General features: G+C 45.2%; 43 protein-coding genes and 1 tRNA gene (2 of these 44 only partly in view). 23 read left to right on the forward strand and 21 right to left on the reverse strand.

All coding sequences use genetic code 11. From position 1 onward, the window contains the following. Together GSY63_RS15820 and GSY63_RS15825 are read right to left on the reverse strand one after the other, a co-directional pair. Nucleotides 1-128: the start of a hypothetical protein gene (locus GSY63_RS15820; RefSeq protein ID WP_166586773.1), read on the reverse strand. It extends 256 nt beyond the left edge of the window; only the first 128 of its 384 coding nucleotides appear in the window; it begins with the start codon at nt 126-128; its stop codon lies beyond the left edge, outside the window. 12 nt (nt 129-140) lie between these two features. Beyond that, complete coding sequence (locus GSY63_RS15825) at nt 141-629, reverse strand: ABC transporter ATPase (protein WP_166586774.1); 489 nt, start codon at nt 627-629, stop codon at nt 141-143. Nucleotides 630-675: 46 nt separating this feature from the next. Between GSY63_RS15825 and GSY63_RS15830 the strand changes: the two genes are divergently transcribed. From GSY63_RS15830 to GSY63_RS15845, 4 genes are all read left to right on the forward strand, one after another. Then, nucleotides 676-1,155 carry a hypothetical protein gene (locus GSY63_RS15830; RefSeq protein WP_166586775.1) on the forward strand — a complete coding sequence of 160 codons (480 nt, stop codon included), beginning with the start codon at nt 676-678 and terminating at the stop codon, nt 1,153-1,155. Nucleotides 1,156-1,298: 143 nt separating this feature from the next. Next, nucleotides 1,299-1,371, forward strand: a tRNA-Phe gene (locus tag GSY63_RS15835). Between the two features lie 122 nt (nt 1,372-1,493). Further along, entirely contained in the window at nt 1,494-2,366 is an 873-nt protein-coding gene (locus GSY63_RS15840) for an EamA family transporter (RefSeq protein ID WP_166586776.1), read from the forward strand. A gap of 122 nt (nt 2,367-2,488) precedes the next feature. Next, a complete protein-coding gene (locus GSY63_RS15845) occupies nt 2,489-2,719 on the forward strand; it encodes a hypothetical protein (RefSeq protein WP_166586777.1) in 231 nt (76 codons plus the stop codon). Nucleotides 2,720-2,796: 77 nt separating this feature from the next. On the opposite strand, the gene GSY63_RS15850 is transcribed toward GSY63_RS15845, so the two are convergent. Genes GSY63_RS15850 through GSY63_RS15860 form a run of 3 tightly spaced genes read right to left on the reverse strand, consistent with a single transcriptional unit; the run spans nt 2,797 to nt 4,850 of the window. Next, the gene (locus tag GSY63_RS15850; RefSeq protein ID WP_166586778.1) at nt 2,797-3,792 is read right to left on the reverse strand and encodes a hypothetical protein; all 996 of its coding nucleotides are present in this window, start codon (nt 3,790-3,792) and stop codon (nt 2,797-2,799) included. Between the two features lie 60 nt (nt 3,793-3,852). Beyond that, nucleotides 3,853-4,617 (reverse strand): hypothetical protein, encoded by a 765-nt coding sequence (locus GSY63_RS15855; RefSeq protein WP_166586779.1) that lies wholly within the window; start codon nt 4,615-4,617, stop codon nt 3,853-3,855. Between the two features lie 56 nt (nt 4,618-4,673). Continuing rightward, nucleotides 4,674-4,850, reverse strand: coding sequence for a hypothetical protein (locus tag GSY63_RS15860; protein ID WP_166586780.1), 177 nt, complete (start codon nt 4,848-4,850; stop codon nt 4,674-4,676). 341 nt (nt 4,851-5,191) lie between these two features. Between GSY63_RS15860 and GSY63_RS15865 the strand changes: the two genes are divergently transcribed. Together GSY63_RS15865 and GSY63_RS15870 are read left to right on the forward strand one after the other, a co-directional pair. After that, nucleotides 5,192-5,770: a Crp/Fnr family transcriptional regulator gene (locus tag GSY63_RS15865; RefSeq protein WP_166586781.1), complete on the forward strand. Its 579-nt coding sequence runs from the start codon at nt 5,192-5,194 to the stop codon at nt 5,768-5,770. A gap of 95 nt (nt 5,771-5,865) precedes the next feature. Next, the gene (locus GSY63_RS15870; RefSeq protein ID WP_166586782.1) at nt 5,866-6,762 is read left to right on the forward strand and encodes an SDR family oxidoreductase; all 897 of its coding nucleotides are present in this window, start codon (nt 5,866-5,868) and stop codon (nt 6,760-6,762) included. A 166-nt stretch (nt 6,763-6,928) separates the two neighbouring features. Here the strand turns inward: GSY63_RS15870 and GSY63_RS15875 are convergent, their stop codons facing one another. Beyond that, nucleotides 6,929-8,125, reverse strand: a complete 1,197-nt coding sequence (locus tag GSY63_RS15875) for a winged helix-turn-helix domain-containing protein (RefSeq protein WP_166586783.1) — start codon at nt 8,123-8,125, stop codon at nt 6,929-6,931. Nucleotides 8,126-8,209: 84 nt separating this feature from the next. On the opposite strand from GSY63_RS15875, the gene GSY63_RS15880 reads away from it, so the two are divergent. Further along, nucleotides 8,210-8,659, forward strand: coding sequence for a phosphatidylglycerophosphatase A family protein (locus GSY63_RS15880; protein ID WP_166586784.1), 450 nt, complete (start codon nt 8,210-8,212; stop codon nt 8,657-8,659). Between the two features lie 7 nt (nt 8,660-8,666). On the opposite strand, the gene GSY63_RS15885 is transcribed toward GSY63_RS15880, so the two are convergent. Beyond that, a complete protein-coding gene (locus GSY63_RS15885; protein WP_166586785.1) occupies nt 8,667-9,935 on the reverse strand; it encodes an OprO/OprP family phosphate-selective porin in 1,269 nt (422 codons plus the stop codon). A 99-nt stretch (nt 9,936-10,034) separates the two neighbouring features. Further along, complete coding sequence (locus GSY63_RS15890; RefSeq protein WP_166586786.1) at nt 10,035-11,180, reverse strand: sigma-54 interaction domain-containing protein; 1,146 nt, start codon at nt 11,178-11,180, stop codon at nt 10,035-10,037. Between the two features lie 415 nt (nt 11,181-11,595). Between GSY63_RS15890 and GSY63_RS15895 the strand changes: the two genes are divergently transcribed. The 4 genes from GSY63_RS15895 to GSY63_RS15910 all read left to right on the forward strand — a co-directional run bounded on the left by GSY63_RS15895 (nt 11,596) and on the right by GSY63_RS15910 (nt 31,902). Then, nucleotides 11,596-13,869, forward strand: a complete 2,274-nt coding sequence (locus GSY63_RS15895; protein ID WP_166586787.1) for a tetratricopeptide repeat-containing sensor histidine kinase — start codon at nt 11,596-11,598, stop codon at nt 13,867-13,869. Then, on the forward strand, nt 13,866-15,248 hold the full coding sequence (locus GSY63_RS15900) for a sigma-54-dependent transcriptional regulator (protein ID WP_166586788.1): 1,383 nt from the start codon (nt 13,866-13,868) through the stop codon (nt 15,246-15,248). Before GSY63_RS15895 ends, GSY63_RS15900 begins: the two co-directional genes overlap by 4 nt. 485 nt (nt 15,249-15,733) lie before the next feature. Beyond that, nucleotides 15,734-30,850 carry a PKD-like domain-containing protein gene (locus GSY63_RS15905; protein ID WP_166586789.1) on the forward strand — a complete coding sequence of 5,039 codons (15,117 nt, stop codon included), beginning with the start codon at nt 15,734-15,736 and terminating at the stop codon, nt 30,848-30,850. 8 nt (nt 30,851-30,858) lie between these two features. Then, entirely contained in the window at nt 30,859-31,902 is a 1,044-nt protein-coding gene (locus GSY63_RS15910; RefSeq protein WP_243749243.1) for a PorP/SprF family type IX secretion system membrane protein, read from the forward strand. Between the two features lie 196 nt (nt 31,903-32,098). Here GSY63_RS15910 and GSY63_RS15915 read toward each other — a convergent pair whose 3' ends face one another. The 3 genes from GSY63_RS15915 to GSY63_RS15925 form a co-directional block, all read right to left on the reverse strand. Continuing rightward, a complete protein-coding gene (locus GSY63_RS15915) occupies nt 32,099-33,643 on the reverse strand; it encodes a sensor histidine kinase (RefSeq protein WP_166586790.1) in 1,545 nt (514 codons plus the stop codon). Between the two features lie 169 nt (nt 33,644-33,812). Continuing rightward, nucleotides 33,813-34,631, reverse strand: a complete 819-nt coding sequence (locus tag GSY63_RS15920) for a universal stress protein (protein WP_166586791.1) — start codon at nt 34,629-34,631, stop codon at nt 33,813-33,815. A gap of 27 nt (nt 34,632-34,658) precedes the next feature. Then, nucleotides 34,659-36,071 (reverse strand): inorganic phosphate transporter, encoded by a 1,413-nt coding sequence (locus tag GSY63_RS15925; protein ID WP_166586792.1) that lies wholly within the window; start codon nt 36,069-36,071, stop codon nt 34,659-34,661. A gap of 238 nt (nt 36,072-36,309) precedes the next feature. Between GSY63_RS15925 and GSY63_RS15930 the strand changes: the two genes are divergently transcribed. The 3 genes from GSY63_RS15930 to GSY63_RS15940 all read left to right on the forward strand — a co-directional run bounded on the left by GSY63_RS15930 (nt 36,310) and on the right by GSY63_RS15940 (nt 39,124). Next, entirely contained in the window at nt 36,310-36,855 is a 546-nt protein-coding gene (locus GSY63_RS15930) for a hypothetical protein (RefSeq protein WP_166586793.1), read from the forward strand. Between the two features lie 126 nt (nt 36,856-36,981). Further along, nucleotides 36,982-37,785 carry a hypothetical protein gene (locus tag GSY63_RS15935; protein WP_166586794.1) on the forward strand — a complete coding sequence of 268 codons (804 nt, stop codon included), beginning with the start codon at nt 36,982-36,984 and terminating at the stop codon, nt 37,783-37,785. Nucleotides 37,786-37,807: 22 nt separating this feature from the next. Further along, nucleotides 37,808-39,124, forward strand: a complete 1,317-nt coding sequence (locus GSY63_RS15940; protein WP_166586795.1) for a vanadium-dependent haloperoxidase — start codon at nt 37,808-37,810, stop codon at nt 39,122-39,124. Between the two features lie 54 nt (nt 39,125-39,178). Here the strand turns inward: GSY63_RS15940 and GSY63_RS15945 are convergent, their stop codons facing one another. The 4 genes from GSY63_RS15945 to GSY63_RS15960 all read right to left on the reverse strand — a co-directional run bounded on the left by GSY63_RS15945 (nt 39,179) and on the right by GSY63_RS15960 (nt 42,376). After that, complete coding sequence (locus GSY63_RS15945) at nt 39,179-40,093, reverse strand: alpha/beta fold hydrolase (protein WP_166586796.1); 915 nt, start codon at nt 40,091-40,093, stop codon at nt 39,179-39,181. Nucleotides 40,094-40,169: 76 nt separating this feature from the next. Further along, the gene (locus GSY63_RS15950) at nt 40,170-40,754 is read right to left on the reverse strand and encodes a TetR/AcrR family transcriptional regulator (protein WP_166586797.1); all 585 of its coding nucleotides are present in this window, start codon (nt 40,752-40,754) and stop codon (nt 40,170-40,172) included. 97 nt (nt 40,755-40,851) lie between these two features. Next, complete coding sequence (locus GSY63_RS15955) at nt 40,852-41,298, reverse strand: GNAT family N-acetyltransferase (RefSeq protein ID WP_166586798.1); 447 nt, start codon at nt 41,296-41,298, stop codon at nt 40,852-40,854. Nucleotides 41,299-41,635: 337 nt separating this feature from the next. Then, nucleotides 41,636-42,376 carry an SDR family oxidoreductase gene (locus GSY63_RS15960; protein WP_166586799.1) on the reverse strand — a complete coding sequence of 247 codons (741 nt, stop codon included), beginning with the start codon at nt 42,374-42,376 and terminating at the stop codon, nt 41,636-41,638. Nucleotides 42,377-42,514: 138 nt separating this feature from the next. Between GSY63_RS15960 and GSY63_RS15965 the strand changes: the two genes are divergently transcribed. Next, complete coding sequence (locus GSY63_RS15965; RefSeq protein ID WP_166586800.1) at nt 42,515-42,892, forward strand: hypothetical protein; 378 nt, start codon at nt 42,515-42,517, stop codon at nt 42,890-42,892. Between the two features lie 99 nt (nt 42,893-42,991). Then, nucleotides 42,992-43,186 (forward strand): hypothetical protein, encoded by a 195-nt coding sequence (locus GSY63_RS15970; RefSeq protein ID WP_166586801.1) that lies wholly within the window; start codon nt 42,992-42,994, stop codon nt 43,184-43,186. On the opposite strand, the gene GSY63_RS15975 is transcribed toward GSY63_RS15970, so the two are convergent. Beyond that, complete coding sequence (locus GSY63_RS15975) at nt 43,187-44,098, reverse strand: pirin family protein (protein ID WP_166586802.1); 912 nt, start codon at nt 44,096-44,098, stop codon at nt 43,187-43,189. Between the two features lie 269 nt (nt 44,099-44,367). Here GSY63_RS15975 and GSY63_RS15980 point away from each other — a divergent pair, with 269 nt between their 5' ends. From GSY63_RS15980 to GSY63_RS15990, 3 genes are all read left to right on the forward strand, one after another. Further along, nucleotides 44,368-44,796 carry a secondary thiamine-phosphate synthase enzyme YjbQ gene (locus GSY63_RS15980; RefSeq protein ID WP_166586803.1) on the forward strand — a complete coding sequence of 143 codons (429 nt, stop codon included), beginning with the start codon at nt 44,368-44,370 and terminating at the stop codon, nt 44,794-44,796. 121 nt (nt 44,797-44,917) lie between these two features. After that, nucleotides 44,918-45,859 carry a sugar phosphate isomerase/epimerase gene (locus GSY63_RS15985; RefSeq protein WP_166586804.1) on the forward strand — a complete coding sequence of 314 codons (942 nt, stop codon included), beginning with the start codon at nt 44,918-44,920 and terminating at the stop codon, nt 45,857-45,859. A gap of 57 nt (nt 45,860-45,916) precedes the next feature. After that, nucleotides 45,917-46,933, forward strand: coding sequence for a sterol desaturase family protein (locus tag GSY63_RS15990; protein ID WP_166586805.1), 1,017 nt, complete (start codon nt 45,917-45,919; stop codon nt 46,931-46,933). Between the two features lie 106 nt (nt 46,934-47,039). Here the strand turns inward: GSY63_RS15990 and GSY63_RS15995 are convergent, their stop codons facing one another. Together GSY63_RS15995 and GSY63_RS16000 are read right to left on the reverse strand one after the other, a co-directional pair. Then, nucleotides 47,040-48,347, reverse strand: a complete 1,308-nt coding sequence (locus GSY63_RS15995; protein WP_166586806.1) for an ammonium transporter — start codon at nt 48,345-48,347, stop codon at nt 47,040-47,042. 231 nt (nt 48,348-48,578) lie between these two features. Beyond that, nucleotides 48,579-48,938 carry a hypothetical protein gene (locus GSY63_RS16000; protein ID WP_166586807.1) on the reverse strand — a complete coding sequence of 120 codons (360 nt, stop codon included), beginning with the start codon at nt 48,936-48,938 and terminating at the stop codon, nt 48,579-48,581. Between the two features lie 343 nt (nt 48,939-49,281). On the opposite strand from GSY63_RS16000, the gene GSY63_RS16005 reads away from it, so the two are divergent. After that, entirely contained in the window at nt 49,282-49,899 is a 618-nt protein-coding gene (locus GSY63_RS16005; protein WP_166586808.1) for a hypothetical protein, read from the forward strand. A gap of 329 nt (nt 49,900-50,228) precedes the next feature. After that, the gene (locus tag GSY63_RS16010; RefSeq protein ID WP_166586934.1) at nt 50,229-52,055 is read left to right on the forward strand and encodes a DNA polymerase III subunit gamma/tau; all 1,827 of its coding nucleotides are present in this window, start codon (nt 50,229-50,231) and stop codon (nt 52,053-52,055) included. A 71-nt stretch (nt 52,056-52,126) separates the two neighbouring features. Here the strand turns inward: GSY63_RS16010 and GSY63_RS16015 are convergent, their stop codons facing one another. From GSY63_RS16015 to GSY63_RS16025, 3 genes are all read right to left on the reverse strand, one after another. Beyond that, nucleotides 52,127-52,831, reverse strand: coding sequence for an SDR family NAD(P)-dependent oxidoreductase (locus tag GSY63_RS16015; RefSeq protein ID WP_166586809.1), 705 nt, complete (start codon nt 52,829-52,831; stop codon nt 52,127-52,129). A 166-nt stretch (nt 52,832-52,997) separates the two neighbouring features. Continuing rightward, a complete protein-coding gene (locus tag GSY63_RS16020) occupies nt 52,998-54,773 on the reverse strand; it encodes an aromatic amino acid hydroxylase (protein WP_166586810.1) in 1,776 nt (591 codons plus the stop codon). A 124-nt stretch (nt 54,774-54,897) separates the two neighbouring features. Beyond that, a complete protein-coding gene (locus GSY63_RS16025; RefSeq protein WP_166586811.1) occupies nt 54,898-55,857 on the reverse strand; it encodes a lysylphosphatidylglycerol synthase transmembrane domain-containing protein in 960 nt (319 codons plus the stop codon). Nucleotides 55,858-56,260: 403 nt separating this feature from the next. On the opposite strand from GSY63_RS16025, the gene GSY63_RS16030 reads away from it, so the two are divergent. Both GSY63_RS16030 and GSY63_RS16035 read left to right on the forward strand, forming a co-directional pair. Then, on the forward strand, nt 56,261-57,130 hold the full coding sequence (locus GSY63_RS16030) for a carbon-nitrogen hydrolase (protein WP_166586812.1): 870 nt from the start codon (nt 56,261-56,263) through the stop codon (nt 57,128-57,130). 193 nt (nt 57,131-57,323) lie between these two features. Beyond that, nucleotides 57,324-57,671, forward strand: partial view of an agmatine deiminase family protein gene (locus GSY63_RS16035; RefSeq protein WP_166586813.1) — the beginning only. 714 nt of this gene lie beyond the right edge of the window; 348 of the gene's 1,062 nt are visible here — the first part of the coding sequence; the start codon lies at nt 57,324-57,326; its stop codon lies off the right edge, out of view.

Below are 57,671 nucleotides of genomic sequence, written 5' to 3' on the forward strand. Positions count from 1 at the left end.
TCTTCAATAGACTTAAAATGTGCTTTCAGTTTTTTGCCGAAGTCTGCAGGTTTTAAGGCTTGCTTATTAAGGGTTTCGAGGTCGTTAATTTTCTCTGTCGAATTAAATAGTACTACGTCCCAGCTCATTGGTGTTTTATATTAGGCGGAAATTAAATCGCGGAATAATTGTGGGTGCCAGCTGTTTTTAAACGGCACTTCCCATTTAGTATCGAGGTCGGCAAGGGTTTGTACCAGGTTGTTAAATACAATGGTATCCTGGTTAATGGCGCCTTGTTTAATCAGTTCTTCAAATTGAGCGCGAGGGGCTGATAAAAGTGCGCCGTTGCTGCTACGATAAGCCAGGTTAAAACGATCGAACAAGTTGATGTTGTAATGCTGCTCTACCTGTTTCATGAAATTTACCGACTTATCTATCGAGCATCCACTGGCGCCGGCCTGGCTTTCGTCTACCACGAGTATAATAAAGCGATTGTAGCGTATTTCGGCAGCCGCTTTAAGTTGGTTGTTATGTGCAGTCCAACTTTGCGTAAAGCTGTTTAATTGCTGTTGCAGCTCGGTTACTTCATTGTTGCTCAGTTCGCGGTCGGCTTGATAGATCCACACTCTCGAATTTTCAGAAAATTGCATACACAAAGGTATCAATTTATTAACTTAGGGTTGTCAAATAGTTGCCATGTTGAAGTTTGTGGGGGTAAAAATTAAAAGGCGGTTTTTAGTGGCCGGTATCGGCCTGTTAGGTTTATCGTCTTTATGCTTCACTGTTGCTATGGACGAGCAGCAACTACTCAGCTGGAGCAACAAATGCCTCACTCAATCTTATAACGCCGATGGTGATGCCAAGCTTAAGAAATGGGAGTTAACTGTAACGGACAACGCCTTTGTTCGCCTGCGTAAAACTTACCTTAATGGCAAGCAGGAATATTACTCTTTTCATCTCCATCGATTTAACGATCTGGATTACCTGGGTACTACCACTGCAGGCACGCTGCAACTGAAAACCATTGCCGATGACATTATTGTACAAACCTATGGCGACCCGAAAGGCGACATCGATAGCATGGCTACTACCCTCAGCATGCAGGTAAAAAACATGGACCCCGACCGGTTAGACAGTCTGCGCAATGCGTTGATCTATTTTAAAGGCAAACAATAACGGCCTTTAAAGTGCCTGCAACCCCATAAAACAGGCTCGGTAAAAATTTATAGCCTGATAAACAGGGGGTTTACAGTAAATTGAAAATAAAATTTTTTAAAATAAAAAAAGACGCTACATTTGCAGTCCCGAAACGGACGAAGGGTACCATAGCTCAGATGGTAGAGCAAAGGACTGAAAATCCTTGTGTCACTGGTTCGATCCCAGTTGGTACCACAAAAGCCTCTTAGTGAAAACTAAGAGGCTTTTTTATGCTTTAATAATTAACCCCGCAACTGACGCTTCACTGACCTTGTTTACTTCCAAAATCGCTTATTTTACGGGGCGAAACCAAACCTATGAAGAATAAAAAAATAGCCGATATCCCGGCAGTGCCCGCAGTATTATTTTCCATCATCAGTGTACAAGGTGGTGCGGCCATAGCCAAGGGTATATTTCCGATATTGGGGGCTACCTCAACTTCAGCCTTGCGAATTGTTTTAGCGGCATTAATTCTGTGCCTGGTTAACCGACCGAATGTGCGTAACCTGAGCGCAGCGCAATGGAAAACGGTGGCCTTATACGGACTTACGCTTGGCGCCATGAACGTTGTTTTTTACATGGCCATAGCGCGCATTCCGCTTGGCCTGGGGGTTGCTTTAGAATTTATCGGGCCTTTGGTGTTAGCACTTGCAGGCTCTAAACGGCTCACCGATGTCTTATGGGCTATACTGGCGGGTGCAGGTATTGCACTTATAGCGCCCTGGCACAACAATGGGCTAAACGTTACTGGTATGCTGCTGGCCTTGCTGGCAGGGGTATTTTGGGTAGGCTATATTTTAATGGGAGGCCGTGTTTCTAAGATGATGGATGGTGGTAAGGCAGTTACCATAGGCATGTTCTTTGCATCCATGGTCATATTGCCGATTGCTATTGGCGATGGACTAATCACACATCTAAAACCTTCTCTGTTGTTATTGGGCTTTGCGCTGGCCCTGCTTTCGAGCGCTATACCGTTTAGCTTGGAGATGATTGCCCTCAAAAAGATCCCGGCGAAAACCTTTAGCGTTTTAATGAGCCTCGAGCCCGCCGCGGCCGCAATTTCGGGTTTGATTTTTCTGCACGAATATTTGACGCTTTACGAGTGGCTGGCAATTGCATTAATTATAATTGCAAGTGTCGGCGCTACGCTAAGTGCCAAGGCGAAGCAGGCTGTGGCGGCGGAGGTTTGATGTATCCTTATTTGCTGTCGATGCACATTATAGGCGAAAAATGAAAATATCCAGCATTTATCTTTCCGGTATTCAAATATTGTCGCCCTGCAACCGTTAACTTTGTAACTCGAATACGAACTATGGGATTAACGCTTAGGCTGACTTTTAAAGACAACGATTATAATTACCAAATTATCAATAGTAATCAGATTAACTCCAGTACAACCGAATTTAGCTTAACGCTGAATGGCGAAACTATTGAATTGATAAAAGATGCGAAAAATGTGTGGGTGCAAAAAGATGGCAAATCCCTCGATCCCGAACTGGTTCAGGCGCTCGGGCGTTCTGTTTCTTTACGTTTAAGGATGTAACTACTGTAGGCTTATAACTTGTGCCTAATGCTAAATCACAAAAGGCACAAGTATTTTTAGTTCTATCTATTCGCGCGTTAATAATCCGTAAACGGTAGCGTTGTGCCCGGCCCCCATGTTGGGTTAACTGTTACGTTAGTTGAGGAAGAATTATCGAATCGTGTGCCCGAAAAGGTAATCATCGTATTACTCTTGAAGGCAGGGAAGTTGTCAAGAACTAAGCGTGAGTAAGTAGGCAGATAATCATCTGTAGCAGTATATCCATTTAGTATAATATAATGACCGCCGCCCGGAAAATCTGTTGTGCTAAATGTAAACCCTTTCTTGCCGATGTCGGCAGGGACGATAGTATGATTGTAAACCATAGTTGGAAATCCACTACCGAAGCCGGGATGTGTTACATTTCGTAACGGATCATACGCGCCTACAAAGCCATCCCATCTACATTCTAACCGAACCACATTTGCGGGTATGGCATCTTGTATAACTACTTGTATTTTGCTTACTAAACGTTCCATAACAACGTCGGTGTTTGTTCTCGATTCAACTTTAATATTAAGTACTTTTACAAAAATATCGCCAATGGTATCGCCCCGGAAAATATTTCCTCCATCCGAAACAAAAATATGGTGTATCAGTGATGGCGGGTCTTCAGGATCCGGAAACGAACTATTGCCTATGGACTCGAGCGTCATGGATTTTCTGGTAGCGCCCATAAAATAAACGGTATAATTTCCGTTTGGCAGCGTATCGCGAATAGTTCCGAAATTAGCATCTGTTGATTTTTGAGTTACCTTTTTGATAATATTGGCAAGGCTATCACCAGCGGCCACCACCACATATGTCAAATAATTGATATCGTCCTTTAAAGCGGTTGTTTGTTTTACACTGGTAACTGTTTTTTGGGCTCCGAAAGCACTGGTTTGGCTGGCGAATGCAGATGCCGAAAATGAAACGGGATACTTTGGCCCCGTGGATACGGTAGTAGTTGGCGTTACATCCAGTTTATTGTCTTTTTTGCAGCTAAACAGCGTTGTTGCAGTGGCCATTAAGAGAATAAGGTTGGTTTTCATAGATCTTTTGTTAAGTTTCGAATTCGGGATGAAATTTCTAACCCGTTATCATATCATGTGTTAATAATCCGTAAACGGTAGCGTTGTTGCCGCCCCCCATGCCGGGTTAGTGGTTACATTGGTTGATGAAGAATTGTCGAACAGCGTACCCGAAAAAGTAAGCGTAGTATTACGCGCTAATACAGAGTATCCGTATGCAACAAGACGCGAATAACTGGGCGCCAGATCAGCATCTGTGCTTTTATAGCCGTTAAGAATAATAGTACGGCCGTAGCCGGGAAAATCCGTTGTGCTAAACGTAAATCCTTTTTTGCCAATATCCGCGGGGACGACGGTATGGTTGTAAACAATACTTGGAAATCCGCTACCAAAACCAGGATGTCCAACATTTCGCACCGGGTCAAATGCACCGTCCATGCCTCCCCAATTACATTCTAAACGGACTACATCTGCTGGTATAGCATCCTGTATAACTACTTGTACTTTGCCTATTAAGCGTTCCATAACCACATCAGTGTTTGTTCTCGAATCAACTTTGATATTAAGTACTTTAATAAAAATATCGCCAAGCGTATCTCCGCGGTAAAAACCTTCGTCCCAGGAAACATAAATATGTTGTATTAGCGACGGCGGGTCTTCTGGGTCTACAAATGGTGAACCGCTTATGGGGGCCAGCGTCATGAGTTTATTGGTGGCCCCCATAAAATAAACGGTGTAATTTCCGTTTGGCAGCGTATCGCGGATGGTTCCGAAATTGGCATCAGTCGATTTCTGAGTTACCTTTTTGATAACAACACCAAGGCTATCACCTGCAGGCACAACCATGTAGGTTAAATAATTGATGTCGTCTTTTAAAGCGGTTGTTTGTTTTAGACCGCTAACTATTTTTTCGCTCCGAAAGCACTGGTTTGGCTAGAGAATGCAGATGCTGAAAAGGTAACCGGATACTTTGGCCCCGTTGTGGCCGTGGTAGTTGGCGCTACATCGGCTTTGTAATCTTTCTTGCAGCCGAACAGCGTTACCGCAATGGCCATTAATAGAATAAGGTTGGTTTTCATATATCTTTTGTTAAGTTTCAAATTCTGTACACAGGCGTTAATATTATCCAGCTATGCCATAGCATGCAGTAATGATTGCGGATGAATGATTATTAGGATCTGTAATAAGTAAAAGAGGATATATAAAGGGCAATAAGGTTTTGGTGTTTTTTCATGGTTGAGGTATTAATTAAAAATTAAAACTTCAGCATTTATGTAGCAATTTATTAAATTGCTGAGTGTTAATTTCTTATAACGAAACTCATGAACGCGTAATGTGTAATTGTGTGTAGGGGAGAATTTGAGCCTATGGTAGATATTGTCACCGCCCATAATTTAGATTTTTCCTACATTTACGTTATATGTTTGCCGAATTTGAGAGGTTTATAAGAGAGCAGGCGTCGGTAACAGACGAGGACATCCAATTGATGCGCGCTAATGCGGTTGAGCGGACTTTGCGTCGTAAAGACTTACTGTTGCAGGCGGGCGACGTTTGTCGCTATAAAACATTTATTTCCAAAGGCTTTTTGCGCACTTACCGCACCACCGACGATGGCAGCGAACATATTATGCAGTTTTCGCCCGAGAACAGCTGGACTACCGATGGTGAGAGCTACGAAAATGGTACGCCTTCGTTTTATAACATAGAGGCGCTGGAATCCAGCGAAGTAGTAATGTGGACCCGCAAAGATTTCAATTCGCTGTTTGAGCAAATCCCGCAGTTGAAGGCGTATTCGGATAAACTAATATTTAGTAACCTTGCGCGCACCCGCCAACGGGTTTTTACCGCCATAAGTGCAACTGCCGAAGAAAAATACGACGAGTTTATCCAACTATATCCCGGTATCATTAACCGTGTGCCCTTGCACATGGTAGCCTCTTTTCTCGGTGTATCGCGCGAAACCCTGAGCCGTATCCGCCACGCACAGGTACGATCGTAATTTAAAACGGTGATCTATGTCCTCGTTTTTAGGTGAAACCTTGATCAATTTTGTATTGTTTAAAAAGATCAATCTGTTTACCAAAAAATTAAAACATGCGTGTATTTGTTACCGGGGCTACCGGTTTTATCGGTTCGGCCATTGTTAAAGAATTAATTGCGGCAGGCCACACCGTACTTGGCCTTACCCGCTCTGAGGAAGGCGCTAAGGCTCTCGAGGCTGCAGGTGCAGAAGTGCATCACGGCACCCTGCAAGATCTGGAAAGTCTGCGTAGCGGAGCCGCCGCCTGTGATGGCGTTATCCACACAGCTTTCATCCACGACTTCTCTAAATTTCAGGAAAACTGCGATACTGATAGGGGTGTTATTGCTGCCCTTGCATCGGCATTAGAGGGTACTAATCGTCCGCTGATTGTTACCTCGGGCACCGGCTTGGGCGCTTATGCCCCGGGCGAAGTTGCGGTGGAAGATAATGTAGCTACCTCAAAAACTACCCATCATCCGCGCGTTGCTTCTGAAGAAGCTGCTGCTTTAGCCGCTGCAAAAGGTGTAAATGTATCCATTATGCGTTTGCCGCCATCCGTGCACGATAAAGGCGATCATGGTTTTGTGCCGATGTTAATAGGTATCGCACGCGATAAAGGTTCGTCAGCTTATGTAAATGAGGGCGCTGGCCGCTGGCCGGCTGTGCATCGTTTAGATGCCGCCCATTTGTATCGGTTGGTGTTAGAGAAAGGCGTTTCTGGCACCTACCATGCTGTAGGCGACACGGGTGTACCAACCCGCCAAATAGCCGAAGTGATTGGCAAGCACTTGAACCTACCTGTAAAAAGCGTAACGCCCGAAGAAGCCGCTACTCATTTTGGTTGGTTCTCTGGTTTCTTTGCGTCTGATGTTCCGGCTTCGGCTAAGTTAACTTCTGAGCGCACTGGTTGGCAGCCAACCCATATCGGGTTGCTTGAAGACATGGAAAGCAATTATTTCGAAAGTTAATGAACACATCGCTAGCGGAGCGTTTACCAAAATAATTTGTCATTTCGAAGAAGGTACGACTGAGAAATCTTCTGCTGTTTGTAGGTACGCAATAAGGCTGTACTGGTTATTAATAACGCAGAAGATTTCTCCTTTCGTCGAAATGACAATTTTGTTTATTTGTTGCTCACGAAAGCGCCTTTGAGATAGCTTTTAAATACTTCTCGTTGTTAGATTTAGTGATCATTACATCCCTGCATTGATTAAACTGAACGAAGTTTTTCAACGCTTCCACAAGTTTATCCAGCATCGGTTTATCGAGTTTTACATCTTCGAAGTGCAGGTTATGGACGATCAGTTGCTTCTGTTTACGGTCGGCTTTGGCATCCATGCGGGTAATAAAGGTGTCTCCAATTATTATAGGCAGACAGAAATAACCGTACTTGCGTTTGGGGGCTGGTACAAAACATTCTACCTGGTAGTCGAAATCGAAGAAATCTTTCAGCCGGTGCCGAAAAACGTTCAGCACATCAAAGGGCGAAAGTATAAAAGCATCGCCCGATAGCGTGATCTCCTTATTCTGATAAGCAGGCAGCATATAAAGCGGCGCGGTTTTGAAACCCTCTATGGCAACTGGCAAAACCTCGCCTTCATCCACCATCTTTTGGAGTTCCTTTTTTACCAGATTGCCTTTTACAAAGCGTGCACGCCACGCAAGTTCCTTAACGTAGCCAATGCCTAATCCCTGCAGATTGCGACGGATCACATGCCGGGCAAATTCCTCAGGCGTAGGCATGGTGGTGTCCGTATCAACAGGGAGTATGTTTAGAGGGGTATCGTAAAGTTTCTTAAAATCCTGTTTCCGGGTGATCATCAGTTTGCCGTCGAGGTACAGGCGTTCGAGGGCAACTTTGGCCGGTCGCCAATCCCACCAACCGGAGCTTGCTTCCTGCCGGTCGTTTTCGAAATCTGTTACCATCAAAGGGCCTTCGCGTTCAACCCGGTCCAGCACTTCGGCCATTAACCGTTTTTCGGCCGGGGTAACGGGTTTGCGGTTATTGGCAAAGCTTTCTTTCAATGGTAACGAAAATCTAAAGTCGTGCATGGGTATAAAGCCCGAATCGGAGGTGAAAAACTCAAAGATCCGACCTTCGGCTTGCAGGTCAGAAAGCCATTCGTGCTGATAATCAGGAACGCGTGCTGCAATGCTATGGTGGTGCGCACGCTCAACAATGTAGTTGGTATCCAGTTGTACGTAGCCCAGGTGATCTATTAGTTTGTAAACCGCGTCAGGGCCTGTTCCAAACTGTGCCCGCTCGGCCAGTCCGGCGGCATGCAGTATAATCTTACGGGCTTGTGCTTTGCTAATGATAACCGGTTCCATAGATGAAAACAAAATAAACAAATATTTTGGAACGGTCTTTTGCTTTCAACCCATCAAAAAAAGCATCTTTGCAAATAAATGCGCATGAATAAAATTATTGCTTCGTGGTTTGGTGTTGGTTATATAAAAGGTGGGGGCACTGTAGCTGCCATTATCACGTGCGTATTGCTTTACTTTTTCTGGTTAACCGGTGTTGGGCAAGGCCATTGGCCATTGGTGATAATAACCATAACCATTACGCTTATCGGTATCTATGTAGGTAATCGGGTAGAGCCTGCATGGGGTAAAGACAGCTACCGGGTTGTTATAGACGAGGTTGCCGGTATGCTGGTTACCATGCTTTTTATCCCTCACAATAATTACCTGTTGCTAGGCGGCTTGGTACTGTTCCGCTTTTTTGATATGGTTAAGCCCCTATTTATCCGTCGGCTCGAAGCCTTACCTCGTGGTACAGGTGTAATGATGGACGACATAGTAGCTGGGGTGTACTCCAATATTGTGCTGCAGGTGGTGGTTTATTTCTTTGTGAAATAGCCGATGTTTAATAAACCCACTGTAACCTGCAAATAATGCTGTTGGTGGTTCCGTTGTTAAGATTGTTTTTATCGAGGTTGCTAAAGCCGTAACCCACAGATAAGCGCCAGTATTGGGTGGCCCACCAGTTAAGCCCTTCGTATAGTTTTAACATTTTACCGCCGTCTATATCGTACGAGTCGAAATCGAGGTTAGATACCCGGCTAACAATTTCCCAGGCTCCGCCTTTGCCGTGAGGCTTAACCCTGCGGGCGTATGCTGCTTTTTTATCGTAAGGCCTTGTTTCGCCGCTTAGTACCCAGCTACCTTCAATATAAAACCCGTCGAAGTGTTTGTTTGGCCCGGGAGTGTTGGCATTGGTAAAAACGTATTCGCCCAGCAGGGAGAAATTGTTGTAATTCATCAATTCTTCAAAGCCGAAACTCAGGGCATTCTTGGCGGTAAAATCTTTAGTGTCGATATAGTTTGAGCTTACATTAGATTCATCTTTACCCTTAAAACGCAAAACGCCATTTTGTGCTTCGAGGTATCGCATACTGGCTGCCAGGTGTATAAAATGATGGCCATCTTCTTTGTAAATCGGCAAGCCAGTTACCCTTGCCGTAACGGTATTTACGCCCTCAGCAAAAGAAGTCCCAGAGGTGATGAAATTATTGAAGTAACCTGCAGAAAAGGTCATACGGTCATTAAAAGCAGGTTTGTTCCAGCGCACCCCCGTGTTTCTGGAGGCAAAGAAAGGACTAAGCATACGCTCGGTTTGCGGTAGGTTGGCAGCATCGCCCACCATTTCGTAAACAAAGGTTTCTTTAAGCTTACCTACCGAAAAGCTACCGAGTTTCCCTGCCGGGATGGTAAACATCAGGTCAGTAAAGCCAAATGGATGTACACCTTCGTCACGGTCGAACCCCTTATATTCAATACTAATTAAATATTGCCAGGGCTGTTTAAAAAAGATCTTTCCTCGCGCCATTAAACGCACACTACGGAGGTCAAACTGGCTTTTTTGTTTGTCTACCTGCGCTTTGCTTGTCGAGTCTTGAAAAAAGCCCGTGTAATCTAAAAGGAATACCCCGCCCAATTGCATCGAGAAAAGCTTATTACTAAAGCTGGTCCAGCTTATTTTCTTTTTAGTGTCGGGTATAATGTACCTTTTGCCGGTATCTGCCAACAATTTTGTCTCAGACGAGTCTACCAGGTTAGTGTTCTGGGCATGTACCTTTGGTACCAACAGAACGCTCAACAACAGTAAAAAAAGAAGGGGCAGCTTTACTCTCATTATTATAAACGCTATGAATTTCTCGGTATACAATAATAAGCCGTAATTATCAGGAGATTAAATTAGCCTTGTTGCAGTTTAAAATATGGAACATTGTGGTTAAATATCCTTTCCAATACCCAGTTTCTTCATTTTAGAAAATAGGGTACTGGCCGGTACTCCCAGCAGTTGCGCTGCACCCATGTGGCCGCCTATGCGGCCATCGCAATGTTTAATTATTGTGCTAATATGATCGCGCTCGCTTTCGTCGAGGGTTTTAAAGTGAGTAGTAACGACCGGCGCGGCTTGATGTGTTGTTTGTTTTGGAGAGGGAAGATATATTTTATCCAGCGTGTTGCCGGGGCACAATATGACGCTTCTCTCTATCTGATGCTCCAATTCACGAATATTGCCGGGCCAGTTATGGCTTGCCAGCTCGTGCAGTGCGCTGTTGCAAATGGCATCTATCCGTTTCCCGCTTTTTTGGGCAAACCGCCTGATGAATGCCGACACGAGTAACAGCATGTCCTGCTTTCTTTCCCTTAAAGCAGGCAAACTAATGGGAAATATATTGAGCCGATAGTATAGGTCTTGCCGGAAACGACCCGCTTCTGCTTCTTTTGAAAGATCGCGGTTGGTGGCCGCAATTATCCTCACATTAACTTTAATAGTGCTTTTTCCGCCTATTCGCTCTATTTCGCGCTCTTGTAAGGCTCTCAATAATTTAACTTGTAACTCAAGTGGCATTTCGCCTATCTCATCCAAAAAAAGCGTGCTGTTATCAGCCATTTCAAACTTGCCTATTCGCCGGTCTATTGCGCCCGTAAAACTGCCTCGTTCGTGGCCGAATAGTTCGCTTTCAATTAGAGTAGGGGGAAGAGCCGCGCAGTTAACTTTAATCATCTGCTTGTTTTTACGCGGCGAATTATGATGTATAGCATTGGCAATCAACTCTTTTCCGGTACCGGTTTCGCCCAATAATAGTACTGTACAGTTGGTGGCAGAAACTTTGTCTATTAAATCATAGACGCTTTTTAGAGCCGGGCTTGTGCCAATTATGCCTGGATATTTAAGGGTGCTCTCGCAACCGGAAGACTGGAATATTAGCGCTGTGCTACCGCGTTGACTGTGTGATTGCTGATGATCAGTATCTACAATACTTTTCCGAATAGAATCAAAATCGATGTAGCGGTGCAAGGATGTTGCGTGCCAGCCGGCAGTTTCCTTTACCTGGTGCTCAATGGTTGGGAGGTAATCGTTACACATACGCTATTGATTTTTGGACGAAGTGATATAAAATGTTCGGGCTTTTATTAATGCCTGATATCAATAGGTATGCCTTGTGATAATTTGTTGATAATTAAGATGTTGATGTTTTAGACAGTAGTGCTTGATAATGATATCTCTGCGAATCGCGATATTTCGTAATGCGTTGTGTTGGTATTTCGTAAAAAATGCAATCGAATGCCATACGGCACGGGGCTTCAGTGCAGAAATAGTTTTACTGTGATATATTTGTTATTTTTAGGTCAGAATTTAAGATTGTGCTTTTGACAATTATTTGTCGTGACCGAAACTAAATTCAAGGCCTTTCGCAATGGCGGCATCATATCTAAGATTAAGCATAAGCTGGCGATGTAGATATGGTAGAACGCTTCAGAATAATGCAATCACAAGAGCGATGATGAACAAACTTAAAGTAATCATAGGGTTGATGCTGCTAACCATAGTCGTAAAGGCTCAGGTTATTAACCAGCGCTATGCCGATTCTTTATCGAGTTTATTAAGCAAACCGGCCGCAGATACCGACCGTATTAACACCCTTTTGCGACTGGCCAACTATAACAGCCACCTGCGCAATGCTTCGGCGGAGCAACTTAAGATGGCCGCCACCTATATAGAAACAGCTCGACGGCTTAATGCTAAACTAAAAAAACCTGCGTATACTAATTTTGTCCTTTTTGCTCAATCGGGCCTTTATAAAGGCAGCGGTAATGCTACGGCGGGCAAAGCGCTTTTGAATAAAGTGATAGATTCCCTTAAAGCTGCGCATGATAAGGTATTGTTGGGGAAGGCCTATTTCGAGATGTCGGAGTATTATACCGGCGACTTTTTGCAGCACACCATGTTAGAGCGGATCCGGTATTTGCAACTGGCAATAAGTGCTTTCGAGGGTACCAATTATTTAGTAGAACTGGCACGTTGTTACCGTTTTTTGGCCGATTTGCATCAGCTCACCAATGACGATGCCATTGCATTTAAGGAAGTGCGAACGGCTCTTAAATATTACAGCCAGGCCAATTTTAAAGAAATTCAGGGTGCTGTTGCCTTGCTCGGCAGGCTTTATTACGAAGAGGGCGACTACAAACAAGCACTCCATTACGAGCTTACGGCCCTTAAAATAGCTACCAATAGTACCCAGGATAATGTAAGGCTGATATGCCAGATCAATAATAACATTGGTTTCACTTACCTCAAACTGAATGAAGGCGAAAAGTCGATACCCTATTTCACAGAAGCATTAAAAATTGCAGAAAGCGAAAAGGATAACGGCACTGTTTACCTGCTTGCTGCAAACATTGCAAGCGCTTACCTAAAGCTTAACCAGCCACAAAAAGCGCAGTACTTTTTTGAGGATATCAATAAGAAATATGCGCACCCCACCGATCTGAAATATGAGGGTGGAGATTATGGAATAACCCAAACTTATCTGCGGATATTTATGGCGCTTAAGAAATACGATAGGGCAAAACATTACTGTGATAAACTAATACAAACTGCTAAAAACCCTAATATTAATTTATACACACTGAGTGGTTATTATGAGGCTATAGCCAGCTACTTTATCGAAACCGGAAACTATGACGAGGCGCTGGGGTATTTAAAGAAAAATAAGGCGCTGGTAACGTCTGTAAAAGACTTTCCGGGTATGGCGCGTAACTATACTTTATGGTTTTCGTTAGATACCGCACGTAACAATTACCGCTCTGCCGTGAGTAATATCATTAGTGCTTCGCACATTAACGATTCACTGTTCAACGCAACCAAGAGCCGCCAGATTGCCCTGTTGCAGGTAGAATATGAAACCGATAAAAAGGAAAGCCAGATCCGCTTTCTGAATCAAAATGCTGTTATAGAAAAAGCGAAATTAAAGCAAGCTGACCTGGTAAAAAATGTTACCGCAGGCGGCATTGTTCTGCTGCTAGTAATTGCCGGATTATTGTATAAACAAAACCGGCTGAGGCAAAAAAGCAACGAGATTGTTACCCAAAAAAACGAGTTATTGCAAAGCCTGCTTACCGAAAAGGAGTGGCTGCTCAAAGAGATCCACCATCGTGTAAAAAACAATTTGCATACTGTTATCTGTTTGCTCGAATCGCAGGCAGCCTACCTCGAAGAGGATGCACTGCGGGCTATAGAAAGTAGCCAAAACCGCATTTATGCCATGTCGCTTATCCATCAAAAGTTATACCAGTCTGATGATATCAAAACCATCAACATGGATACTTACCTTGCTGAGTTTACACAATACCTTTCGGACAGTTTTGGGTCGCCGGGCAATATTCGTATTTACCTTGCGGTAGAGAAAATAAAGCTATCTGTTGCGCAAGCTATTCCGCTTGGGCTTATCATTAATGAGGCAGTTACTAATGCGTTTAAATACGCTTTCCCCAAAAAGGCACAGGGTAGCATTACAATTGAGTTAAGGGAAACCGATAAGCATGTTGAAATGGTAATTGCCGATACTGGTATTGGGATGAGTTATGGCACAAGTGGTTTGATATCTAACTCCCTGGGACTGGATTTGATGCGTGGTTTAACCATCGAACTCAACGGTGATATCCGGTTTGAAAACGACGGTGGTACTAAAATAACCGTAACGTTTCCTTTAGAAACATTAATCGTTTCCAACGATGTGCAATTGCCCCAACACCTAAACCCTCTCGAAATATGAAGACCAAAATACTAATTGTAGAAGATCAGTTCATCGAAGCTAACAACCTGCGGATCATCCTTACAAAGGCTGGTTACCAGGTATGCGGCATAGCGCGCTCGGTACCCGAAGCCTTGCGCCTGATAGAAGCTGAGAAACCACAGATGGTATTATTGGATATTCATTTATATGGACCGCAAACAGGCATCGATCTGGCTGAAACCCTAATGCGGACGGGTATTGCTTTTGTATACCTCTCGGCCAACTCTAACCGCGAAACGCTGGATGCCGCCAAGGCAACAAACCCCTATGGCTTTTTGGTAAAGCCCTTTCGCGAAAAGGATGTTCTGGTAATGTTGGAGGTGGCTTTATATCGCTGCCAAAATGAGCCGAAAGAGCTGAACAAATTGAGGAAGCAAGCTTCGCAGGTTCAGCAAGGGGCCAAGAATATCGTGGGGCAAAGTGAGAGTTTTGTTAAAGTGATGGAACAGGTGGAGATTGTGGCACCTTCGGAAGCATCGGTATTGATATTAGGCGAAAGTGGCACCGGAAAGGAACTGATAGCGCAGACCATACACCGGCTTTCGCCACGTAATAAAAAGCCTTTAATAGTGGTTAACTGTGGCGCATTACCCGCCAATTTGATAGAGTCAGAGTTGTTTGGGCACGAAAAGGGCTCGTTTACGGGGGCCTTTGAAAAGCGCCTGGGTAAGTTTGAACAGGCCGACGGGGGAACCATATTTTTAGACGAAATAGGGGAGTTACCGCTGGATTTGCAGGTTAAATTTCTGCGGGTTTTGCAAGAGAAAGAAATTGAATCAATAGGCGGGAAAAGCAGGCCTGTTAACGTTCGTGTTATTGCGGCAACCAACCGTAATTTGGAAAAGGAGCTGGCAAACGGCAACTTTCGTATGGACTTATATTATCGCCTAAACGTTTTTCCGATAATGCTGCCGCCGCTAAGAGAACGCAAAGCCGATATTGGTTTACTAGCTAATTACTTTATCCAACAATATGCTCAAAAGCTTAATAAAACTGTAGAGGGGCTTTCGGAACCGGCCTTAAAATCAATGCTCGATTACGCCTGGCCAGGCAATATCCGGGAGCTGGAAAATATGATGGAAAGGAGCGTTTTACTGGCAGCCGGTTCGCTTATTAGCTATGTGCCGCTGCCTGCCAGTGCTCAGAAAAGTACCCAAGGTCCCTCAACTTCGCGCATTAAAACCATAACCGAGAACGAACGCGACCATATACTTGCGGCATTGGAAAGCTGTGGTTGGAAACTACATGGCGATGATGGCGCTGCCAAACTGCTGGATATAAACCCCTCAACCCTCCACTCGCGAATGAAAAAATTGGGTATAGAAAAAAAGATCAGTGCCAGAGATTCTAATTTTTAACCCTCATCCGGGCGTGCGCGGTCACCAATTTTTATAAATCAACCATAGTTTTGATGTGCTTTTTTGTTGTATTTAAGCTGCTGTATAATACCTGCTTAGTTGGCATAGCCATGCCTGTTGCCAAAGCTTCGATTTTGCACGATGAGCTCGTCTGAAAATTTTTGAAAAATTTTTCTGAAAAAAAATTAACCGGATTGGAGATTTCGTGCTCTCGGGATGTGTTTTTATTTAATATTCTATAAATCAGTAATTTAAATCACTTTTAGAGATATAGGTTTTAAAGCGATTTTCCCCAAAATCATTGTCTTTTTTTTGGTACAATTTTCTCTAAAGTAGAAATCTGCCAGTTGGCCGCGTGTAACTAAAACACCAAGGCCGCCGTACAACTGCCCGCGCTCCAAACATTAAACAAGTTGAAATTTAGATTCTAAAAGCTGCATAGCTTCAACCCTGTGTAGTTTTTTTAACCTTATTACCCCTGATAAATGGATAACACATTTACGAAGCGCATTTTTTTCTCTTTCTTATTTATTTTTCTTGCAGTTGCATCATTTGCGCAGACTATCACCGTAGGTACTGTTGATCCAGGCCCTTACGGACGCGGTTCGAGCATAGCCGTGCCGATAACCATCAATGATGCCGGGGGCTGTATGCAAATTGGCAATACTTATACCCTTTACTTATCAGATGCATCGGGTAATTTCTCTCCCGGTACCGCTATCGGAACCGCTAATAATTTTTATACTCCTTTCGTAAACGGCGTTATTCCGGCTGGTACACCGGCCGGCACGGGTTACAAAGTACAAGTTAGATCAAATAACCCGGTAAAAATCAGCAGCACTTCTGCCGCTTTCGAAATAAAGGCAACCACAGGGGTGGTGGCCTCTGCATCCTGCGATCAAAATGTAGCTACCGATGTATTTGGCAGCTGTGTTGGTGCCGACGGTGTACCGTTTAGCATATCGAGCACTTCGCCAGCGGGAAACACAACTACTGCCAGTTTTAATAATGAAATGACACAAACGCCAAGTGGCTCTGCCACTTTGCCAAGTAGTGGACCTGGTTATACATTTACGGCCAATGCAACCAACTATACCGTTTCTGTTAAAAGTGTTGATGCGAGCGGAATTATAGGAACCAGAGATTATGAACTGATCAATAATTATCCCCGAAGTAATATCGGTTCGACAGGTAACGGCTTTACATGCTTGGATAATAATCAGGGACCGTTATCATTCAGTATCGACGTGTCATCGGCCTCGGGCGGTATCCAGGTAAATTATCCGGGTAACTTATATAGACTGGATTGGGGCGACGGTACCAGTACCACCTACACTTTTTGCCAGCTGAAAGCTGCCAACGGGTTGGTTACTCACATTTTTACATTACCATCATGTGGCTCACAGGGAAATAGTCAGGATAATTTGGCCAATGCCTTTAAGGTAACAACCGATATATCGAATCCGTATTGTGGTAGCGCAACCTTTAGCCCCAAATTTACCACAGCCCGTGTATTAATTAAACCTAAGGTTAGTTTTACGGGCCCTACAGTAGCCTGTGTAGGTACACAGATTACCCTGACCAATACTTCGTCACCTGGGCCGGCCCCTATGAATTTTACGTCACCTACTTGTCTGGATAACCCCGGCGCTTTGTACGATTGGTATTTAGACGGTACGAAATACGCTAACTATACCCTAACCCAGCCATTTGTTTTACCAACTAACCTGGCTCATGGTACGCATACCATCATTTTACACGCCCAGCCACAAGCCGGTAGTGCGGGTTGCGTAGCAGCTGATGTTACCCAAACAATTTGTCTCGAAAATCCACCACAACCTGCATTCACTATTCCTGCTGCAGTTTGTCAGTCGGCAACGGTTCCGGTTCTTCCTACTGATGCATCAGTTATCGATGCTACCTGCGCCGTAAGCCCTACCAATAGTACGCACACTTACACATGGACGGTAACCGGCCCTGCTGCGGTAGGGTATGCGGGTGGTACCAATGCCAATAGCACTATACCTAAGTTTATATTTAATACGCCCGGGACTTACACCGTACAATTAGGTATCTCTACCAGCGGTTGCGGACAAGTACTTTCAACTCCGCAAGATATTTATGTAGATGATGCTGCTACAGTAAACCTTTCGCCAAATGTTACGCTATGTAATACCAACCAAACCCTAACTTTCGACAATACGGCGGGATCGCAAACAAAAACAACATTTGCCGGAACTACCAAACCCGGTGCATCAAACTTTAACTGGACGGTTACCGGCGGCACATACTCGTTTGCAGGTGGCACTACAGCCACCAGTCAGTATCCTCAAATCTTATTTACGGGCTTGGGAACTTACACAGTAACTGCAACGCACACTAACTCGTGTAATACCGCTACGGCCACCCAAAAAATTACATTTATTGTGCCGCCAACAGTAAACGCCGGGCCTGATCAAACTATCTGTTCAACTGGCTCAGCGACATTAGAGGGCTCGGTAACCGGTACTTACACCAGTTATGCATGGACAGGTGGCACAGGTACCTTTTCGCCCGGAAGAAACGCGTTGGCACCCAGTTATACCCCAAGTGCCGCCGAGATAACTGCCGGGACAGTTACGCTAACTTTACACGGTTATAACGCAGGAGTAGCTTCTCCCTGTGCCGATGTAGGCGACCCCATGGTAATTACTATAACGCCGCTTGTTAAAGTAAACAGTAACAACACAGCGTCAGTTTGTTCCGGAAGTGCACTTAGCTATACTATCACTGCGGATCATACGCCAGCTACTTTTACCTGGACAGCCTCGGCTACTACCGGCTCGCCCACAGGTTTCACAACATCGGGCACCAGTAGCTCAATAACTGATGTTTTAGTCAATGCCGGTACTACGAATGCGGTAGTAACTTACAAAATAACACCAACCTATAACGGTTGTCCGGGCCCGGTCTTTACATTAAACGTTACCGTAAATCCGCTGCCTACCATCACGGCAACCAGCCCTACTATCTGTAATGTTCAACAAGCTAATATTGCTTTAACCTCAACAGTTTCGGGAACCAGCTATAAATGGACAAGCGTGGCCCAAGCTGGTGTTACAGGCAATACGCAACAAAGTTCAAAGGTCACGGTTACCAGTATTGCTGATATTTTAACCAACAGCAGTGTTACAACCGCGAAAACGGTTACCTACACCATTACGCCATACAACGGAAACTGCGCCGGTACACCAATTACCGCAACGGTGACTGTACAGCCTTCAGTACCATCTATTCCAGGTGCTGATAGGGAGATTTGCGGTACTACTTATACCTTAGAGGGTAACAACCCTGCACCGGCTACAGGTAAATGGACAATAGCATCCGGAGCGCCAGGCGTAGTAATTACTGACGATACTAATCCTACAAGTACAGTAACAGGTTTAGTTGCGGGCCAGGTTTACAAGTTTACCTGGACAGTAAGTAATTTGCCAACCTGCGTTGATGCCAAAACAGTTACTATTACGGTTGATACCCCGCCTACGGCAGGTACGGCTATCGCAACGCCTTCAACCGTGTGTAAGGGTTCGAGCAGCTTCATTAAACTAAGCGGCTATTATGGTAGTATTACCAAATGGCAGTCGTCTGTTGATGGGGGGACCACCTGGACTGATATCAGCAATATAAACGACAGTTATACTACACTTGCCTTAACGCAAACAACCGTTTTCCGTGCGGTAATGCATAGTGGTGTTTGTGCCGATGTGTATCCAACAGCAACCGTAACGGTTGTGCCTCCGCCGGTTACTTCGGTACCGGGTTCGGATGTGGTATTGTGCGGTATCCCGCCTGCAGGTTTTTCTACCCTGTCTTATACATTAGGAGCTAATAGTCCTGGAACCGGAACAGGTAAATGGACGATGGTTTCTGGTCCTGGTCCGGTTCAGTTTGATGACGATACCAAGCCAAATGCAGTGGCCAGCAACCTGGTTCCGGGAGGCACCTACGTTTTGTCTTGGACTATCTCTGGCGTATCGGGAACTCCTTGCCCGCCAAGTTCTAACCAACTTACCATCACGGTTGAAAAACCACCGGTAGGGGGGAGCACTAATACCAATCCTTCAACAGTATGTTATGGTTCAAACGGCACCATTTACCTGGCTGGCTATTTTGGTAATGTTGCCAAATGGCAGTCATCAACCAATGGTGGCACCACATGGACCGATATAAATTTTGTTGCCGATGCTTATCCATATTCTAATTTAACCACTACTACCACATTCCGTGCTTGGGTACACAACGGTACCCAATGCCCGGATGTGCCCTCAGATCCGGTTACGGTAACGGTTGCCCCGGCAATAGTACCATCTAATCCGGGCGCTGATGCCGTAATTTGCGGCACGGTTACAACTGCCAATCCAATCATCTCTTATACCCTACAGGGGAATAATCCATCGCCGGGAACCGGTAAATGGACAATCAAATCTGGCCCTACATCTGCCCAGTTTGTTGATAACACCAGCCCAACAACGGTTGTAACTAACCTGCAGGCTGGCAGTGTCTATGAATTCCAATGGACCATTTCGGGTGTTGCCGGTTCGCCGTGCGCCCCGGATGGTAAGGCGGTTACCATCACCGTCGAAAAACCGCCTGTTGGCGGCATCACGAGTACTAACCCCTCAACAGTTTGTACGGGGGCTAGCGGTAATATTACATTAAGCGGTCAGTTTGGTACGATTACGAAATGGCAGTCATCGATCGATGGCGGCACCACCTGGACTGACATCAGTTTTATAGGCGATACTTACCCTTACACTAATTTAACCACTACAACCACATTCCGCGCGGTTATACATAATGGCACGCAGTGCCCTGATGCTTATTCTGGCGAAACTACCGTTACCGTAAACCCAGCCACTGTATTAGCTAATGCGGGCCCGAACGAAGAGGTATGTAGTATAACCAGCTATACGCTGAAGGGTAATGATCCTTCACCAGGCAATGGTAAGTGGACCCTGACCTCGGGACAACCAGGCATTACTTTTGATAACGACACAGATCCGCACGCTACCGCAAGCGGCTTGTTACCTGGCAATGTTTATACTTTCCAATGGACCATCAATGGTTTGCCGGGTTGTACCATGAACAATAGTTCTGTTACTATTACGGTTGATGAAGGCCCTGTGGGCGGTTTAGCGCTGGGAACAACCGATATTTGCGGCGGAACAACTAACGGCGGCATCATTACACTTTCTGGCCAATCGGGTACGGTTGTTGGCTGGCAAAAATCAATTGATAATGGAAATACCTGGACGGCTATCAGCAGCGTTGCCGATACCTATACTTATACCAACTTAACACAGTCAACCCAGTTCAGGGCCATTTTACATAAAGCAGGTTTATGCGGCGACGTTCCTTCGGCTCCGGCTATTATTACTATAGGCACGCCTCCGGTAACATCGGCGCCAGGCCCCGATAAAGTGCTTTGTAATGTTGCCAGTTATACACTGCAAGGTAACAGCCCCGGTGCCGGCACAGGCAAATGGACTATTGATGCCGGCCCGTCTGCAGGTGTTACTTTCTCGAGTGATACTGACCCACATGCAACGGTAAGCGGTTTAACAGCAGGCAACACTTACACCTTCCGTTGGACCATTACCGGAACACCACCATGTAACCCAAGCAGCAATGTAGTTAAAATCACAATCGACAAGTTGCCGGTAGGAGGTAACACCATAGGCTCGGCTACCGTTTGTACCGGCGATAACCACGGTTCTATTACCCTGGGCGGCCAGGTAGGTACGGTAGATCATTGGGAATTTACGACGGACGGCGGTACCACATGGCAAACTATAGCCAGTACCAACACCGTAATACCTTACGATCTTTTAACACAAACAACCACTTTCAGGGCTATTGTACAGAGCGGTTCATGTGGTACAGCAGTTTCTACGCCAAGCACCATTACCGTTGGTCAGCCGGCAGTAGCATCGGTGCCTGGCCCGAACGCATCGATCTGTAACGCCACTACTTATACTTTGCAAGCTAACAGCCCCGCACCTGGTACAGGTAAGTGGACCATAGACGCAGGGCCTACAGCAGGTGTTACTTTCTCTGACGATACCAAAGCCAACGCTACGGTAAGCGGACTAGTTGCAGGCAATATTTACACTTTCCGCTGGACTATTACTGGCTCGGCGGGGTGCTCTACCACAACCAATACCGTTACCATTACGGTTGACGAGCTTTCTTTAGGCGGAACTACGGCAGGAGCCAAAGTATTTTGCGAAGGGCCGAATGCTGGCCAGGTTACGTTATCAGGCCAACGTGGTATTATAGACCATTGGGAAATGTCTGAAGACAATGGCGCCAATTGGACGTCTATCGCAAATACAAATACCACACAAGCTTATTCAGGCTTAACAACAACTACCCGGTACCGCGCCATGGTACGTAACGGTACTTGCCCGCCGGTAGCATCAACACCAACTACCATCACTATCAATCCGCTAACAGTAGTGGCCACAGCAGGCGCCAACCAGGAGCTTTGCAGCGTTAGTACCTATACTTTACAAGGTAACGATCCCGGTACCGGAACGGGTAAATGGACTGTGGACGCAGGCCCTCCGGCAGTTACATTTGTCGATGATACTAAATTTAACACTGCGGTAAACGGCCTGATTGCCGGCAATACCTACACTTTCCATTGGACCATTACCGGCCTTGCACCTTGTGCGCCTACAACCAGTGCAGTTACCATTATTATTGATAAACCATCATACGGCGGTACAACGGCCGGTTCAAAAGCTTTCTGCGATGGGCCGAATGCGGGACAGATCACCTTATCAAACCAGGTAGGTGTTATCGACTATTGGGAAAGTTCTGTTGACAATGGTGCCCACTGGGTTACTATTTCGAGCAGCAGTTCTACATTGCCTTATGCCAGTTTAACCGAAACCACGCAGTACCGTGCGGTAGTACACAACGGGGTATGTGCACCAGACTTTTCAACCATAAGCACAATTACCATTAACCCGCTAACTACAATAGCGGTGGCTGGCCCTAATAAAGAGCTTTGCAGTGTTACCAGCTATACCATGCAGGGTAATGATCCGGGCACAAACAATACCGGCTTATGGACGGTAGACGGTGCTCCGGCAGGGGTTACCTTTGCAGACGCTACTAAGTATAATACCATAGTAAACGGATTGGTTGCGGGTAATACGTATAACTTCCACTGGACCATTACCGGTGTGGCTCCTTGCGGACCGACCAGCAGCCCGGTTACGATCATTGTAGATAAGGCATCATACGGGGGTACTACAGCCGGTTCTACCGCGTATTGTACCGGGCCAAACGTTGGCCAGATCAATCTTTCTAACCAGGTTGGTACCGTTGATAAATGGCAGAAATCTATTGACAATGGAGCTACCTGGATAGATATCCCCAATACTGGTAATGCTTACCAATACTCAAACTTAACCCAAACTACGCAGTTCCGCGCGATGGTACATAATGGTGTTTGCGGGCAAGATCCATCTTCGGTAAGTACCATAACCATTAACCCGCCAACTACTGTAGCGGTAGCAGGGCCAAACCAGGAACTTTGCGCTACTTCTACGTATACTATGCAAGGTAATGCCCCCGGCACAAATAATACCGGTTTGTGGACGGTTGATGGCTCGCCGGCTGGTGTTACGTTCACTGATGCTACCAAGTACAACACGGATGTAAACGGAATGGTTGCAGGTAATACCTATACATTCCACTGGACTATTACCGGTGTTGCGCCTTGCGACCCAAGCAGCAGCGCAGTTACGTTGGTTATAGATAAACCATCATACGGAGGTACTACGGCAGGTACTGCAGTATTCTGTACCGGGCCTAACGGCGGGCAGATCACGCTATCTGGCCAGGTAGGTTCTGTTGATTACTGGCAAAAGTCGTTAGACAACGGCGCTACCTGGACCAATATCCCGAATACGACAACTGTACAAACCTATTCGGGCCTAACTCAAACCACGCAATACCGTGCTATGGTGCATAATGGCGTTTGCGGACAGGATCCATCTTCGGCGAGCACCATCACTATTAACCCACCAACGGTAACAGCGGTAGCAGGGCCTAATAAAGAACTTTGCAGTGTTACCTCTTATACGATGCAGGGTAATGATCCGGGCACAACGGGTAGTACTGGTTTATGGACTGTAGACGCTGGCGTTCCGCCGGTTACTTTTGTTGATCCAACTAAGTACAACACAGTAGTAAATAACCTGGTTGCCGGTAATACTTATACCTTCCATTGGACTATTACCGGCGCAGCGCCTTGTTTACCAAGCAGCAGCCCGGTTACCATCATCATAGATCAACCATCGGTAGGCGGTGTTACAGCAGGTAGCGATACCTACTGTGCCGGCGTTCCTAATTTTGGACAAATCACTTTAACAGGACAAACAGGTACGATTGACTACTGGCAGAAATCGGTAGATAATGGCGTTACCTGGACCAATATCACCAATACGACCGCAACGATGCCGTATTCGGCTGTGACCCAAACTACGCAATACCGTGCTATGGTGCATAATGGTGTTTGCGGGCAGGATCCATCATCGGTAAGTACCATCACCATTAACCCGGTAACTACAACCGCGGTTGCAGGTCCTGATAAAGAGCTTTGCAGTGTTACCACTTACACCATGCAGGGTAACGACCCGGGCGCCAACAATACCGGTTTATGGACGGTGGATGGTTCGCCGGCAGGGGTTACCTTTACAGATGCCACTAAGTACAACACCGATGTAAACGGTTTGGTTGCCGGCACTACTTATACTTTCCGCTGGACTATTACTGGCTTAGCACCTTGCCCGCCAACCTCAAGTTCGATGACGTTGATTATCGATAAACCGTCGGTTGGTGGAACAACTGCTGGCAGTGTGGTACTTTGTACCGGCCCAAACAGTGGACAGATTACCTTGTCAGGCCAGACAGGTACGGTTGATTTCTGGCAGAAGTCTGTTGACAACGGTGCTAACTGGACTAACATTGCTAACACAAGTTTGGCCTTGCCTTACTCAAACGTAACTCAAACCACGCAATTCAGGGCAATGGTTCACAATGGGGTTTGCGGTCAGGATCCATCTACGGTAAGTACCGTTACCATTAATCCGCTAACTACTGTCGCAGTGGCGGGCCCTAACAAGGAGCTTTGCAGTGCTACTACTTATACCATGCAGGGTAACAACCCGGGCACAAACAATACCGGCTTATGGACAGTAGATGGTTCTCCGGCAGGTGTTACTTTCACCGATGCTACAAAATATAATACTGATGTAAACGGCCTCGTTGCAGGTAATACGTATACTTTCCACTGGACTATAACTGGCTTAGCACCTTGCGATCCTACTACCAGTTCGATGACCTTGATTATCGACAAACCTTCTGTAGGTGGAACAACAGATGGTACAGCAGTATTCTGTACCGGTCCAAACAGTGGGCAGGTAACTTTATCAGGTCAAACAGGTACGGTTGATTACTGGCAGAAGTCCGTAGATAACGGTGCCACCTGGATCAACATTGCCAATACAGATGTGGCACAACCATACTCAAACTTAACCCAAACTACCCAATTCAGGGCCATGGTTCATAATGGTGTTTGCGGGCAAGATCCGTCATCGGCAACTACGATCACCATTAATCCGTTAACTACAGCTGCAGTAGCAGGCCCTAATAAAGAACTCTGCAGCGTTACCACTTACACCATGCAGGGTAATAACCCGGGCACAAATAATACCGGTTTGTGGACGGTAGATGGCTCTCCGGCAGGTGTTACGTTCACCGATCCAACCAAATACGATACACAGGTAAATGGCCTGGTTGCCGGTACTACGTATACTTTCCACTGGACAATCACCGGTTTAGCTCCTTGTGACCCAACTACAAGTTCGATGACATTGATCATTGACAAGCCTTCGGTAGGGGGAACCACGGATGGCAGTATGGTACTTTGTACCGGTCCAAACAGCGGTGTGATTACCTTGTCAGGCCAAACAGGTACGGTAGATTTCTGGCAAAAATCTGTTGATAACGGCACCACCTGGACCAATATCGCCAATACAGATGTAGCGCTACCTTACTCAAACGTTACTCAAACTACCCAGTTTAGAGCGATGGTTCATAACGGTGTTTGCGGGCAGGATCCGTCTTCGGCAAGTACTATCACTATTAATCCGCTAACTACAGTGGCGGTGGCAGGAGCTAATCAGGAGCTTTGCAGCGTTACTACTTACACTATGCAGGGTAATGACCCTGGCGTAAACAATACCGGTTTATGGACGGTAGACGGTTCGCCGGCAGGGGTTACTTTTGTAGATGCTACCAAATACAACACTGTAGTAAACGGATTAGTTGCCGGTAATACCTACACCTTCCATTGGACCATTAACGGCTTAGCACCTTGCGACCCAACCTCATCTGCGGTTACTTTGATTATCGATAAACCTTCGGCAGGTGGAACAACCGATGGCAGTGCTGTATTCTGTGCTGGCCCGAACGGCGGCGTAATCACCTTATCTAACCAGGTAGGTACGGTTGACTACTGGCAAAAATCGATTGACAATGGTGCTACCTGGACTAATGTTACCAACACCAGTGCAGCGCTAACCTATTCTAATCTTACCCAAACTACCCAATACAGGGCTATGGTTCACAACGGGGTTTGCGGGCAGGATCCATCTTCGGTAAGCACCATTACAATTAATCCATTAACAACAATTGCAGCAGCCGGACCAAACCAGGAACTTTGCAGCGTTACTACCTACACCATGCAGGGCAACGACCCAGGTGCAAATAATACCGGTTTGTGGACGGTTGATGGTTCACCTGCGGGGGTAACGTTTACAGATGCCACCAAGTACAACACCCAGGTGAATGGATTGGTTGCAGGTACCACCTATATCTTCCGCTGGACAATTACCGGCCAGGCACCTTGTTTACCAACCAGTAGCCCGGTTACCATAATTATCGATCAATCGTCAGATGGCGGTGTAACTGCGGGTAGCGTGGCCTATTGTGCAGGTCCTAACAATGGGCAAATTACCCTTTCGGGACAAGTTGGTACTGTTGATAAATGGCAGAAGTCGGTAGATAACGGCGCTAACTGGATCGATATTGCCAACACAACGGCGGTGCTGCCTTACTCCGGCTTAACTCAAACTACGCAGTACAGGGCGATGGTACATAACGGCGTTTGTGCGCCTGCGCCATCGTCGGTAAGTACGGTAACTATTAACCCGCCAACCGTGGTTGCTGTAGCAGGCCCTAATCAGGAGCTTTGTAGCGTTACAACCTATACCATGCAGGGTAATGATCCGGGTATAAATAATACCGGTTTGTGGACAGTTGACGGTGCGCCGGCGGGTGTAACATTTGTTGATCCAACTAAATATAATACGGTAGTGAATGGATTGATTGCGGGTACTACCTATACCTTCCATTGGACGATAACCGGTTTAGCGCCATGCCCTCCGACGTCAGATGCTGTTACCATTATTATCGATAAACCATCGGTAGGTGGAACAACTGATGGTGCTGCTGTATTCTGCGCGGGGCCAAACGGAGGTCAGGTTACGCTATCTAACCAGGTAGGTACCGTTGACTACTGGCAAAAATCTACCGACAACGGTGCTAACTGGATCAATATTCCCGGTAATACAAGCCCTATACTTATTTACTCCAACCTTGCTCAAACTACGCAGTTCAGGGCTATGGTTCACAACGGTATGTGCGGGCAGGATCCATCTACGCCAACTACGATCACCATTAACCCGGTAACCGTAACTGCAATAGCAGGGCCAAACCAGGAGCTTTGCGGTGCCACCACCTATACCATGCAGGGCAATAGCCCGGGCACAGGCACCGGTTTATGGACCGTGGACGGTTCGCCGGCAGGGGTTACCTTCTCTGATGCTACTTTACCTGATGCGGTGGTAAACGGAATGGTTCCGGGTAACACCTATACTTTCCGCTGGACGATAACAGGCCAGGCACCTTGCGACCCAAGCAGCAGCCCTGTTACCATTATAATTGATGAGCCTTCCGTAGGCGGAACAACAGATGGAAGTGTAGTATTCTGCGCAGGCCCTAACGGCGGGCAGATCAACTTAACAGGTCAGCGTGGCATTGTTGACCATTGGGAAATGTCGACAGACAATGGTGCTAACTGGGCTAACATTGGTAACGCGGGGCTTAGCCAGGCATACGCTAATTTAACGCAAACTACCCAGTACAGGGCTATGGTGCGTAATGGTTTTTGCCCGCCTGTGCCATCATCAGTAAGTACCATAACCATTAACCCGGCTACGGTAACGGCTATTGCAGGTGCAGATCAGCGACTTTGTAATGTTACCACTTATACCTTGCAGGGTAACAGCCCGGGTGCAGGTACAGGTTTATGGACGGTAGATGCAGGCCCGCCGCCTGTAACCTTCTCCGATGCTACAGACCCGCATGCTATGGTAACTGGTATGGTACCTGGCAATACTTATAATTTCCATTGGACTATAACCGGTGTAGCGCCTTGCCCATCAAACAGTAACGCGGTTAAGGTTATTATAGATCAGTTGGCCATAGGTGGTACTACCGATGGTGCGGATGTGGTTTGTACCGGCAATAACCGTGGTTCAATTACGTTAACCGGCCAGTTGGGAACTATAGTTCGCTGGGAATATTCAACTGATAATGGTGGACACTGGCAGGCAGACAACAATACCAATAACATCTACCTGTATAGTAACTTAACACAAACCACCCAGTATCGCGCTATTGTAAGCAATGGCGTGTGCGGCGAGGTACAATCAACCCCAACTACAATTATGGTTGGCCAACCGGCTATTGCTTCGGTACCAGGCCCAGATGAAGCAGTTTGTAACGTTACCTCATATAACCTGCACGCCAATAACCCTGCACCAGGTACAGGTAAATGGACCGTATTGCTTGGCCCTCCGGGAGCAACCTTCTCTAACGATACCGACCCTAACGCTACGGTAACCGGGCTTGTACCGGGTAACGTTTATCAGTTCGAATGGGCTATAACCGGTTCGGCAGGATGCCCGCCTAACAAGCGTTATGTGACTATTACTGATGATCAACCACCGATAGGCGGAACTACCGCCGGTGCTACCACCGTATGTGGCGGCAACAACAACGGTTCGGTTACTTTAACCGGTCAGTTTGGTACTATAGTGCGTTGGGAGTCTACTACTAATAATGGCGCGTCGTGGGTAAAACTGGATAACGAAACCAATATCCTTGCCTACAGTAACTTAACAATAACTACTACCTACCGTGCACTCATTCATAAAGACGGTAAGTGCGGCGATGTATATTCTGACCCAACTACCATCACCGTAAACCCGCCAACTGTGGCAGCTAATGCTGGTCCGGATGATGAGGTTTGTAGCGTTACCACCTATAAATTACAAGGTAATGCGGCCGGTACGGGTACAGGTAAATGGACTGTAGCATCAGGCCCGGCAGGGGCAACCTTCTCTAATGATGCCGACCCTGTGGCAACCGTGAGCGGCCTGATACCAGGTAGTACTTACCAATTCCAGTGGACTATTACCGGCTTGCCAACCTGTGCAATTAATACTGATCTGGTTGCAGTAACAATAGATCAGGCACCGATAGGTGGTACTACAGCAGGTGCAGCAACCGTTTGCGCCGATGGCAATAAAGGCGATATCAAATTGACCGGCCAGTTTGGTACCATTGTGCGTTGGGAATCTTCAACAAATAACGGCAGTACCTGGGATGCGATTAATAATAACGTAACGGATACATACTCTTATTCGGGCCTTGCGCAAACTACCCAGTTTAGGGCTATACTGCACATCGACGGCAAATGTGCCGACGCGCCTTCTACTGCAACAACTATTACAGTAAATCCTCAAACAGTAGTTGCCGATGCGGGTAAAGACTTTACCATCTGTAATACCAGCATTGCAAAATTAAATGGTAACAGCCCAGGCCCATCAACCGGCTTGTGGACGCAGACCGCCGGGCCGACAGTAACTATAGCTAATCCTGCAGCTTACCAAACTATCGTGAGCGGACTGGCCAAAGGAAACGTTTACACCTTTAAATGGACCATTAAAGGACTGGCACCTTGTGTCGATACTTATGCATCGGTTACCATTGGGGCTTATGAAGATGTGGTGCCAAGCTTTACCAAAACAGAGGACCACATTTGCGGAACTTCAACCGTAACGTTTACCAATACTTCTACGCCATCGCCAACCGGCACCTTCGAGTGGGATTTTGGTGACGGAACGCCGGTTGTAACCGCCGTTAACCCGCCATCGCATACGTTTGTGCCTTCGCCGGATGGCAGGGAGATGACTTATAAAATCACGTTAACACCAACCAGTAATTGCGAGCTTAAAGCACCTTTTGCCGACTATGTAAAAATCAGCCCGCAGAAGCCGATTGCTGCATTGTCACCGGCACAACTATCGTACTGCGGTACGTTTAGCCTGAGTGCTAAAAACATGTCGCCGGGTGAGAACTCACAATATGATTTTTACCTTAAAGATGCCATTGGTACCACATTGCAGCACGTACGCAAAACGGATACAACAACTGCTGTATTCCAGTCTATTACGCCTGCGGCACCAACCACTTACTCGGTTTATGTGGTGGCTACAGATAAATGTGGTAACCAGGGTAATTCAACACCTATTAATATCAGCGCTGCACCATCATCATTGGTATCGGGTGTACAGATAAAGGGTAATGTCGAGTCGGTATGTTTGGGTAGCCCGGTTACTTTCCAAAACATCTCAACAGGTGGCGACCGCTTCTCTATTTCGATATACGATGCCAGCAAGAAGCTGATTGTTACCTTGCCATCGGGCACCGGCGACCTTAACTATACGCCTAAAGCACTGGGTAAATACTATGTATCTATCATAGCGGGCAGTACGGGTTGCGGCGATGCACCGGCGTCGGCATTGAGGGAGTTTAACGTTGCACCAACTCCTGCGCCAAGGTTTACCTACACGGCAGATAACAACTATAATGTTACCTTCTACAACAACACACCAGATGCAGGCGTGGCCCCGGCTTCGACCATAAAATACAAATGGGATTTTGGCGACGGGTCTGCAAGGGATACTAATTACATACCTGCAACACACCACTATGATATTACCAGGGCGCCATTTACGGTAACGCTTACTGCTACCACGCCTGGTACCAATTGCTTTGATGTGTACACTAACTCGGTAGAACTTAAATTCCACGGCGACCTGTTTATGCCGAATGCATTCATACCTACCAGTGCCAACCGCGAACTGAATACCTATCGCGTTAAAGGCTTTGGTATGAAAACATGGCACATGCAGATCTTCAACAATTTTGGTCAGCTAATATGGGAATCTACCAAGCTGGATGCCAATGGTTCGCCAACGGAAGGCTGGGATGGTACCTATAAAGGGCAGATAGTTGAGCAGGGGGTTTATATATGGCAAATAACGGCCACGCTGTTAAACGGAGAAGACTGGAGAGGGGTGTCTGTAAACGGTTCAACACCAAGCAAAACAGGACCAATACATTTAATACGATAAATCGATATATGAAGAAGATGGCTTTGAGACGGCTTTTATTTTTGATGATCCTGCTAACTGGTTTAACCGCTTCGGCGCAGGACCATCTTTACTCACAATTTTTTAACTCGCCCTTGTATTTAAACCCAGCACTAACGGGGCAGTTTAAAGCCGACTTGCGTATGAACCTCATCTACCGCAACCAGTGGACAAGTGTGCCCGGCTCGTTATCGTACTTATCGGCATCGGTGGATTATAACGTGCCACAATTTGGTGGTGGGGTTGGGTTATTGGTTACACGCAGCAGCGAGGGCACAGCCTATCTGGATCACACTAATATTTCGGGTTTATATTCTTATAGTGTTGGGTCTGATGATTACGTGTTATCATTTGGCTTGCAGGCAGGTGTTACCAACCGTACCATTGATTATAGTAAACTTACTTTCGGCGATCAGATAGACCCTACCACCGGGCTTATTCCGGGCTCAAATTCGGCAGCTAACAATCTGCCGTTTAATAATAAGTTCTACTTTGATTCGGGCGCGGGTTTAAACCTGGTTATCGGCAATTTCAATATCGGCACAGCGGTACAACACCTTAACCGCCCCAACGAATCTTTTACCGGGATGACTGCCAAGGTGCCCATGCGTATTAACAGTAACATTAGCTACCGCTGGAACCTGAACGGTGGTTTTGATGGCGGTATGGATGATGACGACGATTCGTTTGTGATCCCCTCTGTTGTTTTCTATAAGCAGGATAAGTTTCAATCATACAGTGTTGGTATGCAGTACAAACGCCGTGGCGTTAACGTAGGCCTCTCGTACCGCAGCGGTGCCGAAACCGGGCCAAGTGCACTGGTGCTAACCCTTATATTCGACGTGTTTATTAACCGCGATGGTGGAGAGAAACTGCGTTTCGGGGTGAGCCATGATTCGGCTGTGCAAGGATTAACCTATGGTAATACAGCCGGTAGTACCGAGGGTAGTTTAGGTTATGAAACCACCCTGCCGTCGCGCGACGCTTCGGCACCGAAGTTCCAGGGAACACGCCGCTGCTATGAATTTTATTAATACATAAGCGATAATACCCCTCTCTTTCCCCTAATGAAGAGAAAGCCGTTGAGTGAATGCTCAGCGGTTTTTTTTGTTTGGGGGGAGATGGTCGGTGACAACACTGACCATAGACTAAAAAAAAGGGAGGGAATTGAAAAGTCTTCCGAATAACTATGTAGACAACACCGACCATAGGATGTAAATCATTTGGTGCTTAAACATCACTTTTTTCCATCGGAAATTCGATCAGAAATTTGGTGCCTTGGTTTAGTTTGCTTTCCACTTCAATAGTGCCACCCAGCGTTTCTACCTGCGTTTTCACCATAAACAGGCCCATGCCTTTGCCATCTACCGAGGTGTCAAAACGTTGGTACAAACCAAACAGGCGACTGCTATGGGTTGAAAGGTCTATTCCTTTGCCATTGTCTTTGAAGATAATAACAATATTGCCGTTGGCAATCCGGGAGCTGATTTTAATTACCGGGGCTGCATTATCACGGCGATACTTAATACCATTAACAATCAGATTATGGAAAATGCTGTGCAAATAACCTTTCCGCATCGTGAGCGTATCAATAGCCTCAAAATCACAAAGAAGCGTTGCGTGGCTATCGCGTATAAGGTCGCCTATTCCGATTTCTACTTCCCGCACCAATTGTTGTAGCGAAACCGGTTCTGGTTGTTCTATAACCTGGCCATCTACCTGTAAAATGGTATTAAGATCTACCACCACATTATCAAGATTATGGATAGCTGTGGCTATCGATTCACATATACTGGCCCGTTCCTGCTCGTCTGGGTCGAGGGTGCTTAGCATATTGGAGAGCCCCACTATGTTGGCTACCGGCGCCCGTAGGTTGTGCGAAACAATGTAGGCAAACTGTTCAAGGTCTTTGTTGCGCTGTACCAGGTCGGTAGTTATTTTATCGCGGTCTATCTCTAGTTGTTTGCGTACGGTAATATCTTTAATGGTGATAATAACTCCCACAATTTTATCTTTATTGCGAACGCCAAACCATTTAACCTCATACCATTCTACGGGGCCTTCCGTCGGGATATAGGAAGCTTCATAAGAAATGGTCTCGCCGTTAAGTACCTGCTTGTGGATGTTTTTGTTAATGGATTCGCGCGCTTTGCGGAAAGCGTTGTAGGCCGAATCACCAATTTTTAATTCTTTGTTATTTTTATCTAAACAGAAATTATAAGCATTTTGATTAAAGGCCATAATTCTTAAATCGCTATCCATTAAAAGAATGGCGACATCTGTGTTCTCAAATACTGACCGCAGGTTGGCCTCCGATCTGATCAGCGATTCTTCGGCCTGTTTGCGGCTGCTTACATTAGCCGCTAATTTTCGGTCTTCTTCCTGTTTTCTTTCGGTGATGTCGCGGGTAACTTTGGCAAATCCGATATGCTTGTGATTGTCATCGTACAAGGGGGTAAAGACTACATCGGCCCAAAATTTTGATCCATCTTTCCGCACGCGCCAGCCTTCGCTTTCGTGGCTCCCGTGTTTTAGTGCCAGAGCCAGATTATGCATGGGAGCACCTTTAACTTGATCTTCGGGAGTGTAAAATATAGATATATGCCGACCGATCGCTTCTTCCTCTGTGTAGCCCTTGGTTCGCTCGGCCCCTTGATTCCAACTCATAATATAACCTTGCGGGTCAATCATGAAAATAGCATAGTCCTTAACGCTGGCTACAAGGAGTTGGAGGAGTTTTTGGTCTAATGACTGTTGAACATCACTACTGTGCATGCCTTTTATCAGGTTTAGATATTTTAAAGTTACGCGAAAAATATTAACGAAAAGAAAAATTGATAGCCGTTAGTTCATAGCCGATAGTTCATAGTCCATGGTCGTCGTCTATGGTCCATGGTCTATCGTCCTTGCTATGATCTATGAACCACCAACTATGAATTCATAACTATTCGTGCAAAACCAAAACGGCTTTTACAGAACGGTTGATGATCTGGTTAACAGTACTGCGGGTAAAAAGGCGGTAAACAATGTTATGGTGATGTTTTACCAGGCATATCATGTCAGTTTCGTGGGTGGTAATAAAATCCATGATGCCGTTTAGGGCGCTGCTTTTTTGTATGTAATTAAACTCGAGCTTGGTGTGTTTTATTATTCTTTTGAGTTTGCTTTCCTGGGTTTTAAGCAGGCTAGGGTCAGGATTCTCATCTACGTACAAAACCTGCATTCTCTCAGAGCCGAAAGCTTTTATCATTTCATTGAGGGCGTTCACATCTTCTGCCGAAAGCCTTGTTTCATAATCCGTAGCCAGCGTAATAACCGGCACTTTGGCAAACCGACTTTCTAAAGGGATCACCAGTGTAGGGATCTTTATTTTGGTTACCACCTCGCTGGTGTTGCTGCCAACTATACCGGCGATACCTGTTGCACCTGTAATACCCATCACCAGCATTACTACGTGGTGTTGTTTGATGTGACGTTTTATTACCGCTTTTAAAAAGCCAACTTCGCAAAGGGTGGTTACTTTAATATTTTGCAGCCTGTCGTCGGTAATTTCGGCAACCCATTCGGTTAGGGCATGTCGTTTATTGTTGTAATAATCTTCAATAAAAATGGCGTTGTAGGTGCTGTTGTTGATGCCCTCGGTAGGGTGGATAGCATGTATAGCGCAAACCTCCATGTGCAATACTTCGGCCAGTTCGAGGGCATATTTCATAGCGTTTGCCGCGCTGGCAGAAAAATCGGTGGCTACAAGTATCTGTTTCATCTTTCGAAGGCTGATTAAAGGTTACTGCTACACAAACAAATGAAATACCATAAATAGCAAAAATGCTAGTACTATGGCTACCGGCAGGGTTAACAGCCAGGCCAGTGCTATATTTTTTAATGTCTTATTATTCAAATTTTTGGTCCCGCCCGATGCCACCATAGCTCCGGCTATTCCGCTCGAAAGCACGTGTGTGGTACTTACCGGTAAACCGAAAGAAGTACTTAATCCAATGGTAGAAGCAGCCACCACTTCTGCAGTAGCACCCTGGGCGTAGTTGAGGTGTTCGTTACCTATCTTTTCGCCTATGGTTACTACAATGCGTTTCCAACCAATCATGGTGCCAATACCCAGCGAAAGCGAAATAGTAGCAATAACCCAAACCGGTGCATAATCGGTTACGTTAGTCAGGTCGTCTGCTGCACTGATCAGGATATGCTTATCATCGCCGGTCAGTTTTATTTTTTCGTCGGCGGTTATGGATTTGATGTCGCTAACTACTTTCTCAACAGACTGCCTGAATAAATAAGCCTCACTTTTGTCGCCCGTATTTTTTACAGATAGTAGGGACTTGCATTTTTCTACCGCGGTATCCAGTTTTAAAAAAACACTTTCATTATAAGTTGGTTGCCTGATTACCTGCTCTGTTTTGTTTAACGATTGCAGGATATGGTTGTTTGCAACGTGGTGATTAACCGCATATTGCACCGGCATAAAGGCAATTAATATCAGCATTAACAACCCTACGCCTTTTTGCCCGTCGTTACTACCGTGGAAGAAACTCACCAATGCACAGGTTGTGATCAGTAACAGCCGGATTGGTAAAGGCGGTCTGTCGTGTTCGCCTGTAGGGGTATGGAATAACGACTTCCATTTAATAACATGCTTTAGCAGCAGCATTAATAAAGCAGCCAGGCCAAAACCGATAATAGGTGAGGTGATGAGTGATAGCCCGATCTCTTCGGCCTGGTGCCAGTTAACACCCTTGCCACCGTAGAAATGGCCGTAAGCCAGGCCGGCGCCAATCATAGCACCTATCATGGTGTGCGAGCTGGAGCAGGGGATACCCATATACCAGGTGCCGATATTCCACATAATGGAGGCCAGTAAAACCGAAATTACCATGCAGGCGCCCACTTCAATAGGGAGCTTCATCAGTTCATCGAGGGGTACTAATTTTAAGATACCCATGGCTACAGATACACCACCTAAAAACACCCCCAAAAAGTTCCAGCAACCCGACCACGGAATGGCTATCACTGGCTTTAAGGCCTTGGTATAAATTACGGTTGCTACGGCGTTGGCTGTATCGTGAAACCCGTTTACAAACTCGAATCCAACTACAGCCAACAAGCAGATAAAGAATACCACCAACAAAGAACCGCCTAGCGTGGTTTCGCCAATAAAAGGAAGCGTAATTACATTTAAAAATAGCGGCATACTAAAGCTTCATATGTTGAAGGAAACTTGCATCGAATCAAGGTAACAACAGAAGTGTTCAATTGTCTTGATTTTAATGTTAATAAATTGTTATATAATTGAGAGATAAGTCGTTTCAGTCTGGGGCTGGCGTTATAACCAATCATTAAGAATTAACATCAGCCACCATCTTTTATACTCACTCCATATTGCTATTAAACTTTAAAAAGCAGATATTTAGCGCACCGATTTAAATTGTTTGAGAAAGCTTGTTGCCATAATACTGTTATCTGTACACCTGTTTAACCTCTACGGTTATAACATGCTTAACCGGTATTTTGCTTATCGTACAGATGTGGTGATGAACGAGCATATTGCCAAAAACATGTACAATGTACATAGCCTGGTAATGGTAAAGCTGCCGGTAAGCTTGCCCAACATCCAAAACTGGAATAGCTTTGAACGCATTAGCGGGCAAATTAACTTTAAAAATGCCAGCTATAACTACGTAAAGATGAAGCTTACTAAAGACACCATTTACGTAATGTGCGTGCCAAACTACAAGGCAACACGGCTAAGTAATGAAAACATTATTTGTGCCCGTCAGCTGGATGATTTGCCTGGGGCGAAGAATAATAACATGCTGCTTAAAAAGCCTACTATGGATAAGTTTAGCTTACCAATGTTGGTGTTTAAAGCCGAAAACAGGGTATCTCCTGTGACAAAATATTTTGTAACTACCAAAGTTAATCCTAAGGGGCGGTTTAAAGAAACGCCATACCAACCGCCGGATATTTTATGCTAATACCTAATCACGGCAGTACATTTGGCTTTAAGGCCTGTATTGCGAAACTGAAATTTACTGAGGGTGATAATCACGCACTGCCTGTTTTAATAATAAAGCAGTATTTGCGTACGTACTGATTTTGTAATGCATAAAAATTCTGTAGAACATCATATATATACCATACTGCGCCTGGCTGTAGCCATGTGCTTTATTGGGCACGGATCTTTTGGCATAATTACTAAGCCTATCTGGGCTAACTATTTTGCCGTTTTTGGCATTGGGCATGATATGGCCTACACGCTGATGCCTGTACTCGGCGCTGCCGATATTTTTCTGGGCTTGATCATGCTGTTTTATCCCATGAGGGCTATTGCTGCATGGTTGGTAATATGGGGACTGGTAACAGCTTCGCTACGCCCGCTATCCGGGGAGCCTTTTGCCGAACTGATAGAACGCGCGGGTAACTTCGGTGCATCATTGGCTTTACTTATTCTTTGCAATAAAGAGGAGAAGGGTTTTAAATATTGGTTTACGCTGATAAAGCCCGATTTTGAAATTAATAAACAACTGCTTAAACAACTGGAAACCTGTTTAAAGATAGTTTGCTTTTTGCTGTTGGCAGGGCATGGTTGGTTAAATCTTATTTATAAAAAAGGTTTGTTAGGCCAATACACCAGCCTCGGCTTTCACGATCCGCAACATGTTGCCTTACTGGTAGGCTGCTTTGAACTGGCGGCCGCGGTTATTATACTGGTTCGGCCAGTACGTGGGTTGTTGCTGGCTTTCTTTATCTGGAAAATGGCCAGCGAACTGCTTTATCCCCACTGGGAAGTTTTTGAATGGGTAGAGCGCGGCGGCAGCTATGGCAGCTTGTTAGCGCTATGGCTTCTGCTGGGTATTAACCGCGAGCCAAGAACAAGCCAGGTTGTTCAACCCCAATCTGTTTAAACCTAAAAGATTACAACACTAAATGAAACTGATAAAATTTATACTGCTGTTCGTAGCGGCAGGCGCTATAGTTGGCTGCGCGCCTAAAAAGCCATTCAATGTAAACAATCCCGAGATACTGCACCAAAATGAGGATGCATTAACGCAGGTAATTATTTACGATGTGTTTACACCGCCGGTGGCCAGCCGTATTTATGGCTACACTTCGCTGGCCGCATACGAAGCCATGCGTTTTGAAGATCCGAAATACTTGTCGCTCACCGCACAGATAAAAGGCTTTAAGGCCATGCCCCAGCCCGAAAAAGGTAAAACTTATAACTATACACTGGCAGCAACCCGGGCCCTGTTTGAAGTAGGCCGCCACGTGGTTTTCTCTAAGGATACGCTGAAAAAATACGAGGATAATTTATACGCTAAGTTTAAAGACAACCTTGATGACGATACATATAACCGCTCAATGGCTTTTGGCGAGGCGATATCTAAAGTGATTATCAAGCGCGCCGATTTTGATAACTATCCGCAAACTCGTGGTAAGCCTAAATACCTGGGCCACAACGGACATGCTGAGTGGCGCCCAACACCACCTGATTATCTGGATGGGGTAGAGTATTGCTGGGGAACGATGGAGCCTTATGCCATCGAATCGTCGAAGCAGTTTCCGTTGCCGCACCCGCCTTTGTATAGCGAGGATAAAAACAGTGTCTATTATAAACAGGCGATGGAGGTTTATCAAACCAATAAGAGCCTTACGCCTGAGCAAAAAACCATCGCTCTTTTTTGGGATGATAACCCGTTTGTAGTGCAGCACGACGGCCACATTATGTATGCTAATAAAAAGATTACCCCGGGTGGGCACTGGATGGGCATTACTGCTATTGCTTGCCGCCAGGCTAAAGCAGGGAGTGTAAAAACTGCCCAGGCTTATGCGCTCACTACTATGGCACTATTCGATTCGTTTATCTGCAGTTGGGAGGCTAAGTACCAATACAGCTTCATCAGGCCGGTATCTGTAATTAACGAAACCATCGATCATTATTGGTTACCGCTGCTGCAAACGCCGCCGTTTCCGGAATATCCCGCGGGGCATGCTTGTATCAGCATGGCTTCGGCTACTGTGTTAAGTAAGCTGTTTGGCGATAATGTTGCATTTATGGATACTACGGAAAAGCGTTACATTGGCCTTACCCGCCATTTCGATTCATTCCAAAAAGCAGCTGAGGAAACTGCTGTGAGCCGTTTTTATGGTGGCATTCACTTCCGTAACAGCGAGCATATGGGCTCGGTGCAGGGCAAGCAGGTAGGTGAGTTTATTTTGAGTAAATTGAAGCTTACAAAGTAAAATACTTATAAAACAAAGAACGCCGCCCGGCTTGCCGGGCGGCGTTCTTTGTTTTTAGCGGATATTATTTTTAGCGAGGAACTGATCAATCAAGGTAGCTATCAGGTCACCATCTTCTTCTAAAGCAAAGTGGCCTGTGTTAAGCGCGTGGAGCTCGGTGTTTTTCAAATCTTTTTGATAAGCATACGCACCTTCAATCGGGAAGATCTCGTCATTTTTTCCCCAGGTAATTAACGCTGCGGGTTGGTATTCACGAAAATAGGCTTGCCATTTTGGATACTCGCCAGGGTTGGTGCGGTAATCGTAAAGTAAGGCACGTTGAATAGCGGCATTACCCGGGCGATCTAAGCCTAATTGGTCTAATGCTATCGCATCCGGACCAATAGCTGCAATGTCCCTAACACCAGTATGGTATTGCCATTTGGTAGATTCTGGAAGTACCATGGTATCAGCAAATGCAATGTTTTCGGCAGTATCCGGGTTCGCCCAAAACTCTTTTACTTTATCCCAAAACGGAGATAAACCGTCTTCGTAAGCGTTGCCATTTTGGATTAACAGGGCCTGCACGTTTTCGGGGTGACGAACCGCAAGGCGGTAACCTACAGGTGCGCCGTAGTCCATGGTGTAAAGGCTGTATTTGGTAAGGCCGAGGGCTTTGATAAACTGATCTATGATATCCGCCAGGTGATCAAAAGTGTATTCGAACTCACTAACTAAAGGCATAGAACTATTGCCGAAACCGGGATAATCTGGCGCCACCAAGTGATATTTGCCACTTAAAGCATTGATCAAATTACGGAACATATGCGATGAAGTAGGGAACCCGTGCAGCAACAACAACGTTGGCTTATCCGGCGAACCGGCCTCACGATAAAATATGTCCTGGCTTTCAATACTAATAGTTTTGTACTTTACTTTAGTGCTATCAAAGCCCTGGGCTACTGATACTGTTGAATTTGCTGTTTCCATTTGATTTATGATTTATTTGTTTGTTGATGTATGTTTTAAATTGTACCATTTAGTACAAAATAGAGTAAAAAAATATTTATGTTAATACTGCCAAATTTAATTTGATCATGTCTTTCAGGGTATCATCGCCGGGGTGTACGCGCATGGTAACGTTAATGCCGTTCCATAGGTTAAGCAGGTAACGGCCCAGCACCTCTGGTTTTTCAGTGGTTTTAAGTTGGCCTTTTTGCTGTGCCTGTCTGATAGTTTCGGTAAATAAAGCCTCCATTCCTGCCAATAATCGGCCGGTCAGCTCTTTAAGGTGTGCGTCTTTGGTCGACATTTCCATCAATCCATTACCCACGTAGCAGCCCTTGGCTTTGCGTACAGCGGGGGCATCCAATAAGCCTAAAAAGAAATCTTTAATTTCCTGAATAGGGTTGGCGCTACCAGCCAGCTTTTGCCTGAAAGCTGAAAGGTCGGCATCGGCAAATTGTTTAAGCGATTTTTCGAAGAGTTCCTTTTTTCCGCCTTTAAAAGAAAGGTAGAAACTACCCTTGCCAATACCCATAGCAGCCAGTAATTCATCGGCAGAAGATGCTTCGTAACCTTTGTTCCAAAACACTTCTACAGCTTTGTTAATCACTTCCTGCTCGTCGAATATTTTTGGTCTGCCTGCCATTTTTATTAAATGATAGTACAAAGATATAAATTGTACTAAATAGTACAAAATAAAATTAAATATTTTTTTATCGTGATAAAATGAATTGGGGGAGGGATTAAGCGCGGATCATTTCTACGTGATCGATACCGTCTTCGTCGTAATGATCGCCATCGGTAACAAAACCAAACAGCTCATAAAACTTAATGGCATAAGCCTGCGCCCCGATGCGAATCGGTTGCGCGCCGAAGATCTTTTCGCATTCATCTATAGATGCCTGTACTAATATTTTGCCTGCGCCTTTGCCTCTAACGCTTTGACTGGTAATAATGCGGCCGATAGATATTTCGGTGTAAGAGACGCCCGCGGGCACCAGGCGGGCGTAGGCTACCAACTCGTCGCCCTTGTAAAGCATTACATGGTGGCAATGTTGATCTTTATTATCAGCATCTAAAAAAACGCAGTTTTGTTCTACCACAAAAACCTCGCTGCGCAACCTTAAAATATCGTATAACTGGTTAACGCTTAGTTGATCAAAGGCTTTGCTGATGGTAGTGTACTGCATGTTGCGTGAGTGTAAATTTTGATGAGCCTGCCAGGCTCATGGGCAAAATAACTAATGTTATTTGACGATAACAAGGTGTATAAAAAAAGAAAGCCCCCTCGCACTCGCTGCTGGGGGACTTTCAACCTAAACCTTATCACAATAGGTAAGCAAGAGTGCTTACTTATAATCCAAAACGGTAAACTATATCGAATAGTATTTTCCTCAGAGGAAAAAAAGATTCATAGTAACTGATCGGGACGCCATAAAGATGTTAAATAAATGTTAATGTTTTCATTATCAGAGTCGTTTCTGTGATTTTTTTGTCTAAAACTGAGAAAAAAAATTCTTAGAAGTTTTAAACTAATACTGCCCCTCCGTCAACTGTGATTACCTGACCTGTTGCAAACTGCTGTTTCATCATGTAAATAAAGGTTTGTGCTATGTCTTCGGCGTTGCCAACGCGTTTAAGGGGTAGCGAATTAGCCACGTTGGTGAATATTGCCTCACGGTCTGCCTCGCTCATGCCGTTCCATAAATTGGTTTTAATTACCCCGGGCGAAACCAGGTTTACACGTACGGGGGCCAGCTCAACTGCCATGGCACGGGTAAACCCTTCCATTGCGCTGCAAATGCTGGCGGCAATAGCCCAGCCGGCGCTTGGGCGTGGTCCTGCAATGCCACCAATAAGATTTATAGAGCCACCGGCATTAATGTTTTTTGCCGCATATTTTACAGTAGCTACTGCGCCCCAATACCTTACATTGAAAAACTGGCGGGCTTCGTCGATAATAACATTATCGAGCATAGTTAAAGTCAGGTTTTCGCCTGCGCTGTAGGTAAGGTGATCGAAGCTCCCGGCTTGCTCAAAAAATGCTTTAATGGCTTGCTCATTACCCAGGTTAACCGCGAATCCTTGGACGCCTTCTGGTAGCCCTTCAAGGGCTGCGTCAATCCGTTGCTGCTTGCCTGATACGATGGTTACTTTGGCGCCTTCGCTGGCTGCCGCATGCGCGGTTGCCAGGCCTATGCCCGAACTGCCGCCTAATATGATTATTCGTTTTTCTGCTAATACTGATTTCTGATCTTGCGTCTTCATGTTAAATTATTTGTTGATACAAAAGTGAGGCTGTTAATGGCCTAACCCACTTAACAAATGGTAAAAAGCAAAATAGAAGCACCCTCGGTTTTAGGAATTTCTCATAAAAAAAATGCATTTTTATTTTTAAAGATGAACATGGCTAAAGACAGATACAAAAAAACAAGCGGTCAATGGCTTTACCTGCTGGTGATACTGCTTGCTTTGTTCTGCTTTTCTGGTGGAAGCGTTAAAAATTCGGCTTTAGATAGCGCCCAGCAAACCACTTTAATAATTGACAGGCAAGAAAATGCCTCAAGAAGCATAACCTATGCCCGTGTTATGTGTCATATGCTGGTTAAAGGTAATGCCTTCCCTTTTTTGCAGACTGTAATAAATCTACCTCATCTGCATAACCGGCAGGTAACTTTATATACAGTAACTATGCCTGCCTGCTTAGTGCAAACGGCTTTCTTTTTTCGGGCTAAAACCTGCCCGAATAATACCGATGGCAAACCATCTTCATTTTTAGGATAACCTCTGATTTTCTAAGTACCGCCTAAGCGGTTGTCTATTTATCACGAGATGCTGCGTGCTACATGTGGCACATGCTGCGTTTGCTAATCATTCCTGAAAATGAAAAATCTTAAAAAGCTATTACGCCTTTGTTGGCTCATTATATATATGACATTGGCTGTTGCCGGTATTGCTATATCGGGCGCTGTACCCGTGTTATCTAAAAACCGCGAATTGTTTATTGATAATGAACCTAAAATAGAACTGGTTGAAGAACACACTAAACCCGAAACGGGTGAAGAGTTAAAGTTTTAATCAATCAGCATCCTTTCTATCCCGCTGCTTCAGGCCAATTGGTTCTGGTGGCAGCGGGATAAACTCGGTTTCGCCGGGCACTTGCGGGAACTTCTGATCCTGCCAGTCTTTTTTTGCCTGCTCTATCAATGCGTAATCAGAGGCCACAAAGTTCCAGTAAATAAAGCGCTGCTCTGGCAGTGGCTCGCCGCCGAAGAAATAGATGCTGGTATGCTCGTTCATGGTAAATTCGCAAAGCTGACTGTCTTTGGCTACCAATAATTCTTTAGGACCAAAGGTGGTGTCTTCGTTTTCTATACTGCCTTCCAGAATGTAGAGTCCTGCTTCGCCGTAAAGATCTTTACCTATTTTTACAGTTTGTTTGGCTGTACTCTTCAGTTCTAAAAAATATAGCGGACTATATACCGGCACCGGCGACTCGTGATCCATAAACTTGCCGGCTATTAATCTATAGCTCACTCCATCTGTTTCCCATTGCGGCAGGTCTTCAACATCGGCATGGTAAAAAGACGGCTCCATTTGTTCAAACGCTTTTGGCAAGGCAACCCAGATCTGCAATCCGTGTAGCATTTTTTCGCTATGGCGAAGGTAGTCGGGTGCTCGTTCGGAGTGAGTGATGCCTTTGCCGGCGGTCATCCAATTTACTTGTCCGGGCTTAATTTCCATTTCGGTGCCCAGGCTATCGCGGTGCATAATATTGCCCTCAAACAGGTAGGTTAGGGTAGAGAGGCCAATGTGTGGGTGCGGCGCAATATCGATATTTTGCTCGGCCTTCATCTCTGCCGGCCCCATGTGGTCGATAAATATAAATGGACCAACCAGGCGCTTATCTTTAAAAGGCAACAGACGGCCAACCATAAAATTGCCAATATTGCGGGGGCGTTCTTCGATAATGAGGTTGATGTTTGACATGAGGGTGTGTAGTTTATTGCAATGCAAGATAAAGAAAATAGAAGGTTGTGAGAAGAAGGATTAGTCTGTCCTAAATCTCGGGGTCGTCGTCGAGAGATCCTTGGGGATGCAAAATATGAAATTAAATTCCCTCCCTCGGGAGGAGCGCATTTGGCTAGTGTAATGGCAGGGAGGGGTATTCGCTACTGCATCTTAATTAAACCCCTCCCAAGGGAGCGAGCTATACAGGTCTTATAAAACATTCTCTCCATTTCCCTTATTTTTACATCATGAACATCTATCAAAAAGCGATTCAACTACGTGCACGGCAGCGTGGGTTTCATTTAATAACCGACGAGGTAGAGCAGGCCTTACCGCAATTGCGCGAAATAAAAGTGGGTATTTGCCAGGTATTTATTCAGCATACTTCGGCATCGTTAACTATTAATGAGAATGCCGACCCAACGGTTCGGCAAGATTTTGAGATGTTTTTTAGTAAGGCCGTACCCGAAAATGACTCCGACTATCTGCACAACGATGAGGGCCCGGACGATATGCCCGCGCATCTCAAAGCTGCTATGCTGGGCAGTTCGGTAAGCATTCCTATTCGCAACGGCAGGTTAGCTTTGGGTACCTGGCAAGGTATTTATTTGTGCGAGCACCGCAACTATGGCGGCGGCCGCGGCATTGTAATTACTGCCTGGGGATCATCTATATAGAAGCAAGGAAAGGCCTATGCAAGGAGATTCCGAATAGAATAGCAGCCAATTTTGAGGTAACCTGATCAGCGGGTTCTTCGTTACAATTGTTGTTTTTAAATTAAAGTTTATATCTTTTCAAATGGATTTTTCGAGAAGAAATTTTATTGCCAGCACTGCAATGTTATCGGGTTCGCTGCTCGTTCGGCCTGTTGATAAATTAGATGTCCGGGAGCAAAATCAACCCGATATGGTTTTGCCCAATGATTTTAAACTACTCATTTTGGCGCCTTTCTGGGGTTTTGCGGGCACCATAATGCAGTTTGCCGAAAAGGCGAAAAACAGCGGCTTCGATGGTTTCGAGATAGCCTGGGGCGATGCGCGCGACAAACTTCCACAAGTTGCTGAGGCTGCTGCGAAATACGATCTGAAATTTGGATTTTTAACAAACTGCTCCGAAGGCGATCCGCAAAAATATTTTGATACCTACAAAAATGATCTGGAGAAAATTGTAAGCCAAAAGATCGCGAAGCCTTTGTATGTGAACTCGCAAACAGGCAGAGACTTTTTTCCTTTCGAAGAAAACTGTAAATACATAGAATTTGCAAAAAAACTTTCCGATAGTTCCGGCATCCCGATCTATCACGAAACCCACCGTTCCAGAATGCTTTTTGCAGCACATATAGCCCAGCCATTTATCCAAAAGTATAAGGATATCAGCCTCACTTTAGATATCTCGCATTGGTGCTGTGTACACGAAACCATGCTAGCAGATCTGGCGCCTTTTGTCGATTCGGCAATTGCCCATGCTCATCATATTCACGCCAGGATAGGCCATCCCGAAGGGCCGCAGGTTAACCACCCGGCTGCACCAGAATGGGCAAACGTGGTAGAGCAACATTTAAAATGGTGGGATAAGGTTATCGCACAACGCATTAAAGCCGGTGCAAAATATCAAACCATACTTACCGAATTTGGCCCCGCCACTTATATGCCTACATTGCCTTTTACACAACAACCCGTTAGCGACCAATGGGAAGTAAATGTATCCATGAAAGATATTTTACGTAAAAGATATCAGTAAATTGCACTTATAAGGCGCATCAGAATAGGATAGAGAAGTTATAAACCGTTTACCAATATGAACTCGATCTTGCAAACCATATTAAATGAAATCATCGGATTTCTGTCACTCGGTGGTATAATTGAAATGTTTAAAACGGGCGATTTTAGTCGCCTCAGTACGCTTAGTGGCTTGTTAGGCACGTTATACACGCTTATACCTGCCTTGTTGGTGTTCGAAATTGTAAGCGCCTTAATTATGAGGCGTTTTAGCCGTAGCCATTATCAAATACCGTTTTTGGTGTATGTGCTTAACCGGTTTATTTCAGTCTTTGTTTCGTTTGGGATGGTTGGGTTTTGTATTGGTTTGTTCGAAAAGCACGCCATTTTTAAATCGTCCGTAACCTGGTACTGGTTTATCTACGGTTATATCGTTTGGGAGTTCGGTCATTTTATCTATCACTATCTGGGCCATAAGGTGCGCCTGTTCTGGTGTTTGCATTCTACCCATCATACGCCGCAAGAAATGAACCTATTTGTTAACCATGCGCATTTTTTTCTCGAAGCCCCGTATGCCGATGTGATCAGAACCACGGTTTGTATTTTACTGGGGGTTAGCCCCACCATGTTGTTTTTAATTATGGCGATTGACGGACTTTGGGGATCATTTATTCACATTGGCGATAACATTGCAAAAAACGCCAGGTTAGGATTTTTAAACAAGATAATTCTTACACCATCGCACCACAGGGTGCATCACGCTAAGAATCCGCTTTATATGGATACCAATTTTTGTAATCTCTTAAATATCTGGGACAGGGTTTTTAAAACATATCAGGATGAAATGTATGACGTAAAAATTGAATACGGCATTACCCGCGAAATGAAACCTAACAGTTTGTGGGATTCTTATTTTGGAGAGTTTGTTTGCCTGTTTAAAGATATGGCAGCAGCGCCTGGAATTAAAAATAAGCTCCTTTATGTTGTTATGCCGCCGGGATGGAGCCATAAAGGCGATCATAAAACGGCTAAAGTTACCAAAGAAGCATACCTGCAAGAAAGTCGTAGTCATATAGCCGAGGGCGTAGGTTCGTAAATAACGATACACGGTCAGAGGCTGACAGTGCCGCTACAGCCGGCAATGTAAAAACAAGAAAGGCCCCCGCACTACCAGGGGCCAATCAACTGATTAAACACTCAAATTATAGTTCTTCGCCGTGCTGGCTAATGTCGAGGCCGGCTATCTCTTCTTCAGGGGTTACGCGCAGCGGGCTGATCAGGTCTGTTACTTTAAGCAGTATCAGCGAACCAACAAAGGCAAATACCGACACAGCTAACAAGGCAACCACGTGAGTGAAAAACAGGTGGGTTTCGCCAAAAAATAAACCATTACCTGTAGTATTGCCACCGTTTACATTTTGATGTGCAAACACACCGGTTAATAACATACCCATCATACCACCAACGCCGTGGCAAGGGAATACATCCAGTGTGTCATCTATAGATGTTTTGCTTCGCCATAGTACAACCAGGCTGCTCACTACCGATGCTACGATACCAATTACCAGCGAGTGCGGGATACTTACAAAGCCTGCTGCCGGTGTAATGGCAACCAAACCTACTACGGCGCCAATACAGGCACCCATTACGGTTGGCTTGTGGCCGCGTATCATTTCAAAAAATATCCAGGCCATGGCTGCTGCTGCAGATGCGGTTGTGGTGGTAGCCAGTGCAGTTGCCGCCAGCGTGCCCGAACCCAATGCCGAACCTGCGTTAAAACCAAACCAACCAAACCATAAAAGGCCGGTACCTAATAATATATAGCTGATGCGCGCAGGATTGTGCGCTTTTTCGTTGCGTTGTTTAAGGTATAATGCCGAAGCCAATGCAGCCCAGCCAGCCGACATGTGTACCACAGTACCACCGGCAAAATCCAATACACCTGCTTTAAACATCAGGCCATCCGGATGCCAGGCCGAGTGGGCCAGTGGTGCATAGATGATCACGATGAACAGGCAGATAAAAATAAGGTATGAAGTGAAGCGGATACGCTCGGCAAATGCGCCGGTTATTAAAGCCGGGGTAATTACCGCAAATTTAAGCTGGAACATGGCAAACAATACCAACGGAATGGTAGGTGCCAGTTTCCAGGTGGCATTGCCCAGCATGCCTTTCATCATAAAAAAGGTTGCAGGGTTGCCGATAATACCGTGTATCGAGTCGCCAAAAGCAAGGCTAAAGCCAAATATTACCCATATAACGGTAATAACGCCCATACATACAAAGCTCTGCATCATGGTAGATAGTACGTTCTTTTTGCTCACCATGCCGCCATAGAAAAAAGCGAGTCCTGGAGTCATTAATAAAACGAGTGCAGTAGCGGTAAGCAGCCATGCGGTGTCGCCCGAATCTATTTTGCTATCGGCTATAGTAACAGTATCTATAGACGGAAATACGAGTGCCAAAACCACAATAAGAGCCAGTATGATAAAGGGTAAAATCTTTTTCATTTTTTAGTTTTTTTAAAAGGTGAGCCAAAGCAAGCCCGTAAACGGACCGCTAAAGCGGGTTTAGTTGATTGTTTATTAGTGTAGTGTGAAGAGTGCGAAAAATACCGTGGTAAAGTACACGCTTATGCGGGCAGCCTTACCAAACGCCATGAAATAACCACACGGCTTTTATAGCTGTGTGGTAGTTACGATAATAGTTGGGGTATACGATATTTTTACTGGGGTGAGTGTTTACCAGAAATCGTGAAACGGAAAGAGGATGAGCTTGCACGAACTGAGATGTTCTGTGCCCGAGCGCAAAAAAATAATGGTTAAGGATTTAAAACCGGCATAAAACCCTGCTGTATTTAGCAACACAGATTTAACAAAGCTACCGCCGCGCTGAGTTTGCGCCCGGTACATTTGCAAAGTGCCGTTTAAACCTAAGAAGTAAATATGAGGACCGCGATTATTGTTGCCGTTTGCGGCATATAAGTTTGCGGTTTTTGTTTTGTAGAATGCTGAAGTGCATAAACCGGCATCTTCGCCCTTTATTTTAACGGCGAAGAGTATAGAAAAAAGAAAAAAGAGTTTAATAAACCGATATTTCATTATTCTATGCAGCTTAATAATTGCATTTTTTACTAAAATACTAAAAGATATGCGTATTTACGGTTTATAAATAGATGTTTTGTTTGATAATATGTTATTTTTTGCGAAGTATATAGATTTTGTAGACTTTAAATATCAAAAATTGACAAATTGATATTTTATATGACTGTTTTTGTGAAAGATATTAATGAATATTTCTAAAATGTAATATATTATTTGGTTTGCTGTTGTTTTTTTGGCTTGAAGCCATGTGTTGAGCGGTTTTTGCGGAATGAAATTTTCTTTTGAGATGAAGCTGATGATCCGATTTTTTGTATTATAATCGCGGCCAGAAATTATCACAATGAATATTAAATATCTTATCCTGCTCTTTGTAGCACTAACTGCTTTCAGCGAAGCCAAATCGCAAACTACTCCGGCTACTGCCGAAAGACAACTTACTGACTCTATCTGTAATTGTATGGTTAGAACCGACCTGTCCAAAGTCAAAAATAAACAAGAGGCAATGGGGGTATTTACAGAGTGTTTTTCTAAATATCAATCCTTATTAGTGGCGACAGCCGAGGAGCGCAAAGTAGATTTTGAAGACGACGCAGCTATGCATGCGATTGGCGCTGACATAGGAAAGAACCTAATGAAAATGAATTGTAGTAGTTTTATGAAGCTCAGTGTTATTATGGCTTCGGATAAGGCAGAGGAAGTGCCTGTGCGTACTACGCAAGGGAAGTTGATAAGGATAGATAATAAAGGGTTTAATTACCTGGTAGTTGTTGACGAAAATAAAAAGGAATATTCATTTCTATGGTTGCATCAGTTTCAGGGCTCGGAGAAGTTTGTTAACGGCGTAGGTGTAAACCTTGGCAAAAAAGTAAGTATCACCTGGCAAGATACGGAGGTGTATTTGCCAGCGGCTAAGGGTTATTATAACGTGAAGGAAATTACTGCACTCAGTATTTTTTAGAAAAAAATATAGATTTGATAAGAGAGCCTTGTTTATGTCGACTTGGGGTGGCGTAAATAAGGCTTTTTTATGCGTAGTGCTGGTAGTATACCGTTAGCAAAAAAGACTTAAAAGTTATTACGAGTGGAGCGTATTCGCTTTTGATTAAACTAAAATCGGCCCTAATGTGTCCCATTCAATGAAACTGACTTTTAAGTAGGAACACAGTGGTGCATGTGGAACTTTGCACCATGCGCCACCATCCGGATAAAGCCGGTGTTGATATCCTTGTTGATAATCCCCTTGATTTTCGCTTTAGCCTTTCCGGTTTTCTTGTTACCTTAGGAGCTGTGGATAATTTTATAGTTTCGGCCCGTAAATACCGCCCGGCTACTTTTGAAACCGTTGTAGGTCAGCAACATGTGACCAATACCTTAAAAAACGCAATCAAAAGTAATCAGCTGGCGCAGGCATTTTTATTCTGCGGGCCACGTGGGGTAGGGAAAACCACATGTGCGCGAATCCTGGCAAAAACCATCAATTGTACCAACCTGCAGCCCAACGGCGAGGCTTGCGGTACCTGCGATTCGTGCCGGGCATTTCAAAACGGAAATTCTTTTAACGTACATGAGCTGGATGCGGCATCAAACAACTCGGTTGATGATATCCGTAACCTGATAGACCAGGTGCGCATACCGCCGCAAGCCGGCCGCTATAAGGTGTATATTATAGATGAGGTGCACATGCTGTCTCAGGCGGCTTTCAACGCTTTCCTGAAAACACTGGAAGAACCACCTAACTACGCCATATTTATTCTGGCCACTACCGAGAAGCATAAGATTCTGCCTACTATTTTATCCCGTTGCCAGATCTTTGATTTCAACCGTATCCGGGTTGAGGATATGGCCGGTCACCTTGCATCAATCGCCCAAAAGGAAAGCATCGCTTATGAGGACGACGGCCTGCACATCATAGCCCAAAAAGCTGATGGTGGCTTGCGTGATGCCCTTTCTATGTTCGACCAGATCGTTAGCTTCTCTGGGGGCAACGTAACCTATAAAACCGTAATTGATAACCTTAACATTCTGGATTACGATTACTATTTTAACCTCACTGATAACCTGATGGGTGAGGAGACCGCGAAGACCTTGCTGGTCTTTGATGAGATCCTGTCTAAGGGCTTTGATGGTAGTCACTTTATCAACGGACTTTCTAACCACTTCCGCAACCTGTTGGTAGGTAAAGATCCGGCTACGCTGAAATTGTTGGAGGTAAGTGATGGCGTTCGCCAGCGATACTTACAGCAGTCGCAACAGGCTACGGGTTCGTTCTTGCTATCGGCTTTGAATATTGCCAACCAGTGCGAGATCAACTACCGGTTAAGTAAGAATCAACGCTTACAAGTGGAACTGGCCCTGCTTAAAATGTGCCACCTGCCTTCGGCCTTTAACCTCGCAACCGCACCGCAATTAAATGGGCAGGCTAATGATAGCCAGCTAAAAAAAAAACCAGTAACTGAAGCAAGTCAGCCCCCGATAACCAACGAGCCTCAGGTTAGTTATCAGGCAGAATCGACTAGGTCACAACAAGTTGCATCTGTGCCGCAAACTGCGCAGCCTGCTACCACAAGTATACCAAAGATAACCCCGCCAGTAAGCGCCCCGGTAGCGAGTATACCGCAAATGCCGGCTGAAAAGCCGAAAATTTCGATGCCTACGCGTTCGGTATTAATACCATCACTAAATGTTACCGAAACAGTAGCCACCGAAGAACTTGACGAAGACGATCCCTACATTAAGGGTACAGACCAGCAAGAGTTTACGATGGATGCTTTCCTGAAAAAGTGGAGCGAATATGCCACCCGCTTAAAAAACGAAAGCAAGATGGGGCTATTCACCATTTTTACCGCCAACGCGCCAACTATGCTTAAACCCAATGAATTTGAGGTGGTGGTGAATAATAAAGCCCAGGACAACGATTTCAGGAACGAGCGGCCCTATCTGCATAACTTTTTGCGTGTCGAACTCAAGAACTTTAGCATCGAAGTAAGAGCCCGGATCGAAGAAATTACGGCCACCCGCCGACCGTATACTGATGTAGAGAAGTTTCAGCACATGGCAGGTAAGAATCCCAGCCTTATAGAGCTACACAAGCGTTTTAATCTCGACTTTAGTTAACAGATGCTATATTTTACAAGAAAAGCCCTTCGGATACCGAAGGGCTTTTCTTGTATTGGCCAAGTGACATTTTATGGCGTAGTAACCGCCACCGGTAATATTTTTCCGTTGAAGAATTTACTGCCTGTAAGGGCGAAGTCGGCAATGTATTTTCCCATCTCAAAAGCCATCACCGGCGATTCATAACCAGGGAAGGCCTGCTCAAGCATTTCGGTTTGCGCTGACCCAAGGGCCAGGCAATTTACACTGATTTTCTGATCTGTGAGTTCTTGTGCTAAGGTCTCAGTGAAATTATGCAAGGCCGCTTTACTGGCCGAGTAGGCTGATAAGCCTTTGAATTTAGCGCTGCCCTGTACACCACCCATGCTGCCTATGTTAACAATATGACTGCCCGCTTTCATCATGGGCAACAAGGCTTGGGTAATACGCACATGTGCCAGGAAATTGGTTTGCATCATTTCCACAAAATCCATTTCGTCTGTTTGGGTAAATGGCTTATTGATAAGCGCGCCGGCGTTATTAATCAGGATATCGATATGCCCATCAAAGCGGGCATTGATAAATGGGATCAGGTCGTTGTAATCATCATTCACCAAGTCAAACGCTACCGGGTAAATGGTGCAGCCGGGGTTGAGGCTGCTGGCAATCTCCTGTAAACGGCTTAGTTTACTTTGCGACCTTGCGAGTGCTATCACTTTATGATGGTCTTTTAATATTAATTCGAGTGCGGCTTCAAAGCCTACGCCGCTGCTGGCGCCGGTTATAATGATGTTCATGTGTGTTTTAGAATAGTTTCGTCGGTAGTAATAATTCCCCTATTGAGAGGGGTTAGGGGTGTGGTATTCATCAAGAACCCACCCCTGCCATTACACTTCCTAACGCGCCCCTCCCAAGAGGGGAATTAAATAGTTATTTATATAGTCTGAAAGTACTAACAAAAAATCAGACTACCAGTTTTTGCTCCACCGGGTGTTTAATTAGATACAAGCCGTCGTTGATCAGTTTTTTTAACTCAGGGTCGGTTGTGGCTTTAGTTTCGAGGAAAGCCCTGATCTTGCTGGCGAGTTTGGGCTCGGCATCTTCGTGGTCGAGGATTTCGAGCGCCTCTAATGCGCAAAGCCAATCATCCGGATGTTTTTGTTGTAAAAGCTCCCAAACGTTATTTAATTGGGCTGGGCTGGTGTGCGACTGCCTGCAATCACGCACTTGCTGGTAAAGTTTGTGTAAGTCGAGCGTGTTGGCGTCATACTCTGTGTGTACCGTGTTGGTGCCAGATTTATAAGTCACCTCCTCAAAAGCATCTTTATCGGCAGCGCCACAAAATACAGAAACAATCTTTTCGCCAACGGCCATATCATAAGTACCCCATGATGGGTCGAACAAGATCTTCCCCTCCGCATCATTAACTGTGCAGTTGGTGAAGCAAATCATCTGGATCTTGTTATCGTTAATGAGCATGCTTTTTATGCGGCCTTGCACTGTTATCCCGCTTTCGAATTTAAGGGTGGCATTTTCGCCAATCTCAATATCCGCACGATGCAAATCGGCGAGTTTGAAATTCTCCAATGGTTTGTCGAAGCCTTTCAACTTGCCAACGGGCGAACTGAACCCATCTTTATGATAATCTTTACCATGGCCATCTAATTGTTTATTATTAACAGCGAGTATGCTTGGTCCTGTAGTTTTCAAAAAAATGGGTTTACCATCTTGCTGCGTGAAATTGGTAAAAGTACCGCTAACCTGTAAGCCCGAGCTATAAACCGCCGTGCAGGTGTTTTTGCTTTCTACAGCCTTTTGCAAGCCATAAGCCCCGCCACGACGAAAAGACATGCTATTGGCAAATTCTTCCAGTACGTTAATTAGATTTTGAAAAGTCGGCGTTACAAACAGTTGTGGTTGTGGTTTGGTAATATCATACGTGTAGTTAATGGCGTTGATGTTATAAGGCAATTTGGCAACATCTGGTCGCATACAGCTAGCACTTTCGCCAATTGAGGACAGTAATCCAGCACCATAAATCTTCGGATCATTAAGTGGGCCAATTAAGCCGTACTCAACCGTCCACCAGTGCAGGCGGCTTAATAAGGCCATTTCGGAAGGCTCGCCCATGTTTTCCTGGCGGTATGTTACCAGGGCTTCGGCTGCGGCTATCTCTGCTTCATCGGCTTCAGGCATTTCCTTTAATATCGAAAGCGCACGGATAGCCTCATACAGCTCAAAATCCTGAGCCGAGAACATAGCCTTGGCACCTATCGAACCAAAATAACTTAGGTACTCGTGATAGTCTTTATCAGCGATAATAGGGGCATGGCCGGCAGACTCGTGAATGATATCCGGGGCGGGCGTGTATTCAATATGTTTAAGCTGTCGAATATCGGCTGCTATAACCAATACGCGGTAAGCCTGGTACTCCATAAATGCCGCAGGCGGGATAAACCCGTCAACGGTAACGGCTCCCCAGCCAATTTGGGCAAGGGCATCGTTCATCTCCTGTAAATTGGGGATTTTCTCTATCGTAAGCCCAGCTTTTTGCAAGCCAGGGATATATGGGTAGTAGGCAACATCTTTAAGGTAGGCGTAATTTTGGCGCATCACATAACGCCACACGGCATGGTCAACCGGGGTGTAATGTTCATAATGCTGATCTACAATAAATTGCTTTAAATGCCGCGGCAGTTTAGCTACCTGCAGATTATTAAAATCATTAAAATCGCTCATGGGGCGTATAATCGGTTTACAATTAAACGCAAAATTATAGAAATAGTGATATTATTATTTCGTAATTCGGATGTACGATTTCGGATTTATAATGATATGATCAAATGCTGCAATTGGGGCGGGTTTATGATGGGTTTTCTTCCACCGCTTCCGGAGCTGTTCCATGATCCATTGGTGGTAAACCTTCTTCTAAACGACTTGGGCGAAGTACATAGTAAACACCAAACAATGCCACAACCAGCGATATGAGGTAAAACGAAATACTAAGATATACCGCTAAGCCAACTTGCATGTTAAATACAGGTGCCAGGCGCGTAAAAATAGCTTCGCGAGCTCCGGCACCACCTAGCGTAGGTAATACTGCTGCCAAAGCCGACAGCAAGAAAGACAACAGGTAAGGCGCGAATTTGCCATGGAAATCTTGCCCTAATAACACAAACAAGATGGTTAATACCTGTAAGGATTGTACCATTACGGCCTTAATGTGTGCCGTGAAAAAATAACGGCCGTAATCTTTAAAAAAGAAGTGTACAACACCGTAATAAATTGCAGTACCCACAATAAATATACTGCCCGGAATGGCAAAGTGCAGGTCTATTTGCGGGATAAATATAATCAATGCGCATACAATTAAGCCGATAGCCCATAGCCCGCTTAATCTGTCGAATAACAATGCCCAGAATACCTTTTTAGCGGGTAATTTATAGCGTTTGTTTAGTAGCCATATCTTATAACCATCGCCACCGATTCCACCCGGAAGCAGGAAGTTGTAGAACATGCCAAGCAAATACAAACGCAGGTTAAAACGCCAGTCGAGCTTTAGACCGATAGATTTTATGAAGCTTAATAAACGCCATGATGAAACAACGGTAGAGATCATGAAGGTAATCAATGCAGCAGCCATCCACCAGTAATTGGCGTGTACTAACCTGTCCTTAACTTCCCAAAGTGGCACTTTGCTAAACACGTACCACAGTAAAGCTCCGGTTACAACTATTTTAAGTACAAGCTTAGCGGCATCCCATAACTTCTGTTTAGTAGTCTTGGGTGTTTTGGGGGCAACAAATTCTTCCGTTTCAGTCATTTGGGGCAAAGATAAGGTTTTTGGTTAATTGGTTGGATTAGGTTGAATGTGTTGATTAAGTTAAAATAAGTTAAAGTTGGTGAGGAGTAGTTGATTGCGTGAGCGGTTGATTGAGTAGAATTGTTATGTATTGGAGAGCGGTTGATTGAGTGAATAGTTGATTGAGTTAAATTGTTGAGAGATAACAGAAACTAAGTGCGTTGAAGTGAGTTTCAACCTAATCAACCTAATCAACCTAATCAACCTAATCAACCTAATCAACCTAATCAACCTAATCAACCTAATCAACCTAATCAACTACTTAGCTCAACTTCAAACGTTTACAAACCGACGACAACAACTTAACTTAATCCGCATATTCAACTAAAAACTATTCCGTATTTTTGCGCAAATTTTAAAGCAGATGAGTAAAGTAAAAGTTGGCCTGGTACAAATGAGCTGCACAGCAGATAAGCAGCAGAATTTGCAGAAGGCAATTGAGAAGGTTCGTGAAGCCGCCCAAAAAGGTGCACAGATCGTTTGTTTACAGGAGCTTTTTACCTCCCTTTATTTTTGTGACGTAGAAGATTACGATAATTTTAAGCTGGCCGAGCCAATCCCTGGCCCATCGACAGATGAGCTTTCTAAGCTTGCTGCCGAGCTTGGTGTGGTTATTATTGCCTCGTTATTTGAGAAACGTGCGCAAGGGCTTTACCACAATACCACCGCTGTTTTAGATGCCGATGGACAGTATCTGGGCAAGTATCGCAAGATGCACATCCCTGACGATCCGGGCTTTTACGAGAAATTTTACTTCACCCCGGGCGACCTGGGTTACAAGGTTTTCAAAACCAAGTTTGCTACCATCGGTGTGCTAATCTGCTGGGATCAATGGTACCCGGAAGCAGCCCGTATTACCGCATTAATGGGTGCCGAAATATTATTCTATCCAACGGCTATCGGTTGGGCTACCACGCAAGATGCGGAAACCAATACCGATCAATACAACGCATGGCAAACCATCCAGCGTTCGCATTCAGTTGCAAACGGCGTACACGTTGTTAGCGTTAACCGCGTAGGTGAAGAGGCTGGTGTCGAATTCTGGGGTGGATCATTTGTGTCGAACCCATTCGGTAAGATTATGTATCAGGCAACACATAATCAGGAAGAAGTAACTGTGCACGAACTAGATCTGGATAAGTCAGATTATTACCGCAGCCACTGGCCGTTTTTAAGAGATAGAAGGATTGACTCTTATCAGCCAATTACGAAGAGACTTATTGACGAGGACTAATTTATCCCAAAGTCAATCAAAATAATATAATTTGTCATTGCGAGGAACGAAGCAACCTCGTAGCTATACAGATCGAATAATGTAAGCGACGAGGTTGCCGCGCTATCGCTCGCAATGACATAATAGAAAACCTAAATCAAATGGATTATTGCATTCTTTCGTGTTTTGCAATGACGTTTGAACTATAAACACCATGGATCAATCAACTCCAAATCTTTCCAATACAAGTCCTGCCGCGCAAGGCTTTACTTTTCCAGCCGAATGGGCACCGCATACCGCAACCTGGTTAAGCTGGCCTCATAAGGAGGAATCGTGGCCGGGTAAAATCGGTTTGATTTACAGCAAATATTGCGAGTTTATTAAGGTAGTAGCCGAAGGCGAACTGGTGCGCATCAACGTAAAAGATGAGCTGATGATGGCCTTTGCCAAAGAACAACTGGAAGCAGTTGGTGCTGATTTAAGCAAGATTGAATTCTACGAGTTCCCAACCAATGATGCCTGGTGCAGAGATCATGGTCCGGCGTTCTTGATTAATGCAGAG

It is taken from the genome of Mucilaginibacter agri (genome assembly GCF_009928685.1).
Taxonomy (GTDB): Bacteria; Bacteroidota; Bacteroidia; order Sphingobacteriales; family Sphingobacteriaceae; genus Mucilaginibacter; species Mucilaginibacter agri.

Coding starts and splice junctions, on each gene's coding strand:
- GSY63_RS15825 (WP_166586774.1), bottom strand. CDS start 629: ATGCAATTTTCTGAAAATTCGAGAGTGTGGATCTATCAAGCCGACCGC.
- GSY63_RS15830 (WP_166586775.1), top strand. CDS start 676: ATGTTGAAGTTTGTGGGGGTAAAAATTAAAAGGCGGTTTTTAGTGGCC.
- GSY63_RS15840 (WP_166586776.1), top strand. CDS start 1,494: ATGAAGAATAAAAAAATAGCCGATATCCCGGCAGTGCCCGCAGTATTA.
- GSY63_RS15845 (WP_166586777.1), top strand. CDS start 2,489: ATGGGATTAACGCTTAGGCTGACTTTTAAAGACAACGATTATAATTAC.
- GSY63_RS15850 (WP_166586778.1), bottom strand. CDS start 3,792: ATGAAAACCAACCTTATTCTCTTAATGGCCACTGCAACAACGCTGTTT.
- GSY63_RS15855 (WP_166586779.1), bottom strand. CDS start 4,617: ATGGTTGTGCCTGCAGGTGATAGCCTTGGTGTTGTTATCAAAAAGGTA.
- GSY63_RS15860 (WP_166586780.1), bottom strand. CDS start 4,850: ATGAAAACCAACCTTATTCTATTAATGGCCATTGCGGTAACGCTGTTC.
- GSY63_RS15865 (WP_166586781.1), top strand. CDS start 5,192: ATGTTTGCCGAATTTGAGAGGTTTATAAGAGAGCAGGCGTCGGTAACA.
- GSY63_RS15870 (WP_166586782.1), top strand. CDS start 5,866: ATGCGTGTATTTGTTACCGGGGCTACCGGTTTTATCGGTTCGGCCATT.
- GSY63_RS15875 (WP_166586783.1), bottom strand. CDS start 8,125: ATGGAACCGGTTATCATTAGCAAAGCACAAGCCCGTAAGATTATACTG.
- GSY63_RS15880 (WP_166586784.1), top strand. CDS start 8,210: ATGAATAAAATTATTGCTTCGTGGTTTGGTGTTGGTTATATAAAAGGT.
- GSY63_RS15885 (WP_166586785.1), bottom strand. CDS start 9,935: ATGAGAGTAAAGCTGCCCCTTCTTTTTTTACTGTTGTTGAGCGTTCTG.
- GSY63_RS15890 (WP_166586786.1), bottom strand. CDS start 11,180: ATGTGTAACGATTACCTCCCAACCATTGAGCACCAGGTAAAGGAAACT.
- GSY63_RS15895 (WP_166586787.1), top strand. CDS start 11,596: ATGATGAACAAACTTAAAGTAATCATAGGGTTGATGCTGCTAACCATA.
- GSY63_RS15900 (WP_166586788.1), top strand. CDS start 13,866: ATGAAGACCAAAATACTAATTGTAGAAGATCAGTTCATCGAAGCTAAC.
- GSY63_RS15905 (WP_166586789.1), top strand. CDS start 15,734: ATGGATAACACATTTACGAAGCGCATTTTTTTCTCTTTCTTATTTATT.
- GSY63_RS15910 (WP_243749243.1), top strand. CDS start 30,859: ATGAAGAAGATGGCTTTGAGACGGCTTTTATTTTTGATGATCCTGCTA.
- GSY63_RS15915 (WP_166586790.1), bottom strand. CDS start 33,643: ATGCACAGTAGTGATGTTCAACAGTCATTAGACCAAAAACTCCTCCAA.
- GSY63_RS15920 (WP_166586791.1), bottom strand. CDS start 34,631: ATGAAACAGATACTTGTAGCCACCGATTTTTCTGCCAGCGCGGCAAAC.
- GSY63_RS15925 (WP_166586792.1), bottom strand. CDS start 36,071: ATGCCGCTATTTTTAAATGTAATTACGCTTCCTTTTATTGGCGAAACC.
- GSY63_RS15935 (WP_166586794.1), top strand. CDS start 36,982: ATGCATAAAAATTCTGTAGAACATCATATATATACCATACTGCGCCTG.
- GSY63_RS15940 (WP_166586795.1), top strand. CDS start 37,808: ATGAAACTGATAAAATTTATACTGCTGTTCGTAGCGGCAGGCGCTATA.
- GSY63_RS15945 (WP_166586796.1), bottom strand. CDS start 40,093: ATGGAAACAGCAAATTCAACAGTATCAGTAGCCCAGGGCTTTGATAGC.
- GSY63_RS15950 (WP_166586797.1), bottom strand. CDS start 40,754: ATGGCAGGCAGACCAAAAATATTCGACGAGCAGGAAGTGATTAACAAA.
- GSY63_RS15955 (WP_166586798.1), bottom strand. CDS start 41,298: ATGCAGTACACTACCATCAGCAAAGCCTTTGATCAACTAAGCGTTAAC.
- GSY63_RS15960 (WP_166586799.1), bottom strand. CDS start 42,376: ATGAAGACGCAAGATCAGAAATCAGTATTAGCAGAAAAACGAATAATC.
- GSY63_RS15965 (WP_166586800.1), top strand. CDS start 42,515: ATGGCTAAAGACAGATACAAAAAAACAAGCGGTCAATGGCTTTACCTG.
- GSY63_RS15970 (WP_166586801.1), top strand. CDS start 42,992: ATGAAAAATCTTAAAAAGCTATTACGCCTTTGTTGGCTCATTATATAT.
- GSY63_RS15975 (WP_166586802.1), bottom strand. CDS start 44,098: ATGTCAAACATCAACCTCATTATCGAAGAACGCCCCCGCAATATTGGC.
- GSY63_RS15980 (WP_166586803.1), top strand. CDS start 44,368: ATGAACATCTATCAAAAAGCGATTCAACTACGTGCACGGCAGCGTGGG.
- GSY63_RS15985 (WP_166586804.1), top strand. CDS start 44,918: ATGGATTTTTCGAGAAGAAATTTTATTGCCAGCACTGCAATGTTATCG.
- GSY63_RS15990 (WP_166586805.1), top strand. CDS start 45,917: ATGAACTCGATCTTGCAAACCATATTAAATGAAATCATCGGATTTCTG.
- GSY63_RS15995 (WP_166586806.1), bottom strand. CDS start 48,347: ATGAAAAAGATTTTACCCTTTATCATACTGGCTCTTATTGTGGTTTTG.
- GSY63_RS16000 (WP_166586807.1), bottom strand. CDS start 48,938: ATGAAATATCGGTTTATTAAACTCTTTTTTCTTTTTTCTATACTCTTC.
- GSY63_RS16005 (WP_166586808.1), top strand. CDS start 49,282: ATGAATATTAAATATCTTATCCTGCTCTTTGTAGCACTAACTGCTTTC.
- GSY63_RS16015 (WP_166586809.1), bottom strand. CDS start 52,831: ATGAACATCATTATAACCGGCGCCAGCAGCGGCGTAGGCTTTGAAGCC.
- GSY63_RS16020 (WP_166586810.1), bottom strand. CDS start 54,773: ATGAGCGATTTTAATGATTTTAATAATCTGCAGGTAGCTAAACTGCCG.
- GSY63_RS16025 (WP_166586811.1), bottom strand. CDS start 55,857: ATGACTGAAACGGAAGAATTTGTTGCCCCCAAAACACCCAAGACTACT.
- GSY63_RS16030 (WP_166586812.1), top strand. CDS start 56,261: ATGAGTAAAGTAAAAGTTGGCCTGGTACAAATGAGCTGCACAGCAGAT.